Origin of the sequence: Burkholderia sp. L27(2015) (assembly GCF_009765705.1) — a bacterium.
In the GTDB taxonomy this organism is placed as follows: domain Bacteria; phylum Pseudomonadota; class Gammaproteobacteria; order Burkholderiales; family Burkholderiaceae; genus LMUX01.
Genome location: NZ_LMUX01000007.1, coordinates 34,716 through 91,613, shown reverse-complemented (window position 1 = coordinate 91,613; position 56,898 = coordinate 34,716). Strand labels below are relative to the sequence as shown.

At 60.8% G+C, this 56,898-nt stretch carries 52 protein-coding genes and 1 pseudogene (1 of these 53 cut by a window edge); 16 read left to right on the top strand and 37 right to left on the bottom strand.

From position 1 onward, the window contains the following. The 3 genes from GSQ77_RS02270 to GSQ77_RS02260 all read right to left on the bottom strand — a co-directional run. Nucleotides 1–889, bottom strand: partial view of a tripartite tricarboxylate transporter substrate binding protein gene (locus GSQ77_RS02270; protein ID WP_216854837.1) — the 5' portion only. It extends 128 nt beyond the left edge of the window; the window shows 889 of its 1,017 coding nt (coding positions 1–889); its start codon is at nt 887–889; its stop codon lies off the left edge, out of view. A 250-nt stretch (nt 890–1,139) separates the two neighbouring features. After that, nucleotides 1,140–1,787: a TetR/AcrR family transcriptional regulator gene (locus tag GSQ77_RS02265; RefSeq protein WP_158898626.1), complete on the bottom strand. Its 648-nt coding sequence runs from the start codon at nt 1,785–1,787 to the stop codon at nt 1,140–1,142. A 117-nt stretch (nt 1,788–1,904) separates the two neighbouring features. Next, nucleotides 1,905–2,558, bottom strand: coding sequence for a FadR/GntR family transcriptional regulator (locus GSQ77_RS02260; RefSeq protein ID WP_158898624.1), 654 nt, complete (start codon nt 2,556–2,558; stop codon nt 1,905–1,907). A 202-nt stretch (nt 2,559–2,760) separates the two neighbouring features. Here GSQ77_RS02260 and GSQ77_RS02255 point away from each other — a divergent pair, with 202 nt between their 5' ends. The 3 genes from GSQ77_RS02255 (at nt 2,761) to GSQ77_RS02245 (ending at nt 6,660) form a co-directional block, all read left to right on the top strand. Beyond that, nucleotides 2,761–4,545 (top strand): gamma-glutamyltransferase family protein, encoded by a 1,785-nt coding sequence (locus tag GSQ77_RS02255; RefSeq protein ID WP_158898622.1) that lies wholly within the window; start codon nt 2,761–2,763, stop codon nt 4,543–4,545. An 86-nt stretch (nt 4,546–4,631) separates the two neighbouring features. Further along, complete coding sequence (locus GSQ77_RS02250; protein ID WP_158898620.1) at nt 4,632–6,047, top strand: MFS transporter; 1,416 nt, start codon at nt 4,632–4,634, stop codon at nt 6,045–6,047. Between the two features lie 16 nt (nt 6,048–6,063). Beyond that, nucleotides 6,064–6,660: a GAF domain-containing protein gene (locus GSQ77_RS02245; RefSeq protein WP_254067407.1), complete on the top strand. Its 597-nt coding sequence runs from the start codon at nt 6,064–6,066 to the stop codon at nt 6,658–6,660. Here the strand turns inward: GSQ77_RS02245 and GSQ77_RS02240 are convergent, their stop codons facing one another. The 8 genes from GSQ77_RS02240 to GSQ77_RS02205 all read right to left on the bottom strand — a co-directional run bounded on the left by GSQ77_RS02240 (nt 6,661) and on the right by GSQ77_RS02205 (nt 14,266). Beyond that, nucleotides 6,661–7,686 carry an aldo/keto reductase gene (locus GSQ77_RS02240; RefSeq protein ID WP_158898617.1) on the bottom strand — a complete coding sequence of 342 codons (1,026 nt, stop codon included), beginning with the start codon at nt 7,684–7,686 and terminating at the stop codon, nt 6,661–6,663. A 249-nt stretch (nt 7,687–7,935) separates the two neighbouring features. Next, on the bottom strand, nt 7,936–8,478 hold the full coding sequence (locus GSQ77_RS02235) for a hypothetical protein (RefSeq protein ID WP_158898615.1): 543 nt from the start codon (nt 8,476–8,478) through the stop codon (nt 7,936–7,938). Nucleotides 8,479–8,582: 104 nt separating this feature from the next. Next, a complete protein-coding gene (locus tag GSQ77_RS02230) occupies nt 8,583–9,074 on the bottom strand; it encodes a M48 family metallopeptidase (RefSeq protein ID WP_158898613.1) in 492 nt (163 codons plus the stop codon). Nucleotides 9,075–9,101: 27 nt separating this feature from the next. Next, the gene (locus GSQ77_RS02225; RefSeq protein WP_158898611.1) at nt 9,102–10,715 is read right to left on the bottom strand and encodes an APC family permease; all 1,614 of its coding nucleotides are present in this window, start codon (nt 10,713–10,715) and stop codon (nt 9,102–9,104) included. A gap of 552 nt (nt 10,716–11,267) precedes the next feature. Beyond that, nucleotides 11,268–11,480 (bottom strand): 30S ribosomal protein S21, encoded by a 213-nt coding sequence (gene rpsU / locus GSQ77_RS02220; protein ID WP_158898609.1) that lies wholly within the window; start codon nt 11,478–11,480, stop codon nt 11,268–11,270. Nucleotides 11,481–11,759: 279 nt separating this feature from the next. After that, a complete protein-coding gene (locus GSQ77_RS02215) occupies nt 11,760–12,548 on the bottom strand; it encodes an SDR family oxidoreductase (RefSeq protein WP_158898607.1) in 789 nt (262 codons plus the stop codon). Between the two features lie 274 nt (nt 12,549–12,822). Beyond that, on the bottom strand, nt 12,823–13,431 hold the full coding sequence (locus GSQ77_RS02210; RefSeq protein ID WP_158898605.1) for a DUF2939 domain-containing protein: 609 nt from the start codon (nt 13,429–13,431) through the stop codon (nt 12,823–12,825). 220 nt (nt 13,432–13,651) lie between these two features. Beyond that, the gene (locus tag GSQ77_RS02205; RefSeq protein ID WP_158898602.1) at nt 13,652–14,266 is read right to left on the bottom strand and encodes a TetR/AcrR family transcriptional regulator; all 615 of its coding nucleotides are present in this window, start codon (nt 14,264–14,266) and stop codon (nt 13,652–13,654) included. Between the two features lie 185 nt (nt 14,267–14,451). Between GSQ77_RS02205 and GSQ77_RS02200 the strand changes: the two genes are divergently transcribed. The 3 genes from GSQ77_RS02200 (at nt 14,452) to GSQ77_RS02190 (ending at nt 17,733) form a co-directional block, all read left to right on the top strand. Then, nucleotides 14,452–15,762 carry an MFS transporter gene (locus GSQ77_RS02200; protein ID WP_158898600.1) on the top strand — a complete coding sequence of 437 codons (1,311 nt, stop codon included), beginning with the start codon at nt 14,452–14,454 and terminating at the stop codon, nt 15,760–15,762. 79 nt (nt 15,763–15,841) lie between these two features. Continuing rightward, nucleotides 15,842–16,435 carry a nitroreductase family protein gene (locus tag GSQ77_RS02195; RefSeq protein WP_158898598.1) on the top strand — a complete coding sequence of 198 codons (594 nt, stop codon included), beginning with the start codon at nt 15,842–15,844 and terminating at the stop codon, nt 16,433–16,435. Nucleotides 16,436–16,482: 47 nt separating this feature from the next. Continuing rightward, the gene (locus tag GSQ77_RS02190) at nt 16,483–17,733 is read left to right on the top strand and encodes an Hsp70 family protein (RefSeq protein ID WP_158898596.1); all 1,251 of its coding nucleotides are present in this window, start codon (nt 16,483–16,485) and stop codon (nt 17,731–17,733) included. A gap of 240 nt (nt 17,734–17,973) precedes the next feature. Here the strand turns inward: GSQ77_RS02190 and GSQ77_RS02185 are convergent, their stop codons facing one another. The 5 genes and pseudogenes from GSQ77_RS02185 to hemA form a co-directional block, all read right to left on the bottom strand. Further along, nucleotides 17,974–18,177, bottom strand: a complete 204-nt coding sequence (locus tag GSQ77_RS02185) for a cold-shock protein (RefSeq protein ID WP_158898594.1) — start codon at nt 18,175–18,177, stop codon at nt 17,974–17,976. Nucleotides 18,178–18,668: 491 nt separating this feature from the next. Next, complete coding sequence (gene grxD, locus GSQ77_RS02180; RefSeq protein ID WP_158898592.1) at nt 18,669–18,980, bottom strand: Grx4 family monothiol glutaredoxin; 312 nt, start codon at nt 18,978–18,980, stop codon at nt 18,669–18,671. Between the two features lie 256 nt (nt 18,981–19,236). Further along, nucleotides 19,237–20,157: pseudogene (locus GSQ77_RS02175) on the bottom strand (HemK/PrmC family methyltransferase); the annotation flags it as partial. A gap of 65 nt (nt 20,158–20,222) precedes the next feature. Beyond that, a complete protein-coding gene (gene prfA, locus GSQ77_RS02170; protein WP_158898588.1) occupies nt 20,223–21,305 on the bottom strand; it encodes a peptide chain release factor 1 in 1,083 nt (360 codons plus the stop codon). Nucleotides 21,306–21,427: 122 nt separating this feature from the next. Beyond that, entirely contained in the window at nt 21,428–22,738 is a 1,311-nt protein-coding gene (gene hemA, locus GSQ77_RS02165) for a glutamyl-tRNA reductase (protein ID WP_158898586.1), read from the bottom strand. 368 nt (nt 22,739–23,106) lie between these two features. Between hemA and GSQ77_RS02160 the strand changes: the two genes are divergently transcribed. Continuing rightward, nucleotides 23,107–23,274: a hypothetical protein gene (locus GSQ77_RS02160; RefSeq protein WP_158898584.1), complete on the top strand. Its 168-nt coding sequence runs from the start codon at nt 23,107–23,109 to the stop codon at nt 23,272–23,274. A gap of 81 nt (nt 23,275–23,355) precedes the next feature. Next, entirely contained in the window at nt 23,356–25,266 is a 1,911-nt protein-coding gene (locus tag GSQ77_RS02155) for an aminopeptidase P family protein (protein WP_158898582.1), read from the top strand. A gap of 129 nt (nt 25,267–25,395) precedes the next feature. Here GSQ77_RS02155 and ettA read toward each other — a convergent pair whose 3' ends face one another. Then, nucleotides 25,396–27,063 (bottom strand): energy-dependent translational throttle protein EttA, encoded by a 1,668-nt coding sequence (gene ettA / locus GSQ77_RS02150; protein WP_158898580.1) that lies wholly within the window; start codon nt 27,061–27,063, stop codon nt 25,396–25,398. A 315-nt stretch (nt 27,064–27,378) separates the two neighbouring features. On the opposite strand from ettA, the gene GSQ77_RS02145 reads away from it, so the two are divergent. Further along, entirely contained in the window at nt 27,379–28,221 is an 843-nt protein-coding gene (locus GSQ77_RS02145; protein WP_158898578.1) for a transporter substrate-binding domain-containing protein, read from the top strand. A gap of 79 nt (nt 28,222–28,300) precedes the next feature. Here the strand turns inward: GSQ77_RS02145 and GSQ77_RS02140 are convergent, their stop codons facing one another. The 5 genes from GSQ77_RS02140 to GSQ77_RS02120 form a co-directional block, all read right to left on the bottom strand. Next, nucleotides 28,301–29,077, bottom strand: coding sequence for an amino acid ABC transporter ATP-binding protein (locus GSQ77_RS02140; protein WP_158898576.1), 777 nt, complete (start codon nt 29,075–29,077; stop codon nt 28,301–28,303). A 16-nt stretch (nt 29,078–29,093) separates the two neighbouring features. Then, nucleotides 29,094–29,762, bottom strand: a complete 669-nt coding sequence (locus tag GSQ77_RS02135; RefSeq protein WP_158898575.1) for an amino acid ABC transporter permease — start codon at nt 29,760–29,762, stop codon at nt 29,094–29,096. 444 nt (nt 29,763–30,206) lie between these two features. After that, nucleotides 30,207–31,301 carry a redox-regulated ATPase YchF gene (gene ychF, locus GSQ77_RS02130; RefSeq protein ID WP_158898573.1) on the bottom strand — a complete coding sequence of 365 codons (1,095 nt, stop codon included), beginning with the start codon at nt 31,299–31,301 and terminating at the stop codon, nt 30,207–30,209. A gap of 318 nt (nt 31,302–31,619) precedes the next feature. Continuing rightward, nucleotides 31,620–32,555, bottom strand: coding sequence for a 4-hydroxy-tetrahydrodipicolinate synthase (gene dapA / locus GSQ77_RS02125; protein ID WP_158898571.1), 936 nt, complete (start codon nt 32,553–32,555; stop codon nt 31,620–31,622). 11 nt (nt 32,556–32,566) lie between these two features. Next, nucleotides 32,567–32,791: a hypothetical protein gene (locus GSQ77_RS02120; RefSeq protein ID WP_158898569.1), complete on the bottom strand. Its 225-nt coding sequence runs from the start codon at nt 32,789–32,791 to the stop codon at nt 32,567–32,569. Between the two features lie 433 nt (nt 32,792–33,224). Between GSQ77_RS02120 and GSQ77_RS02115 the strand changes: the two genes are divergently transcribed. From GSQ77_RS02115 to GSQ77_RS02100, 4 genes are all read left to right on the top strand, one after another. Then, nucleotides 33,225–34,391, top strand: a complete 1,167-nt coding sequence (locus GSQ77_RS02115) for a UbiH/UbiF family hydroxylase (protein ID WP_158898567.1) — start codon at nt 33,225–33,227, stop codon at nt 34,389–34,391. Between the two features lie 69 nt (nt 34,392–34,460). Beyond that, the gene (locus tag GSQ77_RS02110; protein WP_254067413.1) at nt 34,461–35,183 is read left to right on the top strand and encodes a DsbC family protein; all 723 of its coding nucleotides are present in this window, start codon (nt 34,461–34,463) and stop codon (nt 35,181–35,183) included. A 29-nt stretch (nt 35,184–35,212) separates the two neighbouring features. Then, complete coding sequence (locus GSQ77_RS02105; protein WP_158898563.1) at nt 35,213–37,009, top strand: M61 family metallopeptidase; 1,797 nt, start codon at nt 35,213–35,215, stop codon at nt 37,007–37,009. A gap of 168 nt (nt 37,010–37,177) precedes the next feature. Continuing rightward, complete coding sequence (locus tag GSQ77_RS02100; RefSeq protein ID WP_158898561.1) at nt 37,178–37,777, top strand: FMN-dependent NADH-azoreductase; 600 nt, start codon at nt 37,178–37,180, stop codon at nt 37,775–37,777. A gap of 181 nt (nt 37,778–37,958) precedes the next feature. Here the strand turns inward: GSQ77_RS02100 and fusA are convergent, their stop codons facing one another. The 9 genes from fusA to rpe form a co-directional block, all read right to left on the bottom strand. Continuing rightward, complete coding sequence (gene fusA / locus GSQ77_RS02095; RefSeq protein ID WP_158898559.1) at nt 37,959–40,067, bottom strand: elongation factor G; 2,109 nt, start codon at nt 40,065–40,067, stop codon at nt 37,959–37,961. Between the two features lie 369 nt (nt 40,068–40,436). Continuing rightward, a complete protein-coding gene (locus GSQ77_RS02090) occupies nt 40,437–41,147 on the bottom strand; it encodes a uracil-DNA glycosylase (RefSeq protein ID WP_254067412.1) in 711 nt (236 codons plus the stop codon). 258 nt (nt 41,148–41,405) lie between these two features. Further along, nucleotides 41,406–42,032, bottom strand: coding sequence for a CYTH domain-containing protein (locus GSQ77_RS02085; protein ID WP_158898555.1), 627 nt, complete (start codon nt 42,030–42,032; stop codon nt 41,406–41,408). A gap of 96 nt (nt 42,033–42,128) precedes the next feature. Then, a complete protein-coding gene (gene trpC, locus GSQ77_RS02080; RefSeq protein WP_158898553.1) occupies nt 42,129–42,929 on the bottom strand; it encodes an indole-3-glycerol phosphate synthase TrpC in 801 nt (266 codons plus the stop codon). An 11-nt stretch (nt 42,930–42,940) separates the two neighbouring features. Beyond that, entirely contained in the window at nt 42,941–43,972 is a 1,032-nt protein-coding gene (gene trpD, locus GSQ77_RS02075; RefSeq protein ID WP_158898551.1) for an anthranilate phosphoribosyltransferase, read from the bottom strand. Between the two features lie 77 nt (nt 43,973–44,049). After that, nucleotides 44,050–44,622 carry an aminodeoxychorismate/anthranilate synthase component II gene (locus GSQ77_RS02070; RefSeq protein ID WP_158898549.1) on the bottom strand — a complete coding sequence of 191 codons (573 nt, stop codon included), beginning with the start codon at nt 44,620–44,622 and terminating at the stop codon, nt 44,050–44,052. A gap of 2 nt (nt 44,623–44,624) precedes the next feature. After that, entirely contained in the window at nt 44,625–46,139 is a 1,515-nt protein-coding gene (trpE, locus tag GSQ77_RS02065) for an anthranilate synthase component I (RefSeq protein ID WP_158898547.1), read from the bottom strand. A 500-nt stretch (nt 46,140–46,639) separates the two neighbouring features. Further along, nucleotides 46,640–47,374 (bottom strand): phosphoglycolate phosphatase, encoded by a 735-nt coding sequence (locus GSQ77_RS02060; RefSeq protein ID WP_158898545.1) that lies wholly within the window; start codon nt 47,372–47,374, stop codon nt 46,640–46,642. Continuing rightward, the gene (rpe, locus tag GSQ77_RS02055; RefSeq protein ID WP_158898543.1) at nt 47,371–48,057 is read right to left on the bottom strand and encodes a ribulose-phosphate 3-epimerase; all 687 of its coding nucleotides are present in this window, start codon (nt 48,055–48,057) and stop codon (nt 47,371–47,373) included. The genes GSQ77_RS02060 and rpe overlap by 4 nt, the downstream gene beginning before the upstream one ends. Before the next feature lie 303 nt (nt 48,058–48,360). Here rpe and apaG point away from each other — a divergent pair, with 303 nt between their 5' ends. Continuing rightward, entirely contained in the window at nt 48,361–48,735 is a 375-nt protein-coding gene (gene apaG, locus GSQ77_RS02050; protein WP_158898541.1) for a Co2+/Mg2+ efflux protein ApaG, read from the top strand. A gap of 13 nt (nt 48,736–48,748) precedes the next feature. Here apaG and GSQ77_RS02045 read toward each other — a convergent pair whose 3' ends face one another. Continuing rightward, nucleotides 48,749–48,910, bottom strand: a complete 162-nt coding sequence (locus tag GSQ77_RS02045) for a hypothetical protein (RefSeq protein ID WP_158898539.1) — start codon at nt 48,908–48,910, stop codon at nt 48,749–48,751. Here GSQ77_RS02045 and GSQ77_RS02040 point away from each other — a divergent pair. Then, on the top strand, nt 48,909–50,051 hold the full coding sequence (locus GSQ77_RS02040) for a murein transglycosylase A (RefSeq protein WP_174246380.1): 1,143 nt from the start codon (nt 48,909–48,911) through the stop codon (nt 50,049–50,051). The genes GSQ77_RS02045 and GSQ77_RS02040 overlap by 2 nt on opposite strands. Nucleotides 50,052–50,169: 118 nt before the next feature. Here the strand turns inward: GSQ77_RS02040 and paaK are convergent, their stop codons facing one another. The 5 genes from paaK to paaN form a co-directional block, all read right to left on the bottom strand. Then, nucleotides 50,170–51,489 carry a phenylacetate--CoA ligase PaaK gene (gene paaK / locus GSQ77_RS02035; RefSeq protein WP_158898535.1) on the bottom strand — a complete coding sequence of 440 codons (1,320 nt, stop codon included), beginning with the start codon at nt 51,487–51,489 and terminating at the stop codon, nt 50,170–50,172. 17 nt (nt 51,490–51,506) lie between these two features. Further along, nucleotides 51,507–51,938 (bottom strand): hydroxyphenylacetyl-CoA thioesterase PaaI, encoded by a 432-nt coding sequence (gene paaI, locus GSQ77_RS02030; protein ID WP_158898533.1) that lies wholly within the window; start codon nt 51,936–51,938, stop codon nt 51,507–51,509. 93 nt (nt 51,939–52,031) lie between these two features. Continuing rightward, entirely contained in the window at nt 52,032–52,823 is a 792-nt protein-coding gene (gene paaG / locus GSQ77_RS02025; protein ID WP_158898531.1) for a 2-(1,2-epoxy-1,2-dihydrophenyl)acetyl-CoA isomerase PaaG, read from the bottom strand. Nucleotides 52,824–52,896: 73 nt separating this feature from the next. Further along, on the bottom strand, nt 52,897–54,099 hold the full coding sequence (gene pcaF / locus GSQ77_RS02020) for a 3-oxoadipyl-CoA thiolase (RefSeq protein ID WP_158898529.1): 1,203 nt from the start codon (nt 54,097–54,099) through the stop codon (nt 52,897–52,899). Nucleotides 54,100–54,178: 79 nt separating this feature from the next. Beyond that, a complete protein-coding gene (gene paaN / locus GSQ77_RS02015) occupies nt 54,179–55,879 on the bottom strand; it encodes a phenylacetic acid degradation protein PaaN (protein ID WP_158898527.1) in 1,701 nt (566 codons plus the stop codon). Between the two features lie 220 nt (nt 55,880–56,099). Between paaN and GSQ77_RS02010 the strand changes: the two genes are divergently transcribed. Then, nucleotides 56,100–56,876: an enoyl-CoA hydratase gene (locus GSQ77_RS02010; protein ID WP_158898525.1), complete on the top strand. Its 777-nt coding sequence runs from the start codon at nt 56,100–56,102 to the stop codon at nt 56,874–56,876. Nucleotides 56,877–56,898 lie beyond the last annotated feature (22 nt).

Sequence of the window (56,898 nt, the reverse complement as noted above, 5' to 3'; positions counted from 1 at the left end):
ACAACGCACCACGGCTGGTCGCGTATTTCTTCAGCGTGTCGCTGGTGGCGATTTTCTCGTTCCAGAGTTTCGTGACCGTCTGCACGACTTCGTCGGGCACGCCCTTCGGAATGAAAATGCCGAAATAATTCAGCGGCGCCTTGAACCCGGGCACGGTGTCGGACAAGGGCGGGACCGTGCCGTAGCCATCGATCTGCAGCGGTTTGTCGCTGATGGTGGCCAAGGGCCGCAGCCGTTTGCCGCGGATCATGTCGGCTTGCTCGGACGCCAGTTGCGTGGTCGCATCGGTTTCACCCGACACTGTCGAGATGATCGCCGGGTTGCCCCCGTCATACGACACAAGCCGGGCCTTCGCGCCCGTGGCCTGGGTAACCAGCGACATCGCGCTGTAGCCGGCCGAGCCGATTCCGCCGGTGGCGACCGTGATCTTTTCCGGCTTCGCTTTCATGGCGTCGAGCAGGTCCTTCGCGCTCTTGTACGGTGTCTGAGGGTTGACGCTCATCAACTGGATGTTGGCCACGCTGAGGAACAGGTTCCAATCGGCCAGGCGGGTATCGACGGTGCCCATCGTCTGGTAGGCGCCCAGGTCCTGCGCTGCGCCAGCGGTCCAGGTGTAGCCGTCCTTGGGGGCGTTCAGTACGCTCTTGGTGCCGATTGCCCCCGAGCCGCCAGGCTGGTTGATGATGACGATCGTTTGGCCCAGCGATTTTTCGAGCTCGGATGCGACCACCCGCGTGACCTGGTCGGTCGACCCTCCCGCAGCCCACGGCACGATCAAGTTGATCGGCCGAACCGGTTTCCACTGCGCGGATGCGCTCAAGGGTAGCGTCAGCGCCGCGCAGGCGGCGGCTGCCAAGACAAGCGCCTTACGTCGATTGAGTTGTTTCAAAGCTGTCTCCGTCGGTTATCAGGTCGACGCGCTCCCCTTGTGTGCCTGCGCCGCCCGATGTTCAGCGGCAAAACAGGCGGAGAGTCGAGCTCGATCTGTTTTCTTATTACCGTTTTCTTGATTACTGTTTTTTTATTATCGATTGTTAATTAACCAAAGCGTTACTTATTTTGTGTGAGCAGTTTTTTCTTGTCAAGCGGGTTTACGTCAGGAGATGCCGCGCATGTCGCGAGAAGCGAGGGCGAATAACTCAGAGCAGCACATAGCCCAACACCAGTTCGGTCATATGCGAAAGGCGTTGCGCTTCGGATTTCGGTGAACGTAAGTCGCGACCGAAAATAACCGACAGCGTGTAATGATTGGAAAGGTAAAAGTAAGACAGCGAGGCGATCGAAATATAAAGCTGCACCGGGTCGACGCCATCGCGAAACAAACCGGCGCGGCGACCGCGCTCGATAATCGTATCGAGCATGTCGACCAACGGAGAATTCATTTCCCGAATACGCGTCGATTGCTTCAGGTGCTCCGCCCGGTGCAGGTTCTCGCTGTTAAGCAAGGTCAGGAACGCCGGGTTTTCGATGTAGTAATTCCAGGTGAACGAGATCAGCTTGCGGATCGCTTCGATCGCATCGTCTTCGTCGAGATGCAAGGCTTGTTCGGCCTTGCGGATATCGGCGTAGGCCTTCTCGAGTACCGCGAGGAAGAGGCCGTCCTTGTTGCCGAAATAATAATAGATGAGGCGCTTGTTCGAGCCCGATCGCTCGGCGATCCGGTCCACCCGTGCGCCGCCCAGCCCGTAGGCCGCGAACTCCTGCGTGGCGGCGTCGAGAATGGCACCGCGAGTGCGTTCCGCATTGCGGCTGGCCGGAATAGTCGTGGGTGTCAACTTGGTTTGCATGGGTGAATAATTCACCAATTGGTTACAAACGTCAAGTGTGAGCGCGTTGGTTCAGGCAAGCCGATCAGGCAGATCCGTGCTGCCGATCCTTGGCACCGAATCTATCCAACCCCGTCGCTATTTCTCGTGGAGACGGTCTTGCACATTAAGCAGGTGATTGCGCATGGCGCGAAACGCGGCTTCGCCGTCGCGCGACAGCATCGCTTCGACCACCGCCAGATGCTCTGCGGCAAAGCGATCGCGGGTTTTTTGGTCTACGGTTTTCTCGCGCAAGGCTGGCTTCACGCGCACGCCGTTGATGGCTTCCAACAATGAAATGATCGCCGGATTGCGCGTTGCGCGCGCAATCAGATAGTGGAATCGATGGTCCCAATGCTGCCATTCGTCGTCGTCCTTGGCCCCGGCGTTTCTACGCGCGCATTTATCCAGTTCCGCCAGATCGTCGGGGCTGGCCTTCATGGCTGCGAGCGCGGCCAGCGCGGGTTCCACCAGCAAGCGCATCTCGGCGACATCGGTGGGGCTGGTCCCCGCGCTCAAACCACTGAGCGACGGCGCAAATTTGAGTGGGCGTGCTCCAAGGAACGTCCCGCGTCCCACGCCGCGCCAGATGCGACCTGCCACCTCGAGCGAGCCGAGCACTGCGCGCAGTTCGCGGCGGCTCAGGCCCAATTCCTCAGCCAGCGTGCGCTCCGGTGGCAGCGTGTCGCCATCGCTCAAGCCATTTTCCGCAATGTAGCCTAGCACTTTGTCGAACGCAGATTGATTGTTCATGAGTCGATGAACCAAGTTAAATTGGTTCGATAATAGCAGAGATTCTGGCCATGCCCTTGCCAATCCGGAGATATTCATTGACACCATATTTATTTATAACAACAATGGCTTGATGAAATTTTCGGTGTTTTCTGTCCCGAAATTTCGTCAATTTACCAAGCGAACCATTCGTAATTGGTTTGTTCTATAGCAAGGATACGGTATGTCGTTTACCACTCGCCCCGAACTGATCGGCACTTTCGGCATGGTTTCGTCCACGCACTGGCTTGCCAGTTCGTCGGCCATGGCGGTGCTGGAAAAAGGCGGCAACGCATTCGATGCCGCGGCCGCCGCGGGTTTCGTCCTGCAGATCGTCGAGCCGCATTTGAACGGGCCTGGCGGCGAGTTGCCGGTCATTTTCTACAGTGCGCGCGAAGATCGCGTGCGCGTTCTGTGCGGCCAAGGCGTGACGCCGGCGGCGATGACGATCGGGAAAATGCGATCGCTCGGACTCGACGTGGTGCCGGGCACCGGCCTGCTCCCGGCCGTGGTGCCGGGTGCGTTCGGCGGCTGGATGGCCATGTTGCGCGACTACGGCCAACTGCCGCTCAAGGACGTATTGAGCTACGCGATCGGCTATGCCAAGAACGGTTACCCGGTCATACCGCGCATGGCCGCATCGATATTGGCGATCAAGGATTTCTTCACCAGCGAGTGGACCACTTCGGCCGAGCAATGGCTCAAGGACGGCGAAGCGCCGGTACCCAATCGCTTGTTTGCCAACCCGGCAATTGCCGCAACCTACGAACGTATTCTTGAAGAAGCGAGCGCAAAAAGCGATCGCGCGCAGCAGTGCGAAGAGGCGCGCCGCGTGTTCTATCAAGGTTTCGTCGCCGAGGCGATCGACAAATACTTCAGGTCGACGCCGGTGCTGGACACGTCCGGGCAGCGCAACTACGGCTTGCTCAATGGCGACGATCTGGCGCGCTGGCAACCGACCTACGAGGATTCGACCTCGTACGAGTACGAGGGGCTCACGGTGCACAAGACCGGCCCCTGGGGACAAGGCCCGGTATTTCTCCAACAACTGGCATTGCTCAAGGGCTTCGATCTGGCAGCGATGGATCCGTTGGGGCCTGATTTCGTCCATACCGTGATCGAGTGCTCGAAGCTCGCGTTCGCGGATCGGGAGGTGTTCTATGGCGATCCGGATTTCGCCAGCGTGCCGATGGAATTCCTCTTGAGTGAGCAATATAACGCTGAGCGCCGCAAGCTCATCGATGCAAACCGAGCTTCGTACGAGTTGCGTCCCGGCAATCATGGCGATAGCGCGAACCGGCTGGCTCTGCTGCTGGCAAACGCCGGGCGGCAGCAGCCTGGCGGCTTTGGGCAAGGCGAGCCGACCTTTGCGGTGCTGCCCGAGTTGCGCGGCGACACGGTGCACCTCGATATCGTCGACCGGTGGGGCAACATGGTTTCGGCGACACCGTCGGGAGGATGGTTGCAAGCGTCGCCGGCCGTGCCTGGGCTCGGCTTCAACGTCACCACGCGCGGGCAGATGTTCTGGATGGAGCCGGGCTTGCCCTCGTCCCTGGGACCGGGGCGCCGCCCGCGTACGACGCTGTCTCCTACGTTGGTTACCCGCGAGGGCAAGCCGTACGCCGCGTTCGGTTCACCGGGCGGAGATCAACAGGACCAGTGGTCGATCCAGTTGTTTTTAAAGCATGTCCACCATGGCATGAACTTTCAGGCCGCCATCGACGCGCCCGCGTTCCAGACCGCGCATTTCCCCGGCTCGTTTTATCCGCGCGCCATGCAGTTGGGCAAGATGTCGGCCGAAGGGCGTTTTCCCGAAAGTACGCTTGCGCAATTGCGCGAGCGCGGCCATGACTTGAGTGTGGCCGCGCCGTGGGAGTTGGGCCGCGTCTGCGCGGTGGGCTTGCGCCACGGGCTGATGCGGGGCGCCGCGACGCCTCGGCAAATGCAGGCCTATGCGGTGGGACGCTAAGGGTCTCACGACCCACCTTCATTTGCGTAACTCACTTACGTGACTCATTTACGTAACCTAGCCTAACCTAGCCGGAGGACATCGCCATGTCCGCGATTGCAGCCCGCCTCGAGCGATTGCCACTGTCCAGTTTCCATCGCAAGCTGTTGCTGATCGGTGGCCTGGGATACATGTTCGACGGGCTCGACTCGTCGTCGCTCGCGTTTTTGCTGCCGGTGATCAGCAAGCTCTGGCATTTGAGCAGCGTGCAAACGGGGCTCGTCGCCAGCAGCACCTACATCGGCTATTTCTTCGGCGCTTTTCTCTCCGGTGTGTTGGCCGACGTGATCGGCCGGCGCCGCATCATGATGTCGGCGCTGGCGATCTACTGCGTGGCATCATTCGCCAGTGCGATGGTCAGCGACTGGCATGTGTTTTTCGCGGCGCGCATCGTCGCAGGGTTTGGCTCGGGCGCCGAAGCGGTCGTGATTGCACCGTTTCTTGCCGAGTTCATCCCCAGGCGCTATCGCGGCATGTTCTGCGGGGCGTTGGTCGGGTTCATGTCGTTCGGCTATGTGACGTCGTCGGTACTGGGTTTTACTGTGGTCAAGAATTTTCCGGACGGATGGCGTTACGTGGCCATCGTGACGGCGTTGCCGGTGCTGCTGTTGCTGTGGTGGAGAAAGTCCCTGCCCGAATCGGCGCGCTGGTTGGATAGCCGCGGCCGCGCTGCCGAAGCCGACGGTGTCGTGAGCAAGATCGAAGCGGAATTCGTTCGCAAAGGTCATACACTCGCGCCGCTTTCCGCCGCTGAGTTAGCCGCACCGCCCACCGTGCAGAAAAGCGGCGGCGCGTGGCGCAACATACTGACCTTGTGGCTGCCGCCGCTGGCAGGCACCACGGCGGTGAGCTGGATCATGTGGTTCTCCGTCGCGTTCGCCTATTACTCGTTCTTTGCCTGGATTCCCAGCCTGCTCGTCAAGCAAGGGCTGACGATCACGCAGAGCTTCGGTTATTCCATCGTGATCTATGCGTCGCAGATTCCCGGCTACTTCTCGGCTGCGTTTCTTAACGAGCGTATCGGGCGCAAGGCGGTGGTGTCGACGTACATGTTGCTGGGTGGGGCTTCGGCTATCGCGTTGGCGTTCTCGCATTCGGAGCTGCAGATCATGTTCGCGGGCATGAGCCTGTCGTTCTTTATGAATGGTGCGTTCGCCGGGGTCTATGCCTACACGCCGGAAATTTTCCCGACGGCGGTACGCACGACCGGTACCGGTTCGTCATCGTCCTTCGGCCGCTTGGGTTCCGTGAGCGCACCGATCCTGGTGGGCTATGTGTATCCGTTGTTCGGTTTTGGCGGGGTGTTTGCGATGACGACCGCGGTGTTGGTGATCGGCGCCGGAGTGGTGCTGATCTTCGGCATAGAAACGCGGAATCGATCGCTCGAGGATATCGAAGCGCAAGAGCTCGGTTTAGATCACTCACCTGCTACGCTGCAGCCTGCCAAGGGAATGAACAGCTGATTTTTATCGGAATACCATGCAAACCAACAACGCATTCACGGTCACCGCCACCGCCACCGCCACAGCGGCCATAGCGACGACGACGCCTCGCGCGCTACAACTCAGCGACCTGGCTCAATTGGCGCTCGCGGTGCGCGCCGGCCACCAGCCGTCTACGATCTTCGATGCGGTGCACGCACTTGCCGCTGAAGTGATCGGTTTCAAGTTATTCACCATCATGTATTTTGATGCGGACTGTTTTGAAGTCGAACGGCTATTCACCAACATGCCGGCCATTTATCCGCTCAGCGGCCGCAAGAAAAAACGCGGCAGTGCCTGGGGCGAGCACACGCTGCGTCTGATGAAGCCGTTTCGCGCCACCCATCCGGATGGCATCCGACAGGCTTTCGATGACCATGAAACCTTGATCGAAGGCTTGGGCCTGGGTTCGATTCTCAACATCCCGATTGCGTACGACGGCAAATGCGTCGGCACCATGAACCTGACGCATGTCGAGGGTTGGTATCGCGAAGAGCACGAGCAAATCGGTGTGCTGCTAGGGTCGTTCCTGGCCGCGCCGCTGGCCATGCACGCTATCGCGGCTATGCCTGCGGCACAGCCGCTCGTGCCGTGATCAGACCGGCGCAGGATTGCGCTCGTCGAATCCTTGCTGGTGCCAATACGGATAGATCGGCGTAACCGCACTGGCCGCGTCGAGTTTGGCCACTTGCTCGGCGCTCAGGTTCCAACCGACCGCGCCGAGGTTCTGCCGCAATTGCGCTTCATCGCGCGCGCCGATCAAAACGGTCGCGACAGTCGGGCGTTGCAGCAACCAGTTCAAGGCGATCTGCGTGATCGTCTTGCCGGTCTCTTGAGCCACGACGTCCAGCGCATCGATCACCTTGTACAGATAGTCGTCGGGCACCGGCGGACCCTTATCTGCGGTTTTATGCAGACGGCTTTGTTCGGGCAAGGGCTGGCCGCGCCGGATCTTGCCCGTCAGACGACCCCAACCGAGCGGGCTCCATACAACGGCGCCCACACCCTGATCCAGGCCTAGCGGCATCAACTCCGACTCGTAGTCGCGCCCGATCAGCGAGTAGTACGTCTGGTTCGCCACATAACGCGGATAACCATACCGATCGGCGACATCGAGCGATTTCATTAGATGCCAACCGGAAAAATTCGATACGCCGATGTAACGGATCTTGCCCGCACGGACCAAGTCGTCCAGGGTGGATAGCACTTCGGCGATCGGGGTCTTTGCATCGAAGCCGTGCAGTTGGAACAAATCGATGTAGTCGGTGCCGAGGCGTTTGAGTGCATTGTCTACGGCGCGTGTCAGATGGAAGCGCGACGAGCCGACATTGTTCGGGCCGTCGTCGACGCGAAAGGTCGCCTTGGTCGAGATGATGACCTGGTCGCGTCGGCCCTTGATGGCTTGGCCCAGGATAGCCTCGGATGCGCCGTCCGAATAAATGTCGGCGCTGTCGAACATGGTTACGCCGGCGTCCAGACAGATGTCGATCAGGCGCCGCGCTTCGGTCACATCGGTGCTGCCCCATTCCTTGAAGAAATCGCCCTTGCCGCCGAATGTGCCGGCGCCGAAACTGAGCACCGGTACTTTGAAACCGGATGCACCGAGATATCGATATTCCATTTGAAGCTCCTTCAACGTGTCAGCGGTCTGCGTGAATGCGTGAATGCGTGGGGTGCGTTGGTGTATTGTGCGCAAGCGAGTGCGTGGTATGTGGTGCGCGAGCGGCAGCGCACGTCCAATTCTACCGAGAGTAGTGAGTCTGCGCAGCGCAGCGGCGCGACCGACGTAGGATTTGAAAAGAGCGGCCATAAGACGTCGCGCCGCCTGATATTGCCGCGCGCCGCTCCACCTCGCCGCTCCCTCGATCTCTTAGGGCTTCTTCGCGGCCAAGGCGCTCGATGCCGGCGCTGTCAGCGGTGCGTCGTGCGGTGGCTGCGTGGGCGCCGGGGGTTCGTGCCACAGCGTGGTCTCGTGCCACGTTTCTTTGTCGTCCTGCCTCATACTGGCTTCCGGTTGCCGCATGCAACCGCGAATGATGGGCACGCAGATGGCATCGTCGCCGAACGTCTTGTCGTCGTCGCCCGAGTAGTGCACATCGCTGACCTTGCCGTCGATGATGCGAAAGCTGGCCGTGCAGAAGGGGCCGGCGCCGCCCAAGGTTACACCGCCCACCAGCGGTAGTGTCGCCGTGAGTGAGCCGGTCGTGCCGGGCGCGAGTTTGTAGTCGTACACGCTCGTGCGGTCGTTGATCTTGGTGGTTTTATCCGGCACGCCTGCACACGATTGCAGGTCGTCGGCCGTCATGCCGAGCATCGCGACTTGAGCCTGGTGCGCGACGTGAGAATCGTAGGCGCCGCAACCGCTCAATGTAGTGAGTGCGGCAGCGGAAAAGAAAAGAAAAGAACGCTTCATAAGTGGGCGATATCAAGAAAAACATAAGGGAAACGTCGGGCGACTGTCATGTCGTACGCCCGGGCTCCCTAGTACGGTTCCTCAATGCCCCGAAAGTTCCCTGTTTACGCCAGATCCCGCCAAGTCAGGTACAGGCGCAAATCGAATTCCAGTTGTCCATAGCCGGGCTGCATGCTTTCGCAGAGGCGGTAGAAGGCTTTGTTGTGGTCGCTTTCTTTTAGATGGGCGAGTTCGTGTACGACGATCATGCGCAAAAATTCCGGCGCGGCTTCCTTGAAGACCGAGGCAATCCGGATTTCCTTTTTTGCTTTGAGCTTGCCGCCTTGCACGCGCGAAATGGCGGTGTGCAGACCCAGCGCATGATGCTCGACATCAAGCCGCGTGTCATAGCCGACCTTGTGCAGCGCCGGGGCGTTGCGCATGAAACTCTGCTTGAGCTCGGTCGCGTAGGTGTAGAGCGCGCGATCGGTTTGCACCAGATGGCGTTGCGGGTATTTCTGCGCCAGATGTTCGCCGAGCGAATTTTGGGTGATCATCTGACGCACCTTCTCTTGCAAGGTTTCGGGGTAGGCGCTGAGATACTTGAGCTGTTGCATGGCTATGGTGATTGGGGCCGACGGGGGTCAGACGGGCGCGCGGGCGAGGGCTTCTGGGCTGGAGGCCGCGCCGTCGTCTTCATGACACTCATCGAGGTATGGACTGCGATATCCCGCGCTCACGCCCCAGTAGTAAAACCCGAGCGACAGCAAAGCCACCAACAGCATATCCCAGCCGTAAGGCAGCCAACCAAGACCGCCAAACTCCTTGCTCCCGACCAATGAGATCGCGGCCATTGCGGGCAAATAGGCGATCAGCCACCAGGCCGCATGCAAGTCGCGGCTCCAGCCGTCCCAGCCGGTTTTTCTTTGGTAGAAGAAAAAAATCGGGAGCGCCACCACCATCAGCAAAATAATCTCGCCGGTGAGTGGCCACTTGGCCCAATACAAGACGAGCGACGCGCAAACAAAAGCGAAGGGCGCGATCACCTGCATGCCGGCGATATGCAGCGGCCGTTTGAGGTCGGGCGCATTGCGACGCAGCGACATGAGGCTGATCGGTCCGGTCAGGTAGGAGATGACAGTTGCCACTGAAATGACGGCCGCCAACGAGCTCCAGCCGCGAAAGAAGAACATGAAGATAAACGCGACGATCAGGTTAAGGAACATCGCCGGGCGCGGCACGCCGTAGAGCGGGTGAATATAGCCGAATATCTTGGGCAGCGTGTTGTTGCGCTCCATCGCATAGATCATCCGTGAGGTGGTGGCCATATACGTGGTGCCGGTGCCGCTCGGGCTCACGAAAGCGTCCACATACAACAGGAATGCCAGCCAATTGAGGTTGAGCGCGAGCGCCAGTTCGGCGAACGGCGAAGCGAAATTGAAATGGGCCCAGCCCTTGGCGACATCGGCGGGATTGACCGCGCCGATATAGGCGACCTGCAACAGCACGTAGATGACCAGCGCCAACAGGATCGAGCCGACTACCGCAAACGGTATGCTGCGCGAGGGGTTGCGCGCTTCGCCGGCCAGGTTCACCGGACTTTGGAAACCGTTGAAGCTGAACACAATGCCACTCGTGGCCACCGCGGTGAGCACGGCAGACCAACCGTACGGCGCAAACGCGGTGCCGGCGCCACCGAAGTTTTCGCGGTGAAAGCCGGTGAACATCAAGCCAAGTATGGTCGCGCCCGGGATGATAAATTTGAACGTGGTGATCACCGAGTTGGCTCGCGCAAACAATTTGACGCCCCAGTAGTTCAGCAGGAAATAGCCGACCACCAATAGCGCCGCGAATATCAACGCAATGGGCGTGAGCGATCCGTTCACGTAGAGCCCATGCGCCCAACTATATGGCCAGGTGCTCATGTATTGCAGCGACGCTTCGGCTTCGATCGGAATCACTGATACGATCGCGATCCAGTTCGCCCACGCACTGATGAAGCCGACCAAGGAGCCGTGCGAGTAGCGCGCGTAACGCACCATGCCGCCCGATTCCGGGAACATGGCGCCGAGTTCTGCGTAGGCGAGGGCAATGGCGAGGATCACGACCGCGCCTATCATCCATGCGATGACCGCAGCGGGCCCCGCGATTTTTGATGCCTTCCAAGCACCGAACAGCCAGCCTGAGCCGATGATCGAGCCGAGGCCTGTCAGCATGAGCGCCATCGGCCCGACGTTGCGTTGAATGGAATTTTTCAAGATTTCTCCCTGAGTATCGTCCGGGCGGAGCTGACGCCGGCGCGCGTGTTCCCGCGTAACTTCTTGCCTGTTCCTGTCAACGCAGCATGACTACGATGCGCGTATGCACTTATGCGAATCATTGATTCGGCAACCAACGTACGATAGGTTTGGCCGAAGAAAGTTCGCGCTTGAGAATACGCACCGGCGCGCACCGGCGCGCAGCAACGAGCGTCGGAGAGACAAGCAGAACCACGTTCAGGCCATAAGGCTGAATGGTATTGCAAAATCAAGTGGCAAGGCGGGGAGGGAAGCGTTCGAAGTCAAGCTTGGGAATGGGGCTCAACGATAAAGCACGGCAATAAGCTTGGCGATAAAGCTGAAAACAGACGCGTGTTTACACAGATTCGAAACACCAGCAGCAACGTGCTAACTATTCAAATCTGAAATAAACAGCAAAGCAACAACGAATAAGACTGAAGCAAAACTCGCCCATCGCCGCTTCTGACCCGCACCGAACCCACACGGATTCTCGACAGGTTTAAGCGACAGCGACGAAGGGCGCTGTTCGCTTTAATACATCTTTTTCGGCAGCTGCTCGTGGCGCAGACGCTTACGCAGACGCGATACGGCCGAGGCTTTCTTGCGCTTACGCACGGCGGTCGGCTTTTCGTAGAACATGCGCGCGCGCAGTTCCTTGATCAGGCCATTGTTATCGATCGTGCGGCGGAAACGACGCAGAGCCACTTCAAACGGCTCATTCTCTTTTAGGCGAACAGTTGTCATGTAATTCCTGAGTGGGCTTTCCTCTGTCGGTTATGCAGAGCGACCCAAGATTATACTCTTTTTGCGCCCGAAAATCATTTCCAGACGCTCAGAGCGTTGCATTAAGGTTTACTTTTTGCCGCGAACCGTCGATTGACAAGGGCGGACGGCAAAACGCCGAGGTGTTTTTTCAGCGCGGACCGCGATTGTACCGCAAGACGGCCCGAGTACGGAAAGACGACGCTTAGGCGTTAAGCGCCAAGCGCATTGCAGCTAAACAGAGTCGGCCGTGCAAGCGGCTCAACCTTGCAGTCGACGGCTCACCCTTTCCGCGGTTCGCGTAACGGCGGCGCGCGTAAGCAGGCGCGTGGCCCAGGCACCTAGCCGCACCGACAGCTTGCCCGGAATGACCACGGGCCGGCGGCGCTCGAACGCTAGCAGCGACGCCTCGACGATGGTGGCCGGCAGGTCCATCTTCGCCGTGGATACCGAACTGCCCATTTGCTCGAAGAAGCGGGTCGCCACAGGTCCTGGGCAGACAGCCAGGACGTGCACGCCGCCTGCGCGCAGTTCGCGCCACAAGGCCTCGCTGAAACTCAGTACGAACGCTTTGGTGGCCGCATACACGCCCAGATACGGCAAGCCCTGAAAAGCCGCCGAAGATGCCACGTTGATCACCCCCCCGCCGCCTCTTGCTACCATTCCCGGCACGAACAAATGGGTCAGCGCCACCAGCGCTTGAACGTTGACCTGGATTTGCTCCTGCTCCCGCCGCAGCGGGTGGCTCAAAAAAGCGCCGCCGAGGCCGAAGCCCGCGTTGTTGATCAGCATGTCCACCTTCAGTCCGAGGCGCGAGACGTCGTCATGCAGCACCGCCGGTGCGAACGGGTCGGCAAGGTCTGCGCGCAGCGCATAGGCGGCCACGCCATAGGTGGTCGTGAGCCGGGTGGCGAGCGCATCGAGGGCGGCGTCGGAGCGGGCCACCAAGATGACGCTGCATCCGCGTGCTGCCAGCGTTTCGGCAAACTGCTCGCCTAGCCCTGACGAGGCGCCGGTGATCAGCGCAGTTGAACCGCGGTAGTTGAACATCGTGCTTCTCCTGATGATGCGTTCGCCGCGACAATCCAAGGTCCGGTGTTGCCGGTGGTATTCGAATGCCGCTGGTTGCCGTTGCGGTTTTAGTTGCCGTCGTGGTTGTTTCAGGCAGCGCGCTTTTTATCGCACCCAGCGCAGTATTCGGCATCGCCCGAACCAACAGGTTCAATTGCTGCGCGTTTTGGTGTGCGGCACGGTGCGGGTGTCCGGGGCGCAGATTGTGGAAGCGGGCAGCCCTGCGCTGACGCTAACAGACCGAAGCCGGCGTTTATTCCACGTTCTTGAGGGGTAAGGTGGCGCCAACCAAGCGCCAGGACCAGATGCCGACGCGCCGGAACGTGAAGGCGATATGCCTGGCCTCATTGGAAGCGACTACGGTCGATGCGTTGGTGTAGCGGATCCAGTACTGTGCTTTGCGGGCGGCTAGAACTCTATCGGGGGGCGCGGCCGATGACGCCGTGCTCCGATTGGCGGATTTGGCGCGCGCCGCTTGCGGCGTGTCCGCCTCGGGCTCTTCGCCCGCGGCGGCCCGCAATGAGCCACGCCTGAGCATCAACATCACGCCAGCCGGCGATACCTCCGCATCCAGCTTGGGCTTGGCCACGTTCGATACGATTGCCGCACCCAACTGAGCCAGCGGATTATCGCGGGTCGCCGGCGTGGACAACTGGCGGCGTACTTCGGCTTGCAGTTGTTCATTGATGTTTTGGCGCAGCGCGGGAAAATCGATGTATTGCGAAAAAGCCTTGGCGTCGCGCTGGTCGATTGCCTTCTTCATTTGGTAAATCGTGTAATAGGGGCTGAAATAGCTGCTTGCCGCCAAGGCCAGCACCACGAGCACGACTGAAACGACGGGTACCACCACTTTCTTTTGCATGATCTTCCGGCACGACACGATGTCGGCACCGGGCTGCCAACATCAGGTCATGAAGCGATAAGCGATAGGCAGGGCCGCTACTAAGCCCTGTTCAATATACGGATTTGCGACACACGCGAGCGATGCATGCCTACATTGTGCGTCCAAACTGATCTACGCAAGGAGTGGCAGCGAACATAAGCCCCCGAGTAAACTTCCGGTGCCGAGGTCTCTGACACGATCAGGCGGGCGTGGTGGCGGCCTCGATCAATTGCCCGGCGCATTCCACCGACGCCTTTACCACCGGGTGTTGCAAACCGTAGGTCTGGCTGGCGGCATAAAACCCCTCGAGCAGCAGCGCGAGTCCGCAAGCGAGTTCGGCTGGTTCGCGCGCGCCCGCTGCGGCCGCGATCTCGGTCAGCCTGCTCAGCAAACGCTCTTTGTGTTGCAGCACGAACTTGCGCACCGGATGGCCCGGATCGCCAAACTCGGCAGCGACATTGACGAACGGGCAGCCTCGGTAGCTATTGTCGACGCTTGACGCCCGTCCGAGGTTCTCGGAAAAAATATGCATCAATTGCTGTGCGGGCGCATCCGGCGCGCGCGCGACGCACGCTTCGAATTTTTCCCAAAACAAAATGTTGCGGCGTTCGAGATAAGCCAAGACCAAGGCGTCTTTCGAGCGGAACTGCCGGTACAGACTCATTTTGTTCAGGCCCGCACGGGCGATCACCGCGTCGATTCCGACGCAGCGCACCCCTTCCCGATAAAATAAATCGGCAGCGGCGTTCAATAGCTGCTCCTGTGCCTGTGTGCCAGAGGTGCGGGCAGCGATGTGACCGTGCGGGTGTTTCATCAAATGTCTCCTGAGACGCTTGACATGTTACTGCTCGGTAACTAAGCTCGCAAGTGCGTTGTTACGGTTCGGTAACAACGCAGCAGACACAGCAACGCAAGCTTGGGCGCTTGTTTCAGGCTCGTCGGATCCCCGAGCGGGGCAAAGTCAACGCGCAGTCCATTTTCCGCAAAGTCGAGAGTTGCATGAATTTATCTTTGGCCGCTACCCGTGAGCATCTCGCCCGACGCATACGTCCACACTTCCACTACGGTTGGTTGACGCTGGCGGTGACTTTTCTGGTGCTGCTGGCGGGCGCCGGTACGCGCGCCACGCCTAGCGTGATGATGCTGCCGCTCGAGCACGAATTCGGCTGGAGCCGCGCAACGGTTTCGCTGGCGATTTCAGTGAACATCGCGCTCTACGGCTTGATGGGGCCGTTTGCCGCTGCGGCCATGCAGCGCTTCGGCGTGCGCCGTACGGTGCTCACTGCGCTGAGTGTGCTGGCCGCTGGAATCGGCTTGTCCACGATGATGCGTACACCGTGGCAGATGGTTTTGATCTGGGGCTTGGTGGTCGGCAGTTCAACGGGTGTGGTGGCGCTGTCGCTGTCGGCGACGATCGTCGGACGCTGGTTCGTCAAACATCGCGGCTTGGCCATGGGTATTTTGACCGCCAGCACGGCGACCGGCCAATTGGTGTTCCTGCCCATGCTGGCGGCTGTAGCCGAGCATGCGGGCTGGCGCTCGGTGGTGCTGATCGTGGCGCTCGCCGCTGCCGTGGTCATCCCGTTGGTGGCGTTCTTGATGCCTGAAAATCCGCAGCAAGTGGGCTTGCGGATGATAGGCGAGAGTCCCGACTCACCGATAGGCGCCACGCCGGTCACCGGCAATCCGATCGCGCTGGCGTTCAACACCTTGTTCGTCGCGGCGCGCTCGCGCGATTTCTGGCTGCTTTTTTTCAGCTTCTTCGTGTGTGGCGCCAGCACCAACGGCTATATCGGCACGCATTTCATCGCGATGTGCGCCGATCACGGCCTGAGCGAAGTGCAGGGCGCGAGCATGCTGGCCGCGATGGGCATACTTGACCTGTTCGGCACGACCTTCTCGGGCTGGCTGTCGGATCGCTACAATAGCCGGTACTTGTTGTGCTGCTACTACGGTTTTCGTGGCTTGTCGCTGATTTATCTGCCCTATGCGTTTGGATTCGATTTCTACGGTTTGCCCATATTTGCCATTTTTTATGGTCTGGACTGGATCGCGACCGTGCCGCCTACGGTCAAGCTGACCTCCGACGTGTTCGGCGCGAAAGCCGCGCCGGTCGTGTTCGGCTGGATCGTGGCCGGACACCAGCTCGGCGCAGCCTTCGCGGTGCTCGGCGCAGGGATGATGCGCTCGAGCCTGGGCAACTACACGCTGGCGTCGACCGTGTCGGGCGGCTTGTGCCTGGTTGCCGCCGTGATGGTCTTGCGTATCCATCGCAACCCCAAGGTGCGCGCGCCCGCCGTGCCGGCCTGAGCGACCAAGCGGGCTGTCGGGGTAAAATTGCATCCACGATTTCAAACCCTGATCGTTTAACCCTTTGCCTGGAAAATCGATGACCACCAAACCCGCTCCTACCACCGTTCCGATCGATCCTTTGCTGGCCGGCCGCTGGAGCCCGCGTGCACTATCGCGGCAAGCCGTTAGCGCCGAAGATGTGCACGCCATGCTGGAAGCCGCGCGCTGGGCGCCATCTTCGTCGAACGCGCAACCGTGGCGTTTTATTGTGTGTGATCGCACCACCGACGCAAACGCGTATGATCGAGCCTTTGCCGCACTGGTGCCGTTCAACCAGGGATGGGTTGCGGGAGCGCCCGTGCTGGTGGTAGTCTGCGCGCAAACTGTGAATGCCAAAGGCGAGCCTATCGGCACCGCTCAGTACGACACAGGCGCAGCGGCTTTTTCGCTGACCCTGCAGGCTCACGCGCTCGGACTTGCTGCGCATCAGATGGCCGGCTTTGACGCCGGCCAGTTGCGGGAAAGCTTTGCGATTCCTGCGGGCGTTGAGGTCATGGCCATGATAGTCGTGGGTCATCATGGGGATCGCCAGCAGATGGAGGGCAAGTTGCTGGAGCGCGAGCAGGCGGCACGCCTGCGCTCGCCGTTGGGCGAGGTCGCGTATAACGGCGCGTGGGGTGTATCAATGTAAGCGGTGTCGCCAAGGGTGCGCCGTGTGGTCGCATTTAATTGGATGACATGACTTTCTGCGCTATTGATTTTGGGACTTCGAATTCGGCCGTAGCGTTGCCGCAATTATCGGCGGTACGCTTGGCCGAGGTCGAAGGGTCCCTGCAAACTTTACCGACCGCGGTGTTTTTCAACGTCGACGAAGGGACTCGCGAGTTCGGCCGGGCAGCGGTTCAGGCCTACGTGGACGGCTACGACGGGCGCCTGATGCGCTCGATGAAAAGCATACTCGGCTCGGCGCTCGCGGAGCAGACCACCGACATCGGCGACGGCAGTGCGATCCGCTTTGTCGATGTCATCACGTTGTTCCTTCAACATCTCAAGAGCAAGGCCGAAGCCTGCGCCCACGCACCGCTGGATCGCGCGGTGTTGGGGCGCCCGGTATTCTTCGTCGACGACGATCCCGTGGCCGACTTGCTCGCACAAAACCAGTTGGCGGCCGCAGCGCAGTCCGTTGGCTTTCGCGAAATCCATTTTCAATACGAACCCATCGCTGCGGCGTTCGACTACGAATCGCAGCTTGGCGAAGAACGCTTGGTGCTGGTCGCCGATATCGGCGGCGGCACGTCGGACTTTTCGCTGGTGCGGGTGGGCCCCAAGCGCATGAAGCAGTTGGACCGCAAAGCCGATGTGCTCGCGCATTACGGCGTACACGTGGCCGGCACCGATTTCGACAAGCGCGTGGAGCTGGCCAGCATCCTGCGTGAACTCGGCTATCAGGCGGTGGCGCGTGAAGGCCGTGAGGTGCCGAGCAAGGTCTACTTCGATCTGGCGACTTGGCATTTGATCAATACGGTCTATTCGGCCCGCCGTTACGGCGAATTCAGACTGATGAAACATCTGTACACCAACCCGCTACACCATCAGCGGCTTATGCGCGTGGTCGAGCGGCGCCTGGGCCATGCGTTGATGGGGCAGGCTGAGCACGCCAAGATTGCGGTGGCGGCGGGCGGGCGCACCGAGATCGATCTGGAGCAGGTGGAAGAGGCGTTGCGTATCGGCTTCGACGAGCGACAGATGGTCGAAGCCGGGGCCGAAGAGGCTCAACGCATAGCGACGGCTGCGCGGCATACGGTAGCGCTGGCCGGGGTGGCACCGGAGCAGGTCGCGGCGATTTATTTCACGGGCGGCACTACTGGGCTGAAATTCCTGACGGATGCGATTGCCGTGCAGTTTCCCGAGGCCGAGCGCGTGTTTGGCGATGCATTGGCCAGCGTCGCCAAGGGCTTGGGCATCCATGCGCAACGCATCTTCGCCTAAAGGCCCGCGTAGCCTACGCCCGACCGACGATAGGGTGTAGGCGACAGAGCGTGGGCGGGACGCCGCTGAAGGCCGGACACGGACGATAGCAGCGGCTGCGAGGCAAGACAGGAGGAAGCCGCCATGACGAAGCCACGACGTCAGCGTAGACCACAAAATTTGGACGAAAAAAACCCCGCTTTAGCGGGGTTTTTTCTGGTCAGGCCAGCTTTACAGCGGCCCGACTGCTTTCAACAAACCTTACAGCGGCTTGATGTTAGCGGCTTGCTTACCCTTCGGGCCATTCTTCACTTCGAAGCTGACCTTTTGGTTTTCTTGCAGCGTCTTGAAGCCGTCTGCACGAATTTCCGAGAAGTGGGCGAACAGATCTTCACCGCCGCCGTCGGGGGTAATGAAGCCAAAGCCTTTTGCATCGTTAAACCATTTGACGGTGCCGGTTTCCATATTACTTTCCTAAAATAAAAATTGAAGTGAGCCGAGGCTCGTTGTGCACGGAATCAAGGAAGGGTGAATATGACAACCGAAGTACCGTTGATGGGCGACTGCTAGTGGACAAATACTCGCCGCTTGAAAATCCTGCTACGTCTTTATACGGCCATTCACTGATTGGGTCAAGCCCTTTGAATTAATTTTCTAACTATTTTCTGCAAAGTTCTACTCGCCCCGGCAGACAGGGCGTAAAAAATACCGAAATACCGGGTTCTAAGGGGCAAATAGACCGAATGCGCCGTCCTTTTGAGATGCCGGGCGAGATCCGTTTAAAGCGCGGAATCGGCCTGTGGATCGCGCAGGCCGGTCCAGCTTGGGGTAGCGGCTGGGGCGAGCGCAAATAGGTCGAGCAACCTCACGCCCTACACCGCGCCTGAGGCCCCGGTCATTGCCACGACAACGCGACGCATAGCGGGACGCTACGATGCTGGCATCGCGAGCGTGCTTCAGGCTGTGGTGAAGAGTTGCTGCAATTCACCCGATTCGTACATTTCCATCATGATGTCCGAGCCGCCGATGAACTCGCCGTTCAAGTAAAGCTGCGGAATCGTCGGCCAATTGGCGAATTCCTTGATGCCTTGGCGGATTTCGTCGTCTTCGAGCACATTCACCGTGTGCAACTGGTTCGCGCCGACCGCCTTCAGGATCTGGATCGCCCGGCCGGAAAAGCCGCACATCGGAAACTGCGCCGTGCCCTTCATAAAGAGCACAACCGAATTCGAGTCGACGATTTGTTTGATGCGTTCTTGCGTAGTCATGATCAGGATTGCCTAAAAAAGTTGCACGTAAAATTGTACGTTGCTAGCATCATCAATGATAGCGGATTTCTTCTTTTGCGGTACCGCAGGCCATCTGGCGGGGCTTTCCGGCCTGCGCGGGCGCGGATTTGTACCACGTCTGGCGAGTCGGGCTGGCGCGAGAGAACTTGGTTCGGGAATCTGGCTCGGTGACCTGGCTTGGGGACCTCGCTTACGAAGCTGCTGAGGTGCCCACTTCGGTATCCATCTTCGGGACTCACTTCGCGCAACGCCAACGGCCACCGGTGATCCGGTCGATGCCAGCCAGGTCGGCGATGGATTCCACCGCGTCGAAGCCTCGTGTGTGCAGCAGGGCGGCGACATCCTGAGCTTGGTCATAGCCGTGCTCGATCCACAGTGCGCCGTCGGCCAGCAAGTGTGCAGGCGCGCCGGCGACGATTGCGCGTATCGCGCTGAGCCCATCGGCTTCGTCTGTGAGGGCGCCGCGGGGTTCGAAGCGCAGATCGCCTTGCAACAAATGCGGATCGTCTGCCCGAATATACGGCGGGTTGCTGACGATCACATGGAAGCGCTGCGCCACAACGGCTTGCGCCGTAGTTGGTCCCGCGACGCCAGCCTCACGTTCATCTGCATCACTCGTATCCGCAGACCCAAGCGCCGCCTCGGTTTGTAGACCGTCTTTCGACTCAAGCGCGGCGAACCAATCACCGGCCAGCAACCGCAACGCGCCCCCCGCGCGGTCAGCGGGCAGCAAGCGGTTGGCATTGCGTTGGGCGACACCCAGCGCTTGCGCGCTGCGATCGGTGGCCGTAACGCTGGCGTCCGGCCGGCTATAGGCCAACGCAATCGCGATCGCGCCGCTGCCGGTGCCCAGATCGAGAAGCGCGGGCGCGACCATGCCGACACAAGCTTGCAGCGCCTGTTCGACCAGTAGCTCGGTTTCCGGGCGCGGGATCAACACCGACGGTGTCACGCTGAATTCAAGCCCATAAAACTCGCGTGTCCCAAGCAACTGCGCGACCGGCTCACCGGCCAGCCGCCGCTGCGCCAACGCCTGATAGCGTGCAACCGCTGCGGGTTCGAGCCTATCCTGATCGCGCGTGATCAACGCGGTACGCGGCCAGCCCAGCGCATGGGCCAGCAGGATGCGCGCTTCACGTGGATCGAGCGGCGAGCGTGCGGCTGCATGCAGTAGCGCCGCAACCGTCGCAATCGTCGTTGGAGTCGGGGCGTGGCCCATGCTCAATCGCCATCTCCGAGTGCCGCGAGCAACTCGGCTTGATGCTCGCTGACCAGCGAGCGAACCAACTCGTCGAGATCGCCATCCATGATGTAGTCGAGCTTGTAGAGCGTTAGGTTGATACGATGATCGGTCATGCGCCCTTGCGGAAAATTGTAGGTGCGGATGCGCTCCGAGCGATCCCCGGAACCGACCAGGCTCTTGCGCGTTGCCGCTTCCTTGGCATGCTGTTCCTGTGCCTGCTTGTCGTTAATGCGCGCCGCCAGCACCTTCAGAGCCTTGTCCTTGTTCTTGTGCTGCGAGCGGTCGTCCTGGCATTCGACGACGATCCCGGTCGGCAGGTGAGTCACGCGCACCGCGGAATCGGTCTTGTTGATGTGCTGCCCACCCGCACCCGAAGCGCGGAACGTATCGATACGCAAATCCGCGGGGTTGATCACCACGTCGCTCAATTCGTCGGCCTCCGGCATCACCGCGACCGTGCACGCCGAGGTGTGAATGCGCCCCTGCGCTTCGGTCTCGGGCACGCGCTGCACCCGGTGACCGCCCGATTCGAACTTCAAGTGCGAAAACGCGCCCTGACCGATGATGCGGATAATCACTTCCTTGTAACCTCCCAGGTCCGATGCGCTTTCCGACATCATTTCCACCTGCCAGCGCTGCCGTTCCGCATAACGCATGTACATGCGCAGCAACGCGCCCGCAAACAGCGCGCTCTCATCGCCACCGGTGCCGGCGCGGATTTCCAGAAAGATATTGCGCTCGTCGTTGGGATCTTTGGGCAGCAGCATCTTTTGCAGTGCCTCCTCTAGCGCGGCCATCTGCGTGCGCGCCGAACCCACTTCCTCTTCGGCAAAGGCCTTCATCGACGGGTCCGAGGCCAGTTCGAGCGCGGTCGCCTCGTCGGTGTGAGCCTGTTTCCACAATTCGTATTGCTCCACCAGCGGCGACAATTCGGCATGCTCGCGGGTCAACTTGCGATATTGGTCGAGATTGGCGGTGACATCGGGCTGATTCAACAATAAACCGAGCTCGGCCAGCCGGGTCACCAGCTGATCGAGTTTGTCTTGCATGCTTTTTTTCATTACGCGTACCGATAACAACGTCGGGATGGAGAGGGGAGAGCCGATACGGCAGGGCGTCGGCGCGCCTCGCGGGAGGACGCCTGCGAGCGCGCCTGAAACAGGCGTCGCGCGAGCGAGCGGCGCTAACGGTCTGAAGAACCCGAGGACTTGAACAGTTCTGGCAGCAGCGTCACCAGCGACTCGCGCTGGTGGCCGCTCGCGTGGTTCAGCGCGTGGGTCGGGCCATGCAGGAATTTGTTGGTGAGCGATTGCGACAGCGCTTCCAGCACGCTGGCCGGGTCGTCGCCGCGCGCCAGCATCTTTTGCGCGCGTTCCAGTTCGAAGCGGCGCACTTGGTCGGCTTGCGCGTGCAGGCCGCGGATCACCGGTACCACGCTGCGCGCATCGATCCACTGCATGAAATGCTGCACGCGGGTTTCGATGATCGCTTCGGCTTGTGCAACGGCGGCCTGACGCAAGGCATTGCCCTGGCTCACGATGGTGCCCAGATCGTCGACCGTATAGAGAAACACGTCTTCGAGCTTGCCGACCTCCGGTTCGATATCGCGCGGCACGGCCAGGTCGACCATGAAAATCGGCCGACGACGGCGTGCTCGCAAAGCGCTTTCGACCGCGCCCAAGCCGATGATAGGCAAAGTGCTGGCAGTACACGAAACCACGATATCGAATTCGTGTAGCCGCGCAGGCACATCCGACAGCGGCATCGCGTGGCCGTTAAAGCGGTCGGCCAGTTTCGCGCCGCGCTCGGCGGTGCGATTGGCGACCACCAGCTCGCGCGGGTTTTGCGCGGCAAAATGCGTGGCGCAAAGATCGATCATTTCGCCCGCGCCGATAAACAGCACGCGCTGGGTCGAAATGTTTTCGAAAATGCGCTGGGCCAGCCTGACTGCTGCGGCCGCCATGGATACCGAATGCGCACCGATCTCCGTCTGGCCCCGTACTTCCTTGGCCACCGCAAAGGTGCGCTGGAATAACTGGTTCAGGTAAGTGCCCAACGCGCCGGCTTCGGACGCGGTACGTACGGCATCCTTGAGCTGACCGAGAATCTGCGTTTCGCCCAGCACCATGGAGTCCAGCCCGCTCGCGACGCGAAACGCATGGCGTATCGCTTCTGACTGCGGAAGCGCATAAACATGTGGCGCAAGTTCTTCGGGCGGCAGGTTGTGATATCTCGACAGCCAGAGCACCGCTTGCTCGCGCGCGGCCCGATCGTCGGTTGCGCAATACAGTTCGGTGCGATTGCAGGTCGAGAGAATCGCCGCTTCCGCCACGTTGAGTTTGGGCGGTGCGTCGGCGCGCCGCGTCTCGCGGCCCAGCCACGCCTGTTTAAGCGTCAGCAGGGCCGGTTTGATCTGCTCGAGCGGGAACGCCACGCGTTCGCGTAAAGCGACCGGCGCGGTGTGATGATTGATCCCGATGGCAAGCAGTTGCATGTCTGGCCGACTCCTAAGGCCGATATTATAGCGTTTTTGGATTTTTCTCATTTTCAATGAATGGCGGGTGTGCAGCTTGACGCTTCGGGCCGGCCGGGGCGTCGCGTGCGGGCCGCTTGCGCGTATCCGGCGCCGGCCATTACACTCGGCCGATAGCCGAAGCGCGCAGTGCCTGAGTGCAGCGCATGAGGGGCGCGCGCCCGAACGCGCGGGAAACGTAAAAAAGCAGCGCGAAAGCAGCGTGTGAAAGCCGCGCGCAGGGTTCATCAGGGCAAAGGGGGCACATGGGCTGGATCGGTACGATATTCTTGGGAGCGGTAGTGGGCCTATCTGGCTGGTGGTTGCAACGCCCGCGCGCGCGAGCGGGCATGCGTCTTTGGTTGGTCGTGGTATTGGCCGCTGCCGCGGCGGTCGTTGCCAAGCTGGCAGGCAATTTGACCGGTTTCTTTTACGATGGCCAAACCCTGGAGTGGCTGGCGACCGTGCTGGCTGCCATTGCAACAGTTACGGTGTTGGGCAGCGTAGCGGCGCGCTAAGCCGCACTTTGATCTATCCGGACCGGGTTCGTCGCGGCGGCAGCCGCCCAGGCGGCCTAGTCTCAACCGACAGGTTTCAACATGAATGCACGAACCCCCGTTTCCGCTCCGGCACAACGCCTGGAGCGCCTGCGCGCTGCGCTGCGCGAACAAGGGTTGGCTGCTTGCATCGTGCCTTCCTCCGATCCGCATTTGTCCGAATACCTGCCGCAGCGCTGGCAAGGGCGCAGCTGGTTGTCCGGGTTCACCGGTTCGGTCGGCACATTGGTGGCTACCGAGACGTTCGCCGGGCTGTGGGTCGACAGTCGCTATTGGGTGCAAGCCGAAGCGCAGTTGGCCGGGAGCGGCATCGAATTGATGAAAATCCGCGCCGGGGAAACCCAGCCGCACGCGGATTGGTTAGCCGCCAATCTGCCGCAGGGCGCGCGGGTGGCGGTTGACGGTACCGTGCTCGCGATGGCGGCTGCCCGCGCCTTGCAAGGTGTACTGAGCGCGCGCGGCATTGAGCTCGCGACCGATATCGATCTGCTCGATGCGGTCTGGCCGGATCGGCCCAGCTTGCCGACGGCCCAGGTGTTTGCTCATGAGGCGCCGTTTGCGCCGCATACGCGCGCCGAAAAGCTCGCGCTGGTACGTCAGGCCATGCAGGCGCATGGCGCCGACTGGCACTTTATCTCGACGCTCGACGATATCGCTTGGTTGCTCAACTTGCGCGGCGCGGACGTTAGCTACAACCCGGTATATGTCGCCCACTTGCTGCTCGGCCACGATCGCGCGGCGCTTTTTGTCGCGGAGGGCAAGATTTCAGCGGAACTGGCCCAGGCTTTGGCCGCGGATCGCATCAAGTTGGCGCCTTACGCCGAGGTATCGGCGGCGCTTGCCGCATTGCCGGCCCAAACCAAACTGCTGATCGATCCACGTCGAGTGACCTATGGTTTGGTGCAAGCGGTGGACGCGAGCCGTGTCGCGCTGGTCGAGGCGGTGAACCCCTCGACGTTTGCCAAGTCTCGCAAGAGCGAAGCCGAAGCGGCGCAAGTGCGCGCGACGATGGAGCAGGATGGCGCGGCGCTTTGCGAATTTTTCGCGTGGTTCGAGGCGGTGCAGGGTGGTGGGGCGCAAGGTAGTGAAGCGCAAGGAAGTGAACCTCAGGACGGTGAAGCGCCGCGTAGCGAAAGGATTACCGAGCTAACCATCGATGAACATCTGAGTGCCGCGCGCGCCCGGCGGCCGGGTTTCATTTCGTTGAGCTTTGCGACGATAGCCGGCTTCAACGCCAACGGTGCAATGCCGCACTACCGCGCCACCGCCGAAGCGCATTCGGTGATCGAAGGCGATGGTTTGCTGCTCATCGACTCCGGCGGTCAGTATGTGAGCGGCACGACCGATATCACCCGTGTCGTACCGATCGGCACGCCGAGCGCTGAGCAAAAGCGCGATTTCACGATAGTGCTCAAAGGCGTGATTGCGCTTTCTCGAGCGCGCTTTCCGCGCGGGATTCGCTCGCCGATGCTCGATGCCCTGGCGCGCGCACCGATGTGGCAGGCGGGCCTCGATTACGGCCACGGTACCGGCCACGGCGTCGGATATTTTCTGAACGTGCACGAAGGGCCGCAGGTCATTTCGTACCATGCGCCGGCCGAGCCTTACACCGCGATGGAGGCGGGCATGATCACGTCGATCGAACCGGGGGTTTATCGGCCGGGTGGCTGGGGCGTGCGCATCGAGAATCTCGTGCTCAACGTGCCCGATGGGGAGTCCGAGTTCGGGACATTCCTCAAATTCGAGACGCTTACGCTGTGTCCGATCGATACGCGCTGCCTTGATCGAACATTGCTCAGCACGGAAGAGATCGCCTGGCTCAACGACTATCATGCAACGGTGCGGGCGCGCCTGGCACCGCATGTCAGTGGGGCCGCCGCGAGTTGGTTGATGGAGCGCACCGAAGCGATCAAGATGTTGGCGCCGTATCCAGACTCTGACGCCCGCATTTAGACCGCTGGCACCACAAAAAGAAACAGGCCCGCAAGCTCGGTGAAGACCGGGCCTGCGGGCCTGTTTTGCTGACGTTGGCGCTAAAGCGATCTAACCCGGCAATTTAACCTGGCGATCCAATGCAGCGATTTAACGCGTAATCGGCTTATACCGCAGCCGCTTCGGCTTGGCCCCTTCCGCGCCCAGGCGTTTGACCTTGTCGGCCTCGTATTCCTGATAGTTACCGTTGAAGAATACCGCCTGCGATTCGCCTTCGAATGCCAGGATGTGTGTCGCGATCCGATCGAGAAACCAGCGATCGTGCGAGATCACCATCACCGAGCCGGCGAATTCCAGCAGCGCATCTTCAAGCGCACGCAGCGTTTCCACGTCGAGGTCATTGGACGGTTCATCCAGCAGCAGCACATTGCCGCCCGCGATCAGCGTCTTGGCCATATGCAGCCGGCCGCGCTCACCGCCCGACAAGTTGCCGACCACTTTCTGCTGGTCGCCACCCTTGAAGTTGAAGCGCCCGATGTAGGCGCGAGACGGTGTTTCGTATTTGCCCACGGTCAGGATATCGGCACCGCCTGAAATTTCCTCGAACACGGTCTTGTCGCTCGACAGCGCGTCGCGGCTCTGGTCCACATAAGCGAGCTTGACGGTCGGGCCGATTTTCACGGTGCCGCTATCGGGCGTTTCCTGTCCGGTGATCATGCGAAACAGCGTCGATTTACCGGCGCCGTTCGGCCCGATGATGCCGACGATTGCGCCGGCCGGAATCGAAAAATTCAGGTTGTCGATCAGCAGCCGGTCGCCATACGCTTTGCTGACGTTGACGAACTCAATCACTTCATTGCCGAGGCGGTCCGCCACCGGAATAAAGATTTCCTGCGTTTCGTTGCGCTTCTGATATTCCTGGCTATTGAGCTCTTCGAAACGCGCAATCCGCGCCTTCGATTTGGCTTGACGGCCTTTCGGATTCTGACGCACCCATTCGAGCTCCTTGTGCAGCGCTTTCTGGCGCGCCGACTCCGTGGACTCTTCCTGTTTCAGGCGCGTTTCTTTCTGATCCAGCCATGAGCTGTAATTGCCCTTCCATGGGATGCCTTGTCCACGGTCCAATTCCAGGATCCATTCCGCGGCATTGTCGAGGAAGTAGCGATCGTGGGTGACGGCCACCACGGTGCCGGGGAAGTGGGTGAGGAACTGCTCCAGCCAGTCGACCGATTCCGCGTCCAAGTGGTTGGTCGGCTCATCGAGCAGCAACATGTCGGGTTTGGACAGCAGCAATTGGCACAGCGCAACGCGGCGCTTTTCGCCACCCGACAGGTGGCCGATCTTGGCGTCCCAGGCCGGCAGGCGCAATGCGTCGGCGGCGATCTCCAACTGCTGCTCCGGGCTGGCGCCGTCGCTGGCCGCGATGATCGCTTCATACTTGGCTTGTTCGGCCGCGAGCGCGTCGAAGTCGGCATCTTCTTCGGCGTAGGCCGCGTAGATCTCTTCGAGCTTTTGCTGTGCCGAGAAAATTTCGCCCAGGCCTGCTTCGACCGCCTGACGCACGGTGAATTCCGGATCGATCACCGGTTCTTGCGGCAGATAGCCGATCGACAGATTCGGCATCGGCGTGGCTTCGCCTTCGATTTCCGTATCCAGGCCGGCCATGATCTTCAGCACGGTCGATTTGCCCGAGCCGTTCAGGCCGAGCACGCCGATCTTGGCGCCAGGGAAAAACGACAAATTGATATTCTTCAGAATCTGGCGTTTGGGCGGGACGATCTTGCCCACCCGATTCATGGTGAAAACATACTGTGCCATAGCGAGTCCGGATAACTTTGATGGAAGAGGGTGGCGGGGTGCGTGACAAAGCGTGAGACCCGGCGCAACAAGCAGTTATTGTACGGGATCGGGCTGCGGGATTCACGGGCAACCGGCGAGAAGCTCACGAGACGGCGCCGAGAGGTCGGCGAGAAGTGGGCGAGAAGCGCGCCCGCGCGTGTGGCAACCGCAAGCGGGGTGGCCGTGTCAGGTCCAACCCATATTGACACCCATGAGAGCAGGCAACACCATTGAGCCCGAGCGCGAGCGAGCGTCACCTCGGGGTTACCTTCTTAATCAGGACTGGGAAAAAGCATGCCTACACGTCGTCAATTCGTCAGCGCCTTGGGCGCCACCGGAATCGGTGCCATGTTGCCTTTAAGCGCGTTGCATGCGCAAACGGGAGGCGAAGCGGCGATGGCGCGCATCAAACGCACGGGGACTTTGCGTAGCGGCATGGTGGCGGGCGCTGCGCCCTACTTTGCCAAAGATATCGCGACCGGACAGTGGCTGGGCTTCGGCGCCGATTTTGCGCGCGACCTGGCCAGCGCGCTCGGCGTCAAGCTGCAGTATGTGGAGACGACCTGGGGCAATGCGGTGCTCGACTTGCAGTCCAACAAGATCGATTGCATGTTCGGCCTGGGGCCGACCGAACAGCGCCGCAAGATGATAGGGTTCACCGACCCGGTGTTCCACAACACTTTTACCATTGTCGCGCGCAAGGGCTACAACCCGACCACCTGGGCCGAGATCAACAAGCCGGACGCGCGCATCGCCGTCGATGTGGGTTCGAACCAGGATCAGTTCGCCACGCGCACGCTGCCCAATGCGACTGTGCGACGTTATGACACCTCGGGCGACGCCACGCTCGCGTTGCAGACCGGCCGTGCCGATGCCCAGGTGCTGGTCGTGGTGCTGGCCGCCACGGTGCTCGCGAAGGCGCCGGGCCTGGGGCATATGGTGATACCCACGCCGGTCGAGGGCACCGATGTGTGCGCGGGGATCCAGCAAGAAAGCGATCCGGCGCTGATGAACTTCATCAACCAGTGGCTCGCGGAGATGCACCGCACCGGCAAGACCCGCGCCACGATACTCGCCAATATGGAAAAGCTCGTCGGTATCAAGGCGACGGATTTTCCGAAAGACGCGTCGTTTTAAGCTAGCTGCGGTGCTGGTGCTGGTGCTGGTGCTGGTGCTGAGCGCGGCTCAGCTCAGCGGCGCATGCAAACACTTGCTCTCAAGACGCTGCGGCACCCGCATTAAAGCGCGCCAAAAACGCTTGCGTAGCCGCCTGCGCCGGCCGGTCGATCAGTTGCGCCGCGGGGCCACTTTCGACGACCACACCATCGCGCATGAACACCACCTCGTCGGCCACCTCGCGGGCAAACGCGATTTCATGCGTGACCAGCACCATCGTCATACCGGCTTGCGCCAGCGTCCTGATCACGCTCAATACTTCGCCAACCAGCTCGGGGTCGAGCGCCGAGGTGGCTTCGTCGAACAACATCACCTCGGGTTGCAGCGCAAGCGCCCGGGCGATCGCCACGCGCTGCTTCTGTCCACCCGATAAATTGTTCGGATAAGCCTGTGCGCGATCGGCCAGACCAACTCGAGTCAGCAACTCGCGAGCCTGTTCGGCCGCTTCGGCGTGCGGTCTTTTCAGCACCGTCAGCATGCCCTCCATGACGTTTTGCAAAACCGTCATATGCGGGAACAAGTTGAAATGCTGGAACACCATGCCGGTGTTGGCGCGAAACTTCGCAAGCTGACGATCCGGCGGCAACGCACGCTTGTGCGCGTCGAAATCGAAACTGTGAGAGCCGACCTGCAAATGCCCCCCATCGGGAATCGTGAGCAGATTGATGCACCTGAGCAGTGTCGATTTGCCGGAACCCGACGGGCCGATGATGGCGACCACCTTGCCTTTTTCGACCGTCAGCGAAATGTCCTTGAGCACGACCTGCGCATTGAATTGCTTGCGCAGACGCGTGAGGGTGATCATTGGTTCTGCCATGTTTGTCTCGTCCCGGTCACGCGTTGTCTTGCTTGGCGAGCCGGGTTTCCAGCCGCTTGGAGATAATCGTCGCGGGCAGCAGGACGACGAAATAGCAAATGGCCACGATCGTGTAGATTTCGAGCGGGCGATAGGAATCGTGCGCGGCGGATTGCCCCTGATAGAGCAAATCGGGAACCGCAAGCACCGACAGCAAAGAGGTATTTTTTAGCTGCATGATGGACTGGCTCATCAGCGGCGGCACCATGCGTTTGAACGCCTGCGGCAGGATCACGCGGCGCATCACCTGGGCGCGGGTCATGCCGATCGCCATGCCGGCCTCGGTCTGGCCCGCGTCGATCGAGATCACGCCGGCACGCACGATCTCCGAATAGAATGCGCCGCCGTAGAGCGATAGCGCCAGCACTGCGGCGGTGGCCGCCGACATGTCGATGCCGGTGAGTATCGGCAACGCGTAGTAAAACCAGATCAATTGCACGAGTACCGGCGTGCAGCGAAACAGTTCTACATAGGCACGCAGTGGCGCGCGGATCAGCACGCTTTTCGCCAGCCGGCCTAGACCGGTGACCAGGCCGATCAGCAGGCCCAGGCCGACGCAAACCACCGTGTAAAGCAGCGTGTATAACAGGCCCTGAAACAACAAGGAGCGGTAAGCCCAGACTGCGCCAAAATCCCAGTGATACACAATGCCTCTCGCGTTTAATCGGTCACCTTGGCTGTAGCCCGGCGACCGCGGTTACTTAGGTAGCTGTCGCCTGCCGTGAGGCTGAGCCTGGGCGGAGATAGGCGACGGGGCGTCGGGTGTATACGACTTTTGCGTCGTCGATTGAGCTGCGGTCGTCGCCACTGCTTCAGTCCTCGCCGACGCGTCGGACGTCGACTGTGTCGCGGCCGTCGGTGATGTAAGCGTCGTGATTCTGGCCCGATTGCGGCCAGCTTGTCTATTGGGGATGACCGACTTGAAAGCCAACAAACTGTTCCTTAGCCTCCCGCGCCGGCCGCAGAGCGGTGTTAAGACTACCGGGTTACGCGGATAAAAAAAAGCCCGCTGAACGCGGGCTTAGACACTTGCAAAATTCCTGATATATCGAGGAATTGTATTTTGGGCTAGGTAGGCTAAATCAACACACTAGACGTTGAACAAGAAATTCAGCACGTCGCCATCATGCACGACATATTCCTTCCCTTCAGCGCGCATCTTGCCCGCTTCCTTCGCGCCTTGTTCACCCTTGAAGGCGATGAAGTCATTGAAGGCTATCGTCTGCGCGCGGATAAAGCCGCGTTCAAAGTCGGTATGGATGACGCCGGCAGCCTGGGGCGCCGTGTCGCCTACATGGATGGTCCAGGCACGCACTTCCTTCACGCCTGCGGTGAAATAGGTCTGCAAACCGAGCAAGCGGAACCCGGCGCGGATCACGCGGGCCAAGCCTGGTTCTTCCATGCCCATGTCGGCCAGAAACACGCCCATATCTTCTTCAGGCAAGTCGGCAATTTCCGCTTCGATCGCGGCGCACACAGCCACAACCGGCGCCTTCTCGGATTCGGCGTATTTTGTTACGACGTCGAGCAGCGGGTTGTTGTGGAAGCCGTCGTCTTTCACGTTCGCGACGTACATGGTCGGTTTGGCGGTGATCAGGCAGAACGGCTTGAGCAGCACGAGTTCATCATCGGACAAATCGAGCGCACGTACCGGTTTGGCTTGATCGAGCTGCGCACGCACGCGTTCGAGCACGGCGGCGAGCTTGATCGCTTCCTTATCGTTGCCCGACTTGGCCGCCTTGGTATAGCGCGACAATGCTTTCTCGACCGTGGCCAAGTCGGCCAGTGCCAACTCGGTATTGATCACTTCGATGTCGGACAGCGGATCGATCTTGCCGGCCACATGGATCACGTTCGGATCTTCGAAGCAGCGCACCACATGCGTAATTGCGTCGGTTTCGCGGATGTTGGCGAGGAATTTGTTGCCCAGCCCTTCGCCCTTGGACGCGCCCGCGACCAGGCCGGCGATATCGACAAATTCGACGATGGCCGGCACGATGCGCTCCGGCTTGACGATCTCGGCCAGCGCCTGCAGGCGCGGATCCGGCACTTCGACGATACCGACGTTCGGCTCTATCGTGCAGAACGGGTAATTTTCAGCGGCGATGCCGGCTTTGGTCAGTGCATTAAACAGGGTGGACTTGCCGACGTTGGGCAAGCCGACAATGCCGCATTTGAGGCTCATGGGATCCTTCGCGAATCGGGTTCAGGCGGACCGGGTGGGCTCGAACGAAGGGTTCGGAGTGGCTTGGCGCCAGCCTGGGCGCGCGCCTCGACGCTGCGCCGGGGTCGGGCGCAGTCGCCGTTCACCACCGGGGAAACCGCTATTGTACCGTTGCGGCTGCGGTGCAGCGCAAACACGTAGATGCACACATCAATGCGAACGTCGATGCATAAGCAGATACGCGAGTCGATGCGCAGGCCAATATACCCTGGCAGACGCCGCGCGCGCGGGGCTAAGCGCAAAAGCGCACGCAGGGCACCGCTGCCGCGTTCTGCCCGATCAGGCGGCCAAAGCGCTGACGCCCACTTTTTCAAGCTTCATGACACGTTCAAGCTGCAGCGCGAGGTTCTGATTGCAGGCTTCGCTCACCGGCGTCATGGGCAGCCGCAGCGTTTCGCGCAACCAGCCTTGTTGTGCAAGCGCGGCCTTCAGGGGAGCCGGATTCGGCTCTGAAAACAGCGTTTCAATCAGCGGCTTGAGTTGCTGGAACAACGCCGTCGCCGCAGCGCCACGCCCTTGTCGAACCTGCTGATAAAGCGATACGAACAGATCGGGCCGAATGTGAGCGGACGCGCAAATTGTTCCGCTGGCACCCATCAACAAGCTCGCCAGCAACAAGATATCGTCGCCGCAAAGCACGTCCAGTTGTGGAATCTCAAGCAGGTTCAGCATTTGCGGCACGTCGCCCGCCGATTCCTTGATGGCCGGGAAGCGCCCCGTAGCCACCAGCTTCGCCACCGTGACGGGCGTCATATTGACGCCGGTGCGCGACGGGATGTTGTACAGCACGACAGGATGACGCGTGGCCGAGGCCAACTTCAGATAATGCGCGATGATGCCGGCCTGCGACGGTTTGACATAAGCCGGCGGCGATATCAGCAGACCCGCCAGGTCGAAGCCGTCGAGCAAGCGTACGCGCTGCGCCAGCGCATCGGTATGGTTGCCGGCCACGCCCATCATGACGGGGCAGCGCCCTTGCACGGCTTCAAGCACCGCGCTGAGCAACGCATGCTGTTCGGTGGGCGAAAGCGTCGCGGCTTCCCCGGTGGTGCCGCATACGACAAGTCCGGCCACACCTGCGTCGGCATAGAAGCGCGCGAGACGCTGAGCGGTGGCGAGATCGACTGCGCCGGCTTCGGCGGGGTCCTGGGCATTAAACTGGAACGGGGTGATGAGCGGCACCCAGACGCCGCTGAAGCGGGTAGCGGATTTCATCGTGAATTCTCTTAGGCGGGGGCAATTCGGCCGATTTCGGCTTCGGGCAAGGTCCTGAGGACCAGCGCGATGACGCTGTGCAGTGCGGGGCGGGTCAAGCCCAGCCATACTCTGACGCGAGTGGTGTGACGCGGGTCGGGTTGTACGCGCAGGAGTTGGATCAGGCCTTCGCGGGCGCCGAACATGTTGCGTCGGAAGGTGGCTAACAGGGATTCGTCGAGGGTGATTTGCAACATGACGCGTTCTTCGGTTACGCGTGTGCGGCGGTCCGGTGCGCTGCGCGTCGGATGCGCGCCCAACATTGCACGCATCGAATCAGACGAGTGGCGCGCTTTGATATGAGCGTAGCGTGCCGCGGGGAAGTGGGTTCGTACTATTGCAGATCGAGCTGTTCGAGCTGTTACATCGTTACGGTTAAAGGACTGCAGGGCAGTGGCATGGCCCATGACTTAGACTCACTGGTTGTGGAACACGACACCAGTGTAGGCAGCAGCGCGTAAAAAGCCGGTAAAAAAACCCCCGTCTGGCTGTAAACGTTTGTATACGAGCCAACCCGCGAGCCAACCCGCGAAACCCCGCAAATCTTCGCGACACCCTGGGGCATAAAATCCAGCTCACCGGCCCCGGCGTTTGCCAAACGACCGACAGGCGCCCGGCTATAATGCAACGATGACACTACAAACATATGACATCGCGGTCGTCGGCGGCGGTTTGCTCGGCAAGACATCCGCGCTGGCCCTGGCGCAGTCCGGTCTACGCGTGGCCTTGCTGGCAAGCCCGGCGCCGGCCGCGCCGACGCCCGACGGCTACGACTCGCGCGTGTATGCGTTTTCGTCGAGTTCGCAAGCGCTGCTCGAACAGTTGCGGGTTTGGCCAGCGCTCGATCGAGCACGCCTGACTCCGGTTTTCGATATGCGGGTGTTTGGCGACGCATTGGCACAACTTCATTTTTCCGCGTTCCAGGCTGCAGTGCCGCAGTTGGCGTGGATTGTCGAATCCGGCTTGGTCGAGCGCGCTCTCGATGCCGCGCTGGGCTTTCAACCGAACGTGACCTGGATCGCGCAGCGTGCACAGGCGCTGACGGTGGACGCAAAAGCGGCGACGCTGACACTGGACAGCGGTGCAAGCCTGCAAGCGCGGTTGGTGGTAGGCGCGGACGGCGCTCATTCGTGGGTACGTTCGCAGACCGAAGCACAAGTCAAACAGCGCGACTACCGGCAAACCGGCATCGTCGCCAATTTTCGCGCGGCCTTGCCGCACGGTGAAACCGCTTATCAATGGTTCAGCCACGGCGAAATCATTGCTCTGCTGCCATTGCCCGATCAGCACGTGTCCTTGGTGTGGTCGGCTGAGTCGGCGCATGCGCAGGCCTTGCTCGCGCTCGAACCGGCGCAACTGGCCGCGCAGGTCGAGCAAGCCGTCGGCAGCAAATTGGGCGCGCTTGAATGTGTGACGCCGGCCCGCGGCTTTGCGTTGGTGCTGCAGGAGGTGGATCGCTTGATCGCACCGCGCATTGCGCTGGTGGGCGACGCCGCCCACACGATACATCCGCTGGCGGGCCAAGGCATGAATCTCGGTATGCGCGATGTGGCCTCGCTGGTCGATGTCGTCGGGCAGCGCGAACCTTTTCGCGATCCGGGCGATCTGATCTTGCTGCGCCGTTACGAACGTTCGCGCCGCGCCGATATTCAAAAACTGGTGATCGCGACCGATGGCTTGCACCGGCTCTTTGCGGCACCGGGGGCTATGGTGCGTGGTGCGCGCAATCTGGGAATGTCGCTGGTGGCGTCCCAACCGCTGATCAAACGTTGGCTGGTCTCAAGCGCGCTGGGCTGATTTTTTAGGGCTTGGCGGCGCATCCGTACAGGTCTAATGGTTTAAACGAGGATAGATATGAACGCAAAGATGCGCTTGGGCGCCCGGCTGGTTGGCGCGATTGGCGTCGCATTGGTATTGGCCGGCACGGCCAGTGCGGACGGGGTGACCGACAAGATCAAGGCGACGCTGCAAGATCGGCTAGGTGCCGACGCACCCATCCAGAGCGTGAGCAAAACGCCCGTGGCCGGGCTGTACGAGGTCAATCTCGGCAATCAGATTATCTATAGCGATGCGGCAGGCAACTACGTGTTGATCGGCGATTTGCTCGACACCCAGACTCACACCAATTTGACGCAGGCGAAGCTGGCCGAGCAAAACAAGGTGGGCTTCGATACCTTGCCGCTCGCGGATGCAATCAAGGTAGTCAAAGGCAACGGCAGTCGAAAGATCGCCGTATTTTCCGACCCGAATTGCCCGTTTTGCAAACGGTTGGAAGAGAGCTTGAAGGACGTCAACAACATTACCGTCTACACCTTTCTGTATCCCGTGCTGACACCGGATTCCAGCGTGAAATCGAAAATCATCTGGTGTGCGTCCGACCGAGCCGCGGCTTGGGAAAACTGGATGGTGAACCATAAAACCCCGACCGGCTCGGGGCAATGCGATACCGCGGCTCTCGACAAGAACCTGGCGCTGGGCCAGCGCCTGAAGGTGGACGGCACGCCCACCATCATTCTGGCTGACGGTCGCCGGCTGCCGGGCGCGGTGTCGGCCGACGAGCTCGAAAAGCAACTCGCCACGATTCACTGATTTTTTTCTTTCAATCTATCTCGCTGCCGATGAAGCCCGTCCTTTACTCGATTGTTCCCAAAGATCCAAGCGCTCATCTATTCGAAGTCACGCTCACGCTGAGCGATCCCGACCCGCAGGGGCAGCGTTTCATGCTGCCAGTCTGGATTCCGGGCAGCTATATGGTGCGCGAATTCGCCCGCAACATCGTGACGCTGACGGCCGCCTCGGCGGATGGCCGACGGGTGGCAATCGAAAAAACCGACAAGCACAGTTGGCAGGCGGCTCCGGTTCGCGGCGCGTTGACGCTCACCTACGAGGTGTATGCGTGGGATCTGTCGGTGCGCGCGGCGCACCTGGACGATACCGTCGGCTTTTTCAACGGCACCAGCGTGTTCCTCGCGGCGCTTGGCCATGAAGCGGCGCCGTGTCGTGTCGAGTTGCGCAAGCCCGAAGGCGAGGCCTATGCCGACTGGCGCGTGGCAACCGCGCTGAGCGAAGCGCGGGGTACCCGCCGCTACGCGTTCGGGCAATACCACGCCGCCGACTACGACGAGCTGATTGACCATCCAGTGACATTGGGCCGTTTCGCGCTGGGCCAGTTCAAGGCTCATGGGGTGCCGCACGATGTCGTGATTAGCGGCCGCGTGCCGGGGCTCGATCTCGAACGCCTGACCACCGATCTCAAGCAGATCTGCGAAACGCAGATTGCGCTGTTCGAACCCAAGACTCATGCCGCGCCGGTCGATCGGTATGTGTTCATGACCATGGCCGTGACCGATGGTTATGGGGGCCTCGAACACCGGGCGTCGACGGCGTTGATCTGCAATCGCGCCGATTTGCCGTGCCAAGGGCAGACGGGTACGGCGGCTTTGACCGAAGGCTATCGCACGTATCTCGGGCTATGCAGCCACGAGTATTTCCACACGTGGAACGTCAAACGCATCAAGCCGGCGCGTTTCGCGCCCTACGATTTGACGCAGGAAAACTATAGCTCGCTGCTCTGGCTGTTCGAAGGCTTCACGTCGTATTACGACGACTTGATGTTGGTGCGCAGCAAGGCCATCACGGGCGACGACTATTTGCAATTGCTGGGCAAGACGATCGCCGGCGTACTGCGCGGCAGTGGACGCTTGAAGCAAAGCGTGGCACAGAGTTCATTTGACGCATGGGTCAAGTATTACCGGCAGGACGAGAATGCGCCCAATGCGATCGTCAGCTACTACACCAAAGGATCGCTGGTGGCGTTGGCGTTCGACCTGTCGATACGCTTGCAAACACGCAACCGCCGTTCGCTTGACGACGTGATGCGTCTATTGTGGGCGCGCTATGGACGTGACTTTTACCGCGGCAATCCACAGGGCATCGAAGAGCAGGACGTGGAGGCACTGATCGCCGAAGCGACGGGCGCGGATCTGCGCAAGCTGTTTGCGCTCGCGGTCCACGGCACGCGCGATCTTCCGATGCAGGCGTTGCTGGAACCGTTCGGTATTACGCTGGCGCCCGACGCCGGCGCGGGCAAACCGTCGCTCGGGGCACGCGTGCGCGGCGGCGCCGAGTGTACGCTTGCGAGCGTGTATGAGAACGGCGCGGCGCATCGAGCCGGGCTATCGGCAGGTGATGTCCTTGTGGCGCTCGATGGACTGCGCGTAACCGGCAGTAATCTTGACAGTTTGTTGACGCGTTATCGTAGCGGCGAGCGCATTGAAGTACATGCCTTCCATCGCGACGAATTGCGTGGCTACACCGTCAAGTTGGATGCTCCGGATGTCGCTCGCTATCGACTCACTGCTTCGCAGGCCCGTGGCACGGCGCGCAAATGGCGCGAAGCGTGGTTGGGCGAATAACTGAAGGCAGCGCCGACGGCCCCGGTTTCCAATCGGAGGCCGGGCCAAATCGATTAGCTACATTTTTAGGACAATCCGTCACGCTGCAAGGGCTTGTTCCGTTTCGAGCGCGGTCTAGAATCCTGACTTAACGAACCACCTGTTCGATAACTCACTCAGGAAACTCTCATGACCACGATACTCCAAGTCAACTCGGCCGCTCGTTCGCAAGGCGCTCAATCCACGCTGCTGGCAAGCGAACTCGTTGCCAAGCTGAAGACCAAATTCGGCGGCGCGCAAGTCACGGTGCGTGATCTGCTGAACGAAGGCACCACGCATTTGAACGACGACACGCTAGGCGCATTCTTCACGCCGGGCGACAAGCGCAGCGCGGCACAGCAGCAAGTCGTCGACCGCAGCGACGCGTTGATCACGGAATTGCAAGCAGCCGATATCATCGTGCTGGGTGTGCCGATGTACAACTTCGGCATCTCCTCGCAACTCAAGGCGTATTTCGACTGGATCGCCCGTGCTGGCGTGACGTTCCGCTATACCCCGGAAGGCGTTCCCGAAGGTCTGGTAAAGGGCAAGAAAGTGTATGTGGTGGCGGCGCGCGGCGGCAAATACTCGGGCACCCCGAACGATACGCAAACGCCGTATCTGAAAACCTTCCTGGGTTTCCTGGGCATGACCGACGTCGAGTTCATCTACGCTGAAGGTTTGGCGATGGGTGAAGCGGCCGCCAACGATGCACGTGCATCGGCGCGTCAGGCGATCGCGGCGGTTTAATGATCGTTATGGTTTAGGGGTTGTTGCGGTTTGACGATAGGCGCGGCTTAACGATAGGTCCTTTTTGGCGATAGCCGCGTCTCTCACAATCGCTCAGTTCCAAAACCAGCAAGGCAAAAAAAATCCCCGCTTGCACGCGCCGTCTGGATCGACAGCGTGGGCAAACGGGGATGATGTTTTTTTAACGCGGCTTTCTAGCGCTGGTAATGGCTTCCGCAACGTTGGACGGCGTTTCGGCGTAGTGCTTGAACTCCATCGTATAGGTCGCGCGACCTTGCGTGAGCGAACGCAGCGAGGTCGAGTAGCCGAACATCTCGGCCAACGGCACTTCGGCGCGTACTACCTTGCCGCCGCCGCCCGCGATATCTTCCATGCCCTGCACCATGCCGCGCCGCGACGAAAGATCGCCAATCACGTTGCCCATGAAGTCTTCCGGCGTTTCCACCTCGACCGCCATCATCGGCTCAAGCAGCACCGGCTTGGCGCGTCGCATGCCTTCCTTGAAGGCCATCGACCCGGCCATCCGGAACGCGTTTTCGTTCGAGTCAACGTCGTGGTATGAACCGAACACCAGCGTGACCTTGACGTCCACCACCGGATAGCCCGCCAGCACGCCTGACTTCAGCGTTTCCTGGATACCCTTGTCCACCGCAGGGATATATTCACGCGGCACGACCCCGCCCTTGATCGCATCGACAAACTCATATCCCTTGCCTTGCGGTTGCGGGTCGAGGTTCAGCACTGCGTGGCCGTATTGGCCGCGGCCGCCCGACTGCTTGACGAACTTGCCTTCGACATCGCTGACCGAGGTCTTGATGGTTTCCCGGTACGCGACCTGCGGCTTGCCCACGGTCGCTTCGACACCGAATTCACGCCGCATGCGGTCCACCAGAATTTCCAGGTGCAACTCGCCCATCCCGGAAATGATGGTCTGGCCCGATTCCTCATCGGTTTGAACCCGGAACGACGGATCTTCCTGGGCGAGCCGATTCAGCGCAATGCCCATTTTCTCCTGGTCGACCTTGGTCTTGGGTTCGACCGCCTGCGAGATCACCGGCTCAGGGAAGATCATGCGTTCCAGGATGATGATGTGAGCGGGGTCGCATAGCGTGTCGCCCGTGGTCGCATCTTTCAAGCCGACTGCCGCGGCAATGTCGCCCGCATGCACGACCTTGATTTCGTGACGCTCGTTGGCATGCATCTGCAGGATCCGGCCGAGCCGCTCTTTCTTGGCTTTGACCGGGTTGTAGACGGTATCGCCCGAATTGGCCACGCCCGAATAAACGCGGAAGAAAATCAATTGGCCGACGAACGGATCGGTCATGATCTTGAAGGCGAGTGCCGAAAACGGCTCGTCGTCGCTCGGATGGCGCTCGGCCGTTTCGTCGTCTTCGGTATGGCCCATGATGGCGGGCACGTCGAGCGGCGACGGCAGGTAGTCGATCACTGCGTCGAGCATGGCCTGCACGCCTTTGTTCTTGAACGCGCTGCCGCACAGCATCGGCACGATCTCGTTGGCGATGGTGCGTACGCGCAGCGCGGCCTTGATCTCGTCTTCGGTCAGCGCTTCGCCGCCGATGTATTTGTCGAGCAGTTCCTCGCTGGCTTCGGCCGCGGCTTCGACCATTTTTTCGCGCCATTCATGGGCCAGATCGAGCAGCTCGGGCGGCACTTCACGGTATTCGAACTTGACGCCCTGGCTGGCGTCGTCCCAAAAAATTGCCTTCATCTTGACCAGGTCGACCACGCCCTGGAAATGCTCTTCAGCGCCGATCGGAATCTGGATGGGCACGCCGACGCCTTTCAGCCGTTCGGCGATTTGTCTTTGCACGCGAAAGAAATCGGCGCCGACCCGATCCATCTTGTTGACGAAAGCGATACGCGGCACTTTGTACTTGTTGGCTTGGCGCCAGACGGTTTCCGATTGCGGCTGAACACCGCCCACCGAGTCGTACACCATGCAGGCGCCATCGAGCACGCGCATCGAGCGCTCCACCTCGATGGTGAAGTCGACGTGGCCCGGGGTGTCGATGATATTGATGTGGTGCTCGGGATAATTGCCGGCCATGCCTTTCCAGAAGGCGGTGGTAGCCGCCGACGTGATCGTGATGCCGCGCTCTTGCTCCTGCTCCATCCAGTCCATCGTCGCAGCACCGTCATGCACTTCACCGATTTTATGATTCACGCCGGTGTAGAAGAGAATGCGCTCGGTCGTGGTGGTCTTGCCGGCGTCAATGTGGGCGCTAATGCCAATATTTCGATAGCGCTCGATCGGTGTTTTGCGACTCATAACAGCTCCTTTATCGAATAGGTCAGCCGTACCGGCCCAACAGGGTCGCTCCAGCACGCACGGGGCATACAGGCGGGCGACCGAAGGCCGTCACGGCGGACTCGCAGTGCGCGCGGCTCGTGGTCGAAAAATCGTGACCGGGAATTCAGGCCAGGAATTTAGGCTGGGATTTAGGCCAAAGCGCAAGGCCGAAAACTTGACGAAGACCGCGCAGCGACAATAACGATAGCACTTGCCGGGGTCGCCCGCCTGCATAAGACAGATAAAACCTGCAGACGTTGCGTCGGCGGCCGCGGGAATCGGCTGGGGTAAGCAGCTCAAGTAACCGCCTGCGGCAACCGGCTCAGGTAACCGGCTCAGGTAACCGGCTCAGGTAACCGGCAGGCCCCAGTCTATGGGTGTGCGGCCGGTGGCGACGAGCGCCGCGTTGGCCTTGACAAAGTGGCCGCACCCGAGGAAACCACGGTGCGCCGAGAGCGGCGAGGGGTGGGGCGCTTCGAGGATGGTATGGCGCTGCGGATTCAGCAGCGCTCGTTTGGCCTGCGCGTGGGCGCCCCACAACATGAAGACGAGGCCGTCGTAGCGGTTCGCCAACTCGGCCAGCAGGGTGTCGGTGCAGGGCTCCCAGCCGCGTTTTGCGTGGCTGGCGGCCAGGCCGGCCTCGACCGTGAGCACGGTATTAAGCAGCAGCACGCCTTGCCGAGCCCAGGCATCCAGGCAGCCATGCGAGGGAATCGGCAGGTCCAGGCTGGCGGCCTGTTCCTTGAATATATTTTTCAGCGATGGCGGTGGCCGCACGCCGGGGGGGACCGAAAAGGCCAGGCCGTGAGCCTGCGGCCGGCCGTGGTCGTCGCCGTGATAAGGGTCTTGCCCCAGGATCACGACTTTGACATCTTGCGCACGGGTCAGGTGCAGGCTACGAAATACCTCCGCCGGGTAGATGGTCTTGCCGGCGGCGCGTTCGCCGTCGACAAAATCGCACAGGCTCGCGCAGATGGGGCTGGCCGTAAACGGCGTCAGCACGGCATGCCAGTCCGGCGGCAGTTCGGTGAACTGGTGCGCCAGCGCGGCCGGGCTCATGGTGGGCGGTGCGGCATCCGGCGCAGCATCAGGCGCGTGAGCGGTATCGAAGAGCCCCGCTTGCGTGGCTGTGCCGCTCGAACGTTGACGGGTTCCGGACCGCGGGCGTGGAGGAGTGGGTGCCATGGTGCTCGCAAAAAATGGAATAAAGCCGGGAGGGCTGGCGATGCGTTGCTCGCCGGCTCGTGAATGAGCGCTCGATGAAGGAGAAAGTCATGGACGAGAGCGTCACGAACGAGAGCGTCATCAGCGAGCGAATCAAGCGCGATAAAGCGCGTAGCCGCGTTGTGCCTTGCTTGTGTCGTCCGGTTTCAGCCCCGGAATTACCTGACGCAGCGCGTGTGCCAAGCTCAGCAATGCTTGCTCTGGACCGCCTTTGAGCTCGAGTTCGATTTCGCAGATCGGCACCGTATGGCGTTGCCCATCGCGCTCGACTTCGACCACGCCCCGATCCAGCGCGGCTTCGATCTGCGCGCCCTCGTGCAGCACATTCCACAACAAGCGCGTGAAATCCGTTCTGAACAGCGGTTGCAACGTGGGTACGGCCAGCTTAAGTATCAGCGCCGCCGGATGGGTTGCGCAGGCAGTTAGCAGCGGCGTCGGTTCGAGTTGGGCACCGGCAACGGGCATTTCCCACTCGTTACGGCTATGTAGACCCTCACGCGAGCCGCCGCCCGCTTTGAACGTTTGCAGCCACCCGTGCGGTGTGCGGCGCAGGCGCACCGCGCTTTTGACCTTGGCGAGCGCGCAGTCTGGCGTATCGAAATAGATGTTTTCCAGTGGAATCGAGGTGGGCTGCGCGCCGGCGCGTTGCGTCAGGAAGGCGATCGACGCGTCGACGTCAGCCTCCGGCAGCGCGAGTTTCATTTCCTGTTCGATCGCCATGACAGTTCCGATAAAAATGTGGCCGAAAGCGCTAGTCGAAAGCTGTGGCTGAAAAGGAGACCAATGCGCACCTCCCCAGTCGCGAACGACGGCCGTTCAGTGAAACATCTGCGCCAGTGCTTTACCCGGGTTTTCAGCGCGCATGAATGCCTCGCCGACCAGGAACGCATGCACGTCACGCGCGCGCACGCGCTCCACGTCCTCGCGGGTCAGTATGCCGGACTCCGTGACGACCATGCGATCGTCCGGAATGCGATCGAGCAGCTCGAAGGTGTTTTCCAGGCTGACTTCGAAGGTACGCAGATTGCGGTTATTGATGCCAATCAATGGCGTTTTCAAAGTCAGTGCCGCGTCGAGTTCGGCGCCGTCGTGGACTTCCACCAATACGGCCAGACCAAGCGAATGGGCCAGCGTTTCGAACTCCTGCATGGTCGACAGAGAGAGCGCTGCCGCGATCAGCAAGATGCAATCGGCGCCCATCGCTGCGGCTTCCACGATCTGATAACCATCGACCATGAAATCCTTGCGCAGCACCGGCAACGTGCAGGCGGCGCGAGCTTGCCGAAGATAGTCGGCGCTGCCTTGGAAAAATGGCGTATCAGTGAGCACCGACAAACAGGCTGCGCCGTGTTCAGCGTAGCTTGCGGCAATCTCGGCCGGGACGAAATGCTCGCGTATTACGCCTTTGGACGGACTCGCCTTTTTCACTTCGGCGATCACGGCGGCTTTGCCCTCGGCGACTTTGGCGCGCAGTGCGCCGACAAAATCGCGTTGATCGCGTTGGTCAAGGCAGCGTGCTCGCGCAGTTTCCAGCAGCGCGGGCAGCGGGGCTATGCGCTGAGCTGCCGCGACTTCTTCGTGCTTGACGCTAATGATGCGTTTGAGGATATCGCTCATGATGCAGGTGACTACCGTTTGAATTGTTGAGTAAAACGCACCAGCTCGTCCACCTTGGAGCGTGCCGCCCCGCTCGCGATGGCTTCACGCGAACGTTCTATCCCGACGCCGATAGAAGGCACCAGATCGGCAGCGTAGAGCGCGGCTCCCGCATTCAATGCGACAATTTCGCGCGCCACGCCAGGTTCGTTGTCGAGCGCGCCCAACAGCATCTTGCCCGATTCTGCGGCGTCGGCCACCTTGAGGGTGCGGTTGGACTGCATCTGCAGACCATAATCCTCAGGATGAATCTCGTACTCGCTCACCTGATCGTCGCGCAGCTCACCGACCAGCGTCGTGGCGCCCATCGACACTTCGTCCATGCCGTCCATGCCGTGTACTACCAGCACATGCTTGGCGCCCAGCCGCTGCATCACGCGCGCCTGAATGCCGACCAGATCGGGATGGAAGACGCCCATCAACTGATGGGGCGCGTTCGCCGGATTCGTCAGCGGACCGAGGATATTGAAAATGGTCCGCACGCCGAGTTCGCGTCGCACCGGCGCCACGTTTTTCATGGCCGGATGGTGATTGGGCGCGAACATGAAACCGATGCCGGTCGCCTCGATGCTCTGCGCGACTTGCTGCGCATCGAGCATGATATTGACGCCCAGCGCTTCGAGTACATCGGCGCTGCCCGATTTGCTCGAGACGCTGCGATTGCCATGCTTGGCAACCTTGGCGCCGGCCGCCGCACACACGAAAGTGCTGGCGGTGGAAATGTTGAACGTATTGGAGCCGTCGCCGCCGGTTCCGACAATATCGACGAAATGCGAGCGGTCGGGTACCTCGACATGCGTGGCAAATTCGCGCATCACCGTGGCGGCCGCTGCAATTTCGCCGATGGTTTCTTTTTTGACGCGCAGCCCGGTGAGGATCGCGGCGGTCATGATGGGCGAGATTTCGCCGCGCATGATCAGACGCATCAGGTGCAGCATTTCGTCGTGAAAAATCTCACGGTGTTCGATGGTGCGTTGCAGGGCTTCCTGCGGAGTAATCGGCATGGTCGATCCAGATCGAGTGGAGGCGGGTGCGCGGGGCAGCAGGCGGCGGGTGGTAGCTACCCGCCCGCCCGCTGGACTCAAGCGCGCTTGCCTCGGATGAAGTTTTCCAGCAGCGCGTGGCCGTGCTCGGACAGTATCGATTCGGGGTGAAATTGCACCCCTTCGATGTCGTATTCCTTGTGACGCACGCCCATGATTTCGCCGTCCTCGGTCCATGCCGAAATTTCCAGGCAAGCCGGCAAGGTAGCGCGTTCGATCGCCAGCGAGTGGTAACGCGTCACTGTGAACTGTTCGGGCAGGTCGCTGAACACACCGCGCCCGTCGGTTTTGATCATGCTGGTTTTGCCGTGCATGATGGTTTGCGCGCGAATCACGCGGCCGCCAAATGCCTCGCCGATCGCCTGATGCCCCAGGCATACGCCGAGTATCGGTAATTGTCCGGCAAAGCGCTCGAGCACCGACAAGGTAATGCCGGCGTGGGCCGGGTTGCTGGGGCCGGGCGACAGGCAGATGCGTTCCGGTTTGAGCGCGGCAATTTCGTCCAGCGTAATCTCGTCGTTGCGCATGGTCTGCACTTCTTCGCCGAGTTCGCCGAAGTACTGCACGAGGTTGTAGGTGAACGAATCGTAGTTGTCGATCATCAGCAGCATGGTCAAAACTCCTCCGTGCCACGGTCGAGACCGTCTTGCACCTGTTCTGCCGCGCGCAATACCGCGCGGGCCTTGTTTTCAGTTTCTTGCCATTCGCTCTCAGGGACCGAATCGGCAACGATGCCCGCGGCCGCCTGCACATAAAGGTTGCCGCCGTGGATGATGCCGGTACGAATCGCGATCGCCAGATCCATTTCGCCGGAGAACGACAAGTAGCCGACGGCGCCGCCGTACAGGCCGCGCTTGACCGGCTCCAGTTCGTCGATCAGTTCCATCGCCCGTACCTTGGGCGCGCCCGACAGCGTGCCGGCCGGGAACGTGGCGCGCAACACGTCGAGGTTGCTGATGCCTTCTTTCAGATGGCCCTCGACCGAGCTGACGATGTGTTGCACATGCGAATATTTTTCGATCGCCATCTGATCGGTCACGACGACCGAGCCGATCTTCGCGATGCGACCCACGTCGTTGCGAGCCAGGTCGATCAGCATCACGTGCTCGGCAATTTCCTTGGGGTCGTGCAGCAGTTCGACGGCCAGCTCGGCATCGCGTTCGGGCGTCGCGCCCCGCGGCCGGGTGCCGGCCAGCGGACGTATCGTGACGATGCGCTCGGTGCCGTGTTCGGTGCTACGTTTTTCCTGACGCACCAGGATCTCCGGCGAGGAGCCCACCACCTGAAAATCGCCGAAATTGTAGAAATACATGTACGGCGACGGGTTCAGCGAGCGCAGTGCTCGGTACAGCGAAAGCGGGTTATCGCGGAACGGCTTGATCAGGCGCTGACCGATCTGCACCTGCATCAGCTCGCCGGCCGCGATGTTTTCCTTGGCTTTCAGGACTGCGCGGAAATAATCTTCGCGCGCGAATTCACGGTAGGTTTCGGTGCGCACGCTGGCCGACGTGACCGGCGGTTGCACGCTCGAGCGCAGGCGCGCGCGCAACTCGCGCAGGCGCTGGCGTCCACGTGTATACGCTTCGGGAGCGGTTGGGTCGACATAGACAATCAGGTAAAGCTTGCCGGCCAGATTGTCGATGACGGCCACCTCTTCGGTGAGCAGCAACTGGATATCGGGCAGGCCCAGATCGTCGGGAGGTGCGGTATCGGCCAGCTTCTTCTCAATGAACCGCACTGCATCGTAGCCGAAGTAACCGGCTAGCCCCCCCGAGAAACGAGGCAAACCGGGGCGTTGGGCCACTTTGAAACGCGCCTGGAATTGGCCGATGAAATCGAGCGGATCGCCCTGATGCGTTTCGGTCACCACGCCGTCTTGCAGCACTTCGCAGCGTTGGCCGCTGGCGCGTATCAGTGTGCGCGCGGGCAGGCCGATGAACGAGTAGCGGCCGAAGCGTTCGCCGCCGACCACCGATTCCAGCAAAAAGGAATTGGCGCCGTTGCGCTCGGCCTGGGCCAGCTTCAGATACAGGGATAGCGGCGTTTCGAGGTCGGCGAGCGCTTCCGCAATCAACGGAATGCGGTTGTAGCCTTCGGCGGCCAGCGATTGAAATTCGAGTTCGGTCATTTACTGTTCCTGTTGCGTCACGTGACCTGCATGCCTGCAGTATGGCGCTCGATCGGCGCGGTGCAGGGCATTAGGATACACGGACGGCGTGCCGCGCCCTCAACTCGCAACGGCTGCGGCCCTTTATCGGAAGCCATGCAGCTCGCGTGCAGCTCGGAAAACCCATGTTCACCGGTGCTCGCGGATGCTCGAAATCGAGAATCGGATACGGCACCGACGGGGTTACCTGCGGGAAGAGGATTACTGCGGCGTAATAAAAAACGGATGCTGAAGACGCGCTTCAGCGGCTACCAGGTGAGTATCACCAAGACCAGCGACGCCAAGGCCATGCGCCCCGGTCGATGCTGTCCAGACTCCGTTTTTTATTCAGAAACATACGCTATGAGGTCAATTGAGGTGATCGGGATGCGAGCAACGAGGCTCGCATCGGCGTCGAACTTAATTTTACTAACCGAAGTTTAGGAATTTAAGTCCGCGAATTTAACTCTATTTACTTTAATTTAACCACGCCGAAGAATCAAACACGCAGCGCGATATAGATTTTCGACTATACCATCGGCCGGGATTGTTTGCACCGGTTGGCCATGGTTATATCCGTATGGCACCGCGAGCGACCAGAGCCCCGCCGCGCGCGCCGCGAGCGCATCGTTTTCCGAATCGCCGATGGCGACGGCATGCGCGGTTGTCACGCCGAGCGCTTTGCAGGCCTCGACCATCGGCATCGGGTCAGGCTTTTTGCGAGGCCAGGTATCGCCACCGTAGACCAGCGTGAAATAGTCGAGCAATTCGTAGTGGCGCAGCAGCTCGATGGCGAACCGGTGCGGTTTGTTGGTGATGCAGGCGAGCTTGATGCCTGCGTCGCGCAAGGCAATCAGGCCACGCTCCACTTCGGGGTAGAGCGCCGACTGCTGGCCGTTGATGCGCGCATATTCGGCTTGATAGAGCTCGTACGCGTGTTCGAATAAGGCAGCCGCACGCGGCGCGTCGTAGCGGGGAGCGAGCACCGAGCTGATCAGGTTCTCGGAGCCCTTGCCGATATAGCGCAATACTTCGGCGTGCTCGATCGAGGGCGCGCCGATCTCACGCAGCATGGCGTTGAGCGCGGCGGTGAAATCGAGTGCGGTGTCGACCATCGTACCGTCGAGGTCGATCAGCGCAGCGTGGATATCCGCGTCGAATGCGATGCTGTAGGTCGTGCTTTGCAGCGGGGCAATAGCTTTCAGGGGTGTGCTCATCGTGCGGCCACGCTCGCAAGCGCTGCGCGCATTTCATCAATCACCGTCTTGTAGTCGGGTTTGCCGAAGATCGCGGAGCCGGCGACGAAGGTGTCTGCGCCAGCCGCGGCGATTTCCGCGATGTTCTCGGCTTTTACGCCGCCGTCCACTTCCAGACGGATTTCCCGGCCGGTGCGCATGGTGTAGGCGTCGATGCGGGCCCTCACCAGACGTAGCTTATTGAGTGTTTCCGGGATGAACGACTGGCCGCCGAAGCCCGGGTTCACGGACATCAGCAGGATCAGGTCGAGCCGGTCCATGACATGATCGAGATGATCGAGCGCCGTGGCCGGATTGAGCACCAGGCCCGCTTCGCAACCGTTGTCGCGAATCAGTGACAGGGTGCGATCGACGTGGTCCGAAGCTTCCGGATGAAAACTGATGGTATGAGCGCCGGCTTTGGCGAAATCCGGCACGATGCGATCGACCGGGCGTACCATCAGGTGGACATCGATCGGGACATCGACGTACGGGCGGATAGCCTCGCATACCATCGGGCCCATCGTCAGGTTGGGCACATAGTGGTTGTCCATCACGTCGAAATGGATCCAGTCGGCGCCCGCTGCTACGACATTGCGGACTTCTTCTCCGAGCCGCGCGAAATCGGCGGACAGAATGGATGGGGCGATGCGATATTGCGTCATGGTGGGCGGGGAGGAAAGCGAAAACGCTATTTTACTCCGCGCGTCGCCGATTCCGCGCGCCACCGATTGCGCTCGGACGATGCCCGCTCCTGGGCCCCTGCAGAATCGGCGCTTTCCCGACGACGCAGCTTGCGGCGCGAGGCGCGATCAAGCAGAATGCATTTTGGGTTCGCGGCACAGGCTGCGGGCTTCGGCTGCGCGGTTCGGCTGCGGGGTTCAACTGCCGGGTTCAACTGCCGGGTTCAACTGCGATAAGCGCAGCCACCTAGCGCGCAATGCGCCGCGTCTCTTTTCGGAAATATGATGAGCCAGTACGAACTCAATGTAACGGTGCTTACGCGCTATCTCCCGGAGCAGTCCAACCCGGAGCAGCACCAGTATGCGTTTGCCTACACGATTACGATACGGAACAGCGGCACGGTTCCGGCCCAACTGATTGCGCGGCATTGGGTCATCACCGATAGCGAAAGCCATGTCCAGGAGGTGAAGGGTTTGGGCGTGGTGGGTCATCAGCCGCTGCTCGCTGCCGGCGAACAATTCGAATATACGAGTTGGGCCGTGATCGCAACGCCGGTCGGTTCAATGCGGGGCGAGTTTTTCTGCGTCGCTGAGGATGGCGAGCGTTTCGACGCGCCGGTGCCGGAGTTTTCCCTGCAGATGCCGCGTACGCTTCATTGATGCTTCTTTAGCTTCAGCGCTTGCGATGTTCGGTTCGGCAGCGGTGCTGCCCAGCGGGGCTACGTTTCTTCTTGCTCCGGCGGCCGCCCACAATAATGCAGCCCAGTATGACCGCTGCCACCAGCGCCTCGGGCAATAACAGCAGAACAGGATATTGATCGATGAGTTCAGCCATGCCACTTTTTGTCGGGACTCGCGGTTTTCGGGGTTGGGCAAAGAGCTTGGGTGCGCTGATGCTGGCCTTGTTGCTGGCATCGTGTGCAACACGGGGGCCGTCGCCCGTGGCGAGCAATAACGGATCGTACGGCACGCCGGGCCGGGCCGGGCTCGCCTCGTCCCGGCTGACCCAGGTCTCGTGGCAGCAGGTCGAAGGTTGGCAGGACGACTCCTTGATCGGCGCGGCGGCGGCGTTGCGGGCCAATTGTAGCAAGTTGGCGCGTCAAGCCGATTGGGCGCGCGCATGTGCTGCTGCTGTGCAGATCGATGAGCTCGACCCTTCGTCGGCGCGTACATTCTTCGAAAGCTATTTCACGCCCTATCAACTCGCCAACAACGATGGCACGGTGCAGGGTTTGGTGACAGGCTATTACGAGCCGGAATTGCACGGTTCGCGGGTGCGGCATGCGCCCTATCTTTATCCACTGTATCGCTGGCCGGCCGGTTATGCGCGCGGCGCAACACTGCCCGAACGAGGACGACTCGTGCAAAGCGGCGTGTTGGGCGGCTCCGAGCTGGTTTATGTGGACGATCCCATCGAGGCGTTCTTCCTGCAGGTGCAGGGTTCGGGCCAGATCCTGTTGGATGATGGTTCGGTGATGCGGGTAGGGTTCGGCGGGACGAATAATCAGCCTTACAAATCGATCGGCAGCTGGCTGATCGAGCATCGCGAATTGGCGCCCGCACAGGCGTCGATGCAAGGTATCAAAGGGTGGGCGCGCGACCATCCGGGGCAGGTCGAGGCTTTGCTGGACGTGGATCCACGCTTTGTCTTTTTCAAGGAAATGCCCGGCGGCGGCGCGGGGTCTTTGACGGGCGCCGATGGGCCGATCGGTGCGCTCGGCGTGCCGCTTACGCCGGAACGCTCGATTGCGGTCGATCCGAGCGCGATTCCGCTGGGCCTGCCGGTGTTTCTCGCCACCACGCGACCGCTGACGAACTCGCCCATGAACCAGTTGGTTTTCGCGCAGGATGTCGGTAGTGCGATTCGCGGCGGTGTGCGTGCCGACTTTTTCTGGGGCCTGGGCGACGCCGCGGGCGATCTGGCGGGCAAGATGAAGCAAGCGGGGCGGATGTGGCTGTTGCTGCCCAATATGTAAGCTGCGATATAACCGGCGATATAACCCGCCGGTTGATATTCTCCGCCGATGCTACCCGCAGTATGAGGCCCGCTGTAATTGCCCCAGACGGACCCGCCGCGCGGCTTCGCGCGCGTGCTTACTTGCGCTGGTCGACCACTCGGCGAGCCTTGCCCACCGAACGTTCAATCCCGTTGACCGCCTTGATCTCGATTTGCGCCGTGATTCCAATAAACACCTTGATGTCATAGGCGAGTGCGTCAGCCGCGCTTCGCAGTGCCGCGGTATCGAGCGCGCTTTCGGGCGCCGGTTCGACATGCACGGCAATGCAGTCCATCGGGCCTTGCTTGGTCAAGACGATCTGGTAGTGAGGCGCCAGCATCGGTTGCTTGAACAGCAATTCTTCGATTTGCGATGGGAATACATTGACCCCGCGAATGATCATCATGTCGTCGCTGCGGCCCGTGATTTTTTCCATACGCCGCATGGTCCGCGCCGATCCCGGCAGCAGGCGGGTCAGATCGCGGGTCCGGTAGCGAATGATAGGGAGCGCCTCCTTGGTCAGCGAGGTAAATACGAGCTCGCCGAATTCCCCATCGGGCAGCACCGCGCCGGTGACGGGATCGATGATTTCCGGATAGAAATGATCTTCCCAGATGGTCGGACCGTCTTTGGTCTCGACGCACTCCGAGGCCACGCCCGGACCCATCACTTCGGAAAGACCGTAGATGTCGACTGCGTCGATATGCATGCGCGCTTCGAGCGCCGAGCGCATATCGTTGGTCCAGGGTTCGGCACCGAAGATACCGGTACGCAGCGATGATTGCGTGGGATCCAGGCCTTGTCGTTCGAACTCGTCCGCGATCGACAGCATGTAGCTGGGCGTGACCATGATGATGTCCGGCTTGAAATCCTGGATCAACTGGACTTGTCGTTCAGTCTGGCCGCCGCCGAACGGTATCACCGTGAGTCCGGCGCGCTCGGCGCCATAGTGCGCGCCCAAACCGCCGGTAAATAAGCCGTAGCCATAGCTCACATGGACTTTGTCGCCGCGCCGGGCGCCTGCTGCGCGGATCGAACGCGCCACCAGGTTGGCCCAGGTGTCGATGTCGTTCGCGGTGTAGCCGACCACAGTCGGTTTGCCGGTGGTGCCGGACGAAGCGTGGATGCGCGAAACCTGGTCCATCGGTACGGCGAACATGCCGAACGGGTAGTTGTCGCGCAGATCGTGCTTGACCGTAAACGGAAAGCGCGCCAGATCCGACAGATCTTTAAGCTCGGACGGATGGACCCCGGCGTCGTCGAATTTTTTTCGATAGACCGGCGAATTTTGATACGCGTGATTAAGCGTAGCCGCAAGCCGCGTAAATTGCAGCGCTCGCAGTTCGTCCTGGCTGGCCGTTTCGATCGGCTCGAGCACCAACCCCTGTTCGTTGCGTTTGCTCGCGACGCGCTCCATGTTCATCTCCTGAATAGTTATTCTGCGATAGGGGCCACGTTGCCCCGTATCTGGGTCGACTTGCCTCTGAAGAGGGCGACCACTTTAGCGGCACGGTTGGTCACACGAATGTCGTAGACGCCGTGGCGCCCGCTTAGCGTCTGTTCAGTGGCTTCCGCTGTCAGGTGATCGTCGAAGCTGACCGGCTGCATGAACTCAATCGTGCAGCCGGCCGCGACCGTATTGATGTTGTAGCTATTGCAGGCAAATGCGAAGGTCGAATCGCACAGCGTAAATATCATGCCGCCGTGGCAGATCTGGTGGCCGTTGAGCATGTCCTGGCGCACCACCATCGACATGCGCGCATAGCCGGGACGTACCGCTTCAAGCACGATGCCCAGCGCTTTGGTGGCATGGTCGTTTTCGTACATGGCTTGTGCAGCGGCGTCCGCAAGTTCTTGTGGTGTCATGGTTGGAAGGGGTAGGTCGGTCGGGTCTGTGGTGAAGGAGGGTTAGACAAGCGCACGCGGCGAGCACACGTTAGCGTGCAAGCCGGCGTGGCTTCAGCGCCCGGTGAAGCGCGGCGCGCGCTTGTTCTGGAATGCCTCGACGCCTTCGCGGTAATCATCGCTGCGGCTGAGCTCGCTTTGCAGTCGGGCTTCCAGGTCGAGCGTGAGTTCGAGCGACTGGTTTGCACTCGCACGCAACGCCTGTTTGATCGCCGCAATCGCGCGCGTGGGCGCAGCGGCCAACTGCGTGGCGAGTTGCTGCGCTTGTTCCTGCAGGGTCTCGGCTTCGACTGCGCGCCAAATCAAACCCCATTGCTCAGCCTGCTCGCCACTGATCGGCTCACCGGTCATCGCCAAACCCAAGGCGCGCGCAATACCGACGCGCCGCGGCAGTTGCCAGGAGCCCCCGGCATCCGGGAGCAAGCCGATTTTGACGAACGCCTGGATGAACTTGGCCGAACGCGCTGCAAGCACCAGGTCGCAGGCGAGCGCCAGGTTCACGCCGGCACCGGCCGCCGTGCCGTTGACGGCCGCGATCACGGGTAGCGGTAACGCTTGCAAGCGCAGGATCAGCGGATTGTAGTATTCGGTGAGCAGGTCGCCCGGGTCGACTGGCGTCGCGGTATCGAGATCGAGGTCCGACAGGTCTTGACCCGCGCAGAAGCCTCGTCCGGCGCCGGTGATGATCAACGCGCGAGCGCCCGATGCCTCGACCCGATCGAGCGCATCGCGTAGTTCGATATGCATCTGGCGGGTGATGCTATTTAAACGATCCGGACGGTTCAACGTCAGGACTGCCACCTGCGTGGCTGCATCGTAATCGAGCAGGACAGCGGGGGTGCTCATAGTGGGGTCTCCTCCACGATATTATTTTGGAGCGCGTTTTTTTAACGCGCTTTCGACGCCCTGGACGTGCTCGTCAGATGCGCTCAATCGCAATCGCGATGCCTTGTCCCACGCCGATGCACATCGTGCACAGGGCGTAGCGACCATTGACACGTTCGAGTTCGCATAATGCGGTGGTGATCAGGCGAGCACCCGAAGCACCCAGCGGATGGCCCAGCGCAATGGCGCCGCCATTCGGGTTGACGCGTGGGTCGTCGTCCGGGATGCCGAGCAGACGCAATACCGCCAAGCCTTGAGCTGCAAACGCTTCGTTGAGTTCAATCACATCGAACTGATCGAGCGTGAGGCCGAGTTGAGCGAGCAGTTTTTGGGTCGCCGGTGCGGGGCCGATGCCCATGATGCGCGGGGGGACGCCGGCCGTGGCCATGCCCAGAATGCGCGCGCGCGGTGTCAGGCCATACTGTTTGACCGCGGCTTCCCCGGCGATCAGCAGGGCGCATGCACCGTCATTGACGCCGGACGCATTGCCGGCCGTCACGGAGCCGTCGGGACGTACCACGCCTTTGAGGCGTGCCAGCGATTCAAGGCTGGTTTCCCGGGGATGCTCGTCTCGCACTACGCTGACGAACTCGCCCTTTTTCTGCGGAATCTGCACCGGCGTGATTTCGCGAGAGAAGATGCCTTCGGCCTGCGCGCGCGCGGCGCGCTGCTGGCTGCGCATCGCCATGGTGTCTTGGTCGGCGCGGCTGATGTTGAAGTCGGTGGCTACGTTCTCAGCCGTTTCCGGCATCGAATCGACGCCATATTGCTGTTTCATCAGTCGGTTGACGAAACGCCAGCCTATCGTCGTGTCGAAAATTTCGGCTGTACGCGAAAATGCCGTATTGGCCTTGCCCATCACGAACGGTGCGCGCGTCATGCTTTCCACGCCACCCGCAATCATCAGCCGCGCTTCGCCGGCCTTGATGGCCCGCGCGGCGCTGCCCACGGCATCCATGCCTGAACCGCACAGCCGGTTGATCGTGGCGCCCGGCACTTCGACCGGCAAGCCTGCCAACAGCGCGGACATGCGCGCGACGTTGCGATTGTCTTCGCCAGCCTGGTTGGCGCAGCCGTACAGCACGTCGTCGACGGCGCGCCAGTCGACCTTCGGGTTGCGGGCCATCAATGCCTTGATCGGCACGGCGCCAAGGTCGTCGGTGCGCACATCTTTCAGGATGCCGCCGTAACGGCCGATCGGCGTGCGAATTGCGTCACAAATAAAAGCCTGCGTCATGAGCATGTTCCATCAAACGAATCGGTTAAGGCAAGGCGATGGCGGCGTGCGGGCGTGTGTGCGCGTCTGCCCGTGTGCTTTACGCTGCTGCCGCTGGTTGCGCGTGCGGCGCGACGTGAACCCTGCTCTGAATCACGCGGAAGCGGTTCACGACGAATGCCGGGTCGGTCAGCGCAGCGTTAGCCGCCGGATTTGCTCCTGTGCCGTGAAAATCGGAAAACGCGGCGGACTGATTGACAAATACCGCGCCTGTCAGATTGATTGAAAGCGCTACGCCGCCGACCAACGAAGCTTCATGCGCGGCGCTCAACACCTTCTCATCCGTACTATAAACCGAGAGCGTTAGCGCGCCGTGAGTAGCCGCAATATTGCCTGCCAGCGCGAGCGCCGCGTCGGTGGAATCGGTTGCGATGACGAAGGCGATCGGGCCGAACCACTCGCCGGTCAGTTTCTCGCTGTCGCGCGCGGTATCGAGTTTGATTAATAGCGGCGTGTGCACTCGTGCATTGGGGAATGCCGGATGCGTCAGTTGCTGGCTATCGAGCAGAACCTGACCCAGGCTACGTGCGCGTTCGATGCGTTCGACCACTTGCGTGCTCTGGATCGCGCCGATCAGGTCGACCGCACGGGCCGGGTCGGAGGTCAGCTTTTGCACCGCGTCGGCAATCGCTAGTGCGACGGTATCGAAATCGACCGTGCCTTCGGCAGTGCGAATTCCGCCACGCGGCACGTAGATGTTTTGCGGCGCCGTGCACATCTGGCCGGAGTATAAAGCCAGCGAAAACGCAATATTGCGTACGGCTGACTTGAGGTCGTCCACCGAATCGATCACGATCTGGTTGACGCCGGATTTTTCGGTATAGACCTGGGCCTGGTGTGCGTTGCGTTCCAGCCAGTCGCCGTTGGCGGTGCTGCCCGTGAAGTCGATCAGCTTGACGTCCGAACGCTGGGCCAGCGCTTGGACGATCGCGCCATCGTCAGGATTGGTCGCGAACAAGGTCACGACATTGGGATCGAAGCCTGCCTCTTTGAGTACTTCGCGCGCGATGCGCACGGTGATGGCCAGCGGCAGGATCGCGCCCGGATGCGGTTTGACAACGACCGTGTTGCCAGTCGCGAGATCGGCGAAGAGGCCGGGATAGCCGTTCCAGGTCGGGAAAGTGCTGCAGCCGATCACCAAGCCGGCGCCGCGGGGCACCACGGTAAATACCTTGCGCATCGCCAACGGCGGATTTTTGCCTTGCGGCTTTTCCCAATGGGCCGTCTGCGGGACACGACTCAACTCCTGCCAGGCGTAGGCGACAGCTTCCAATGCGCGGTCCTGGGCATGCGGGCCGCCAGCCTGAAACGCCATCATGAAGGCTTGGCCCGTGGTGTGCATCACGCTGTGGGCGATTTCGAAGCTGGCTTTGTTAAGCCGCGCCAGGATTTCCAGACATACGCCGACCCATGCCTGCGCTCCAGCCTTGCGCCATTGCACGCCGGCTTTCGCAGAGGCGGCAAAAAGCGCCTCGGGGTCGGCTGCGGGATACGTTATGCCGAGTTCGATGCCGAACGGCGATTTTTCCGCGCCGACCGTCTTGCCTGTGCTCGGCTGGTCCAATTCGAACCGCCGGTTCAAGTGAGCATTGAATGCCGCTTCACCATCGGTGGCCGCCGTTTCGCCGTACACTTTCGGACTGGGCATTTCGCTGAACGGACTCCAGTAGCCGCGCGTCGCGATGGCTTCGGTGGCTTTGGCGAGGGTAGTTTGATGCTTGTCAAAGAAAGGATGTGTCATGGGCGGCAGAGGTAAGAGCGGCAAAGGGCAGATGGAGGCTAAAGGACGGGTTATGTAGTCTTGGTCCAGCGCTATTCGCGCAGCGTAGTGATACCGTAACGAGGCTTCGATAAATTAACCGACCGGTTGGTTGGTTAATGTTAGCATCAAATTTCTACGACGAGCAATCTTTTCGTGCCTGGGCACAGGCGATCGCATCGTCCAATCACTAGGAGGCGGCATGGCATACGAAAATATATTGGTGGAAGTGCGTGGGCGGGTCGGTTTGGTGACGCTTCACCGTCCTAAAGCGCTCAATGCATTGAACGACGCATTAATGGATGAACTGGGCGCGGCATTGCGCACATTCGATGCGGATGAGGCGGTCGGTGTGATCGTGTTGACGGGCAGCGAGAAGGCATTCGCGGCGGGTGCGGACATCGGCATGATGGCGAGCTATAGCTACATGGACGTCTATAAGGGCGATTACATCACGCGCAATTGGGAGGCGGTGCGTTCGATCCGCAAGCCCATCATCGCTGCAGTGGCGGGGTTTGCGCTGGGCGGGGGCTGTGAACTCGCGATGATGTGCGACATCATCATTGCCGCCGATACCGCCAAGTTCGGCCAGCCCGAAATCAAACTGGGCGTTATTCCGGGTGCCGGTGGGACGCAGCGCCTGCCGCGCGCCGTCTCCAAGGCCAAAGCCATGGACTTGTGCCTGACCGGGCGCATGATGGATGCGGCCGAAGCCGAGCGCGCCGGGCTGGTGTCGCGTGTGGTGCCGGCCGACGTGTTGCTTGCCGAAGCGCTGGCCGCAGCGAATCAAATTGCCGAGTTCTCTTTGCCGGCGGTGATGATGGCGAAGGAATCGGTTAACCGCGCGTATGAAACGACGCTTGCGGAAGGCATCACTTTCGAGCGTCGCGTGTTCCATTCGTTGTTTGCGACCGAAGATCAAAAAGAAGGTATGGCGGCATTTCTCGAGAAGCGTAAACCGGTCTTCAAGCATCGATAAGTGTCGTGTGACAGCAGTATGA

Bases quoted from the DNA above. Each gene is read 5' to 3' on its own strand.
- GSQ77_RS02185 (WP_158898594.1), bottom strand. From the start codon at position 18,177: ATGGAAACCGGCACCGTCAAATGGTTTAACGATGCAAAAGGCTTTGGC.
- apaG (WP_158898541.1), top strand. From the start codon at position 48,361: ATGAGCCAGTACGAACTCAATGTAACGGTGCTTACGCGCTATCTCCCG.
- ychF (WP_158898573.1), bottom strand. From the start codon at position 31,301: ATGAGCCTCAAATGCGGCATTGTCGGCTTGCCCAACGTCGGCAAGTCC.
- prfA (WP_158898588.1), bottom strand. From the start codon at position 21,305: ATGAAAAAAAGCATGCAAGACAAACTCGATCAGCTGGTGACCCGGCTG.
- dapA (WP_158898571.1), bottom strand. From the start codon at position 32,555: ATGAAATCCGCTACCCGCTTCAGCGGCGTCTGGGTGCCGCTCATCACC.
- rpsU (WP_158898609.1), bottom strand. From the start codon at position 11,480: ATGACAACTGTTCGCCTAAAAGAGAATGAGCCGTTTGAAGTGGCTCTG.
- paaG (WP_158898531.1), bottom strand. From the start codon at position 52,823: ATGAGCACCCCCGCTGTCCTGCTCGATTACGATGCAGCCACGCAGGTG.
- GSQ77_RS02195 (WP_158898598.1), top strand. From the start codon at position 15,842: ATGACCACCAAACCCGCTCCTACCACCGTTCCGATCGATCCTTTGCTG.
- paaI (WP_158898533.1), bottom strand. From the start codon at position 51,938: ATGACACCACAAGAACTTGCGGACGCCGCTGCACAAGCCATGTACGAA.
- GSQ77_RS02210 (WP_158898605.1), bottom strand. From the start codon at position 13,431: ATGCAAAAGAAAGTGGTGGTACCCGTCGTTTCAGTCGTGCTCGTGGTG.
- GSQ77_RS02010 (WP_158898525.1), top strand. From the start codon at position 56,100: ATGGCATACGAAAATATATTGGTGGAAGTGCGTGGGCGGGTCGGTTTG.
- trpC (WP_158898553.1), bottom strand. From the start codon at position 42,929: ATGAGCGATATCCTCAAACGCATCATTAGCGTCAAGCACGAAGAAGTC.
- pcaF (WP_158898529.1), bottom strand. From the start codon at position 54,099: ATGACGCAGGCTTTTATTTGTGACGCAATTCGCACGCCGATCGGCCGT.
- GSQ77_RS02235 (WP_158898615.1), bottom strand. From the start codon at position 8,478: ATGAAGCGTTCTTTTCTTTTCTTTTCCGCTGCCGCACTCACTACATTG.
- GSQ77_RS02060 (WP_158898545.1), bottom strand. From the start codon at position 47,374: ATGAGCACACCCCTGAAAGCTATTGCCCCGCTGCAAAGCACGACCTAC.
- GSQ77_RS02115 (WP_158898567.1), top strand. From the start codon at position 33,225: ATGACACTACAAACATATGACATCGCGGTCGTCGGCGGCGGTTTGCTC.
- GSQ77_RS02265 (WP_158898626.1), bottom strand. From the start codon at position 1,787: ATGCAAACCAAGTTGACACCCACGACTATTCCGGCCAGCCGCAATGCG.
- GSQ77_RS02240 (WP_158898617.1), bottom strand. From the start codon at position 7,686: ATGGAATATCGATATCTCGGTGCATCCGGTTTCAAAGTACCGGTGCTC.
- trpD (WP_158898551.1), bottom strand. From the start codon at position 43,972: ATGCCGATTACTCCGCAGGAAGCCCTGCAACGCACCATCGAACACCGT.
- GSQ77_RS02040 (WP_174246380.1), top strand. From the start codon at position 48,909: ATGCCACTTTTTGTCGGGACTCGCGGTTTTCGGGGTTGGGCAAAGAGC.
- GSQ77_RS02245 (WP_254067407.1), top strand. From the start codon at position 6,064: ATGCAAACCAACAACGCATTCACGGTCACCGCCACCGCCACCGCCACA.
- paaN (WP_158898527.1), bottom strand. From the start codon at position 55,879: ATGACACATCCTTTCTTTGACAAGCATCAAACTACCCTCGCCAAAGCC.
- GSQ77_RS02120 (WP_158898569.1), bottom strand. From the start codon at position 32,791: ATGTTGCAAATCACCCTCGACGAATCCCTGTTAGCCACCTTCCGACGC.
- GSQ77_RS02140 (WP_158898576.1), bottom strand. From the start codon at position 29,077: ATGGCAGAACCAATGATCACCCTCACGCGTCTGCGCAAGCAATTCAAT.
- ettA (WP_158898580.1), bottom strand. From the start codon at position 27,063: ATGGCACAGTATGTTTTCACCATGAATCGGGTGGGCAAGATCGTCCCG.
- GSQ77_RS02090 (WP_254067412.1), bottom strand. From the start codon at position 41,147: ATGAGCCCGGCCGCGCTGGCGCACCAGTTCACCGAACTGCCGCCGGAC.
- grxD (WP_158898592.1), bottom strand. From the start codon at position 18,980: ATGACTACGCAAGAACGCATCAAACAAATCGTCGACTCGAATTCGGTT.
- GSQ77_RS02205 (WP_158898602.1), bottom strand. From the start codon at position 14,266: ATGAAACACCCGCACGGTCACATCGCTGCCCGCACCTCTGGCACACAG.
- GSQ77_RS02200 (WP_158898600.1), top strand. From the start codon at position 14,452: ATGAATTTATCTTTGGCCGCTACCCGTGAGCATCTCGCCCGACGCATA.
- hemA (WP_158898586.1), bottom strand. From the start codon at position 22,738: ATGCAACTGCTTGCCATCGGGATCAATCATCACACCGCGCCGGTCGCT.
- GSQ77_RS02105 (WP_158898563.1), top strand. From the start codon at position 35,213: ATGAAGCCCGTCCTTTACTCGATTGTTCCCAAAGATCCAAGCGCTCAT.
- fusA (WP_158898559.1), bottom strand. From the start codon at position 40,067: ATGAGTCGCAAAACACCGATCGAGCGCTATCGAAATATTGGCATTAGC.
- GSQ77_RS02155 (WP_158898582.1), top strand. From the start codon at position 23,356: ATGAATGCACGAACCCCCGTTTCCGCTCCGGCACAACGCCTGGAGCGC.
- GSQ77_RS02100 (WP_158898561.1), top strand. From the start codon at position 37,178: ATGACCACGATACTCCAAGTCAACTCGGCCGCTCGTTCGCAAGGCGCT.
- paaK (WP_158898535.1), bottom strand. From the start codon at position 51,489: ATGGAGCGCGTCGCGAGCAAACGCAACGAACAGGGGTTGGTGCTCGAG.
- GSQ77_RS02070 (WP_158898549.1), bottom strand. From the start codon at position 44,622: ATGCTGCTGATGATCGACAACTACGATTCGTTCACCTACAACCTCGTG.
- GSQ77_RS02215 (WP_158898607.1), bottom strand. From the start codon at position 12,548: ATGTTCAACTACCGCGGTTCAACTGCGCTGATCACCGGCGCCTCGTCA.
- GSQ77_RS02145 (WP_158898578.1), top strand. From the start codon at position 27,379: ATGCCTACACGTCGTCAATTCGTCAGCGCCTTGGGCGCCACCGGAATC.
- GSQ77_RS02045 (WP_158898539.1), bottom strand. From the start codon at position 48,910: ATGGCTGAACTCATCGATCAATATCCTGTTCTGCTGTTATTGCCCGAG.
- GSQ77_RS02230 (WP_158898613.1), bottom strand. From the start codon at position 9,074: ATGCAACAGCTCAAGTATCTCAGCGCCTACCCCGAAACCTTGCAAGAG.
- GSQ77_RS02160 (WP_158898584.1), top strand. From the start codon at position 23,107: ATGCGTCTTTGGTTGGTCGTGGTATTGGCCGCTGCCGCGGCGGTCGTT.
- GSQ77_RS02260 (WP_158898624.1), bottom strand. From the start codon at position 2,558: ATGAACAATCAATCTGCGTTCGACAAAGTGCTAGGCTACATTGCGGAA.
- GSQ77_RS02110 (WP_254067413.1), top strand. From the start codon at position 34,461: ATGCGCTTGGGCGCCCGGCTGGTTGGCGCGATTGGCGTCGCATTGGTA.
- GSQ77_RS02255 (WP_158898622.1), top strand. From the start codon at position 2,761: ATGTCGTTTACCACTCGCCCCGAACTGATCGGCACTTTCGGCATGGTT.
- rpe (WP_158898543.1), bottom strand. From the start codon at position 48,057: ATGACGCAATATCGCATCGCCCCATCCATTCTGTCCGCCGATTTCGCG.
- GSQ77_RS02085 (WP_158898555.1), bottom strand. From the start codon at position 42,032: ATGGCGATCGAACAGGAAATGAAACTCGCGCTGCCGGAGGCTGACGTC.
- trpE (WP_158898547.1), bottom strand. From the start codon at position 46,139: ATGACCGAACTCGAATTTCAATCGCTGGCCGCCGAAGGCTACAACCGC.
- GSQ77_RS02190 (WP_158898596.1), top strand. From the start codon at position 16,483: ATGACTTTCTGCGCTATTGATTTTGGGACTTCGAATTCGGCCGTAGCG.
- GSQ77_RS02250 (WP_158898620.1), top strand. From the start codon at position 4,632: ATGTCCGCGATTGCAGCCCGCCTCGAGCGATTGCCACTGTCCAGTTTC.